Raw genomic sequence first — 41045 nt, 5'->3', positions numbered from 1 at the left:
ATTTTACATTCGCTTATCTTAGTGCCATTCGGTTTCGTTCCTCAACCCAACCTACGCCTAAATTTATAAAAGTCCGGCATAATAAGGGTTGTAGATTTTTATCTCGCGAGAGTGATTAAAGAGCGATAATCCTGTTCAATCACGTCCGTTCAAAGAAGTTCGCCCCCTGTTTGCGCAGAGGGCATTTTTTGTTTCAACTACCATTCCGGCTAGGGGTGGGTTGAAACCGATATTTGGCTTTAATACTCAGCAACCATTGGTTGATTTGGGTTTCAACTACCATTCCGGCTAGGGGTGGGTTGAAAGTACACATAAAGGATATAGATATATGCTATCTGACTAAAGTTTCAACCACCATTCCGGCTAGGGGTGGGTTGAAAGTTCATTACTGGGTTGACCTATTCCTTCTACATCCCAAGGTTTCAACAACCATTCCAGCTAGGTCGATTAAGAGGAATATTTGAAGCATTCAAATTTTTTTGAGAGGGTTGAAAGGCGCACTTCGTTCGGGAATATCCCAACATTTGTGAGTATATTAGAGATGTAGTGGAGTCAACCTCACCTAAAATCTCGACGACATTTAAATCGTTAATGACGACAATAATCTGTTAACGACGACAATGAATTAGTTAATCGACATGTACAATCGGGATGACTGGATTCGAACCAGCGGCCCCTTCGTCCCGAACGAAGTGCGCTACCAAGCTGCGCTACATCCCGCCGAAAAACGGCACTATATATCCAAAATATCACACCAAATGATAAAGTACAAAACTATATTTCATATCTATAGATATATAGATTACTTTTATCAGGGCGTTGCTTGCTAGGATTAGATTTGTATAACTTCATTAACAAAAGCGGATTGTGACTGTTAAACCAGACTGGTTGCGGGTGAAAGCGCCTCAGTGGGAGCGCGTCGGTAACGTTAAAGAAATTTTGCGGGATTTAGCGCTCAATACGGTTTGTGAGGAAGCGTCCTGTCCGAATATTGGTGAGTGTTTCCAAGCTGGTACTGCCACGTTTTTGATTATGGGGCCAGCTTGTACCCGTGCCTGTCCCTACTGTGATATAGATTTTGAAAAAAAGCCTAAGCCTTTAGACCCAACAGAATCAGAACGATTGGCAGAGGCTGTTCGCCGCATGAAACTCAATCATGTAGTGATTACCTCTGTAAACCGAGATGATTTACCAGATGGTGGTGCATCTCAGTTTGTGCAGTGTATTGCAGCAGTTCGCGCTGTCTCGCCCAAAACTACAATTGAAGTATTAATTCCTGACTTGTGCGGCAATTGGAATGCTCTAGAGATAATTATCCAAGCTGCACCAGAAGTGCTAAACCACAATACAGAAACGATTAAGCGACTATATCGTCGTGTGCGTCCCCAAGGTAACTACGATCGCACAATGGAATTACTTATGCGATCGCGCCAAATTGCTCCTTGGATTTACACTAAATCCGGAATAATGGTTGGACTCGGTGAAACTGATGCCGAAGTTCGTCAAGTCATGCAGGACTTGCGAGCCGTAGATTGCGATATCTTGACAATTGGGCAATACCTCCAACCCAGCCAAAAACACTTGAAGGTAGATAATTTCATCACCCCAGAACAATTTTCCGCTTGGCAAGCCTTCGGCGAAGAACTAGGATTTCTGCAAGTAGTTTCTTCTCCTCTAACAAGAAGCTCATATCATGCAGAACAAGTGCGGAATCTAATGGAACGTTATCCCCGGAGTCGAGGATGAGGAAAGGAGAACAAGGGGACGCGGAGACACGGGGAAATGACCAATGACCAAATGACTAATCCACAATCCGTAGCAATTTTGGGCGCAGGTGCTTGGGGTACAGCACTGGCAAATTTGGCGGCGGCTAATGGTCATCAGGTGCGTGTCTGGTCGCGTTGGGGATCAGTAGGTTTGGAAGCAGTATTACAAGATGCCCAAATCATCCTGTCTGCGATCTCGATGAAAGGTGTCAGAGATGTGGTGATGCAAGTCAAGTCTTTCCCGCTATCCCCAGACACAATTTTTGTGACGGCGACCAAGGGTTTAGAGCCAGAAACTACCTGTACGCCGTCGCAAATTTGGCAAACAGCTTTCCCTAACCATGCGGTAGTTGTCCTCTCTGGCCCGAATTTATCGAAAGAAATTGAAATGGAATTACCAGCTGCAACAGTAGTAGCTAGCACCATTGCTACTGCTGCTGAAGCGGTGCAGCTAGTGTTTTCTTCTAATCGCTTTCGGGTATATACCAATACCGATCCCGTAGGAGTAGAATTAGGCGGAACACTCAAAAATGTAATTGCGATCGCAGCTGGTGTTTGTGATGGTTTACAGCTGGGAACCAATGCCAAAGCTGGCTTAGTTACCCGTGGACTCACAGAAATGGTTCGCATCGGTAACTTCTGGGGTGCGAAAACAGAGACATTTTACGGTTTATCAGGTTTAGGGGATTTGCTCGCAACTTGCAACAGTCCTTTAAGTCGTAATTATCAAGTTGGTTATCAGCTAGCTAATGGCAAGACACTGCAAGAGATTCTGGACAACTTACAAGGAACTGCTGAAGGTGTCAACACTTGCCAAGTCTTAGTGCAACGAGCCAGACAGCAAAATATACCAGTTCCCATTACCGAGCAAGTTGACCGCTTACTTCAAGGTGAACTCACACCTCAACAAGCACTTGATGAATTGATGCTGCGGGATATTAAGCCAGAATACAACTCTTAGACTACCGAGCGTCAATTAGCTACGGGATACTTCAAAATTCTAATATGACTATGACCAAAAAATGCTAGCGAAACCTTAAGCTTGGGGTAAGCGTCAATAGCGTCAGCAGTTATCCGAGATTAGTCCAGATGGGAACTTTCGCCTTTGGATAAAGTAGTTGAGATAATTAAAATACAAGCTGAAATTCTAAATTGTAAATTGCTATGATGCCCCCCTTTCAATTGCCGAAATCGCAAATACGTCGCTATGCCTTAGCCTTGGTGTTACCAGCTACACTCTTGGGTGCAGTGGTTTTTCCTCCCCAAGTGCAAACTGTGACCGCACAAACAGCCGCGGGAAATCGCCCTCTGACTATCCGCTCGGATGTCCAAGAATATAATGCCAAAAGCCAAGTGGTAACTGCTCGCGGCAATGTCCAAATGTTGTATCCTGCGCGCCAGATTCAAGCAACAGCTACTCAAGCACAATACTTTAGCAAAGAACGCCGGATTGATTTCAGTGGTAATGTCTATATTTTGCAACAGGGTGGCAATAGTATTCGAGCCGAGAAAGTAACTTATCTCATTGACGAAGGACGATTTGTTGCCTTACCCGAATCTAACCGTCAAGTAGAGTCTATTTACATGGTACAAGACTCAGAACTTGGTGGACAATCTGCAAGACCTGCTCCGAAAACAGCACCACTCAAACGTTCTAATTAGCAGCAGTTACAGGGAAAGGGCATCTCTAGCGTGAAAATTATCTTAGAGAATATCCACAAATCTTACGGCAAGCGGCAGATTGTCAATCGTGTCAGCCTTTCTGTTGCTCAAGGAGAAGTTGTTGGTTTACTAGGCCCTAATGGAGCAGGTAAAACAACAACCTTTTATATTGCCACAGGTTTAGAAAAACCGAATCAGGGAAAAGTCTGGCTAGATGGTCGTGATATTACGGCAATGCCAATGCATAAGAGAGCAAGATTGGGCATTGGCTACCTAGCGCAAGAAGCAAGTGTTTTTCGCCAGCTTTCGGTACGCGATAACATACTCTTAGTACTAGAACAAACTCATGTACCACAGTGGGAATGGTCAGGGCGTATCCAAAATTTACTGCGGGAGTTTCGTTTAGAAAAAGTGGCTAACAGTAAAGGAATTCAACTTTCAGGGGGTGAACGACGCCGGACGGAATTAGCCAGAGCTTTAGCGGCTGGCAGAGAAGGCCCAAAATTTTTACTTTTGGATGAACCATTTGCTGGAGTCGATCCAATAGCGGTTTCCGAGATTCAGCAAATTGTAGCGCGACTTCGCGATCGCGGCATGGGTATCTTAATAACAGATCACAATGTCCGTGAAACTCTGGCCATTACCGATCGCGCCTACATTATGCGCGAGGGACAAATTCTCGCTTTTGGTAATGCCAATGAACTTTATAATAATCCGCTCGTGCGGCAATATTATTTGGGCGATAATTTCCAAGTCTAAAAAACTAGTGATTAATTAATATTTTCCCAGGAGATTGTTGAGCCTTTCTTCTTACGTGTCAATCCAGAGTTTTCATCTAATTTGTCAGCTACTGGGAATTTGTTTTCGATATTAAATTCAATATAAATCCTTGGCTGTGTCTGGGTTCTAGATATTTACTTTTTAAGTTTGCGTATGATTACAAAGAAGCTCACATCTTATTACACTATCAATTCGCTGATGCCTTTTACGATCATGGATCGCTACCTGACCAGCGAATTGCTACCACCGTTTTTATTTGGGGTGGGAGCTTTTTCATCAATTGGGGTGACAATTGATGCCGTATTTGACTTAGTAAGAAAAATCGTAGAATCTGGGCTACCCATAGACATCGCCATTCAGGTTTTTTTATTAAAGCTGCCAACTTTCATCGTCTTAGCCTTCCCCATGTCCACCCTGTTGGCTACCTTAATGACCTACAGTCGGCTTTCGAGCGAGAGTGAACTGATTGCCCTGCGTGGCTGTGGTGTGAGTGTCTATCGAATGGTGCTAACTGCTGTGATGTTAAGCTTGGTGGTTACAGGTCTGACATTTGTGTTTAATGAGCATATAGCACCAGCAGCAAGTTATCAAGCAAATGTTACCCTAAACAACGCCTTAAAGTCTGACAAGCCAATTTTAAAACAGCAGAATATTTTTTATCCTGAATATCGTGATACTAAAGACCCAGATGGGACTACGAATAGAATATTGACACGCTTATTTTACGCCGATCAATTCGACGGTAAGCGGATGACAGGGTTAACAATTATAGATCGTTCCGAAGCAGGGCTGAATCAAATAGTGGTAGCAGAATCAGGCCAATGGAACCCATCGCAAAACGTCTGGGATTTCTATAACGGGACTATCTATTTAGTATCTGCCGATCGCTCTTACCGCAACATTTTACGATTTGAACACCAACAGCTACGGCTTCCCCGCACAGCATTAAGTTTGGCAGAAAAAAGCCGGGACTATGGGGAGATGAATATTTCCGAAGCATTAGAACAACTAGCTGTAGAACGTCTCGGTGGTGATCGCCAAAAAATTCGTAAACTCGAAGTCCGGATTCAGCAAAAAATCGCCTTGCCTTTTGTCTGTGTAGTTTTTGGCTTGGTAGGCGCAGCTATGGGCAGCATACCCCAACGCACTGGGCGCGGTACAAGTTTTGGTGTGAGCGTGATCGTAATTTTCTCGTATTACTTACTCAGCTTTATGACTGGAGCCTTAGCACAAGCAAATGTGCTATCTCCTTTTATGGGAGCTTGGCTACCTAACTTCATCGGGTTGGGAACAGGTCTATTTTTATTGATGCGAGTTGCCCAAAGGTAGGAAGCATGGGACATTTGTCAAGGGTCAAGAGGCAATGATTTTCCCCTTGTCCCCCTTTCCTCACACCTCAGTAACCCTCAAGAATTGTACTTCCGACATTCCGGCGCATCGGGATTATCTCTACAGTATTCCTCAAAAGAGAGCTTGGCTGATTCCATACCTTCAGCTTTTTGATGAGCCGCTTCTGCTTGAAGTTCTTCAACCTCATCCCAAGCCGCAGCACAGGCTTTAGAATAGGCACCTTGTTCAGTACAAAGAGCACGAGCCTCTGCGATCGCTTTTTGAATTCTCTCTTCTAGCAGCGGTGCTTTTGGCGTTTCGACAAAGTCGCTTTTTGTCAGAATATCGGTAATTGAGATGATGCCCAACAGTCTACCTTGAATTACTGGCGCTCTTCGGATACCAGTATTAGCAAATAACCGCGCCACATATTCCACGCTCAATTCAGGATTGACGACGATGCAGGGCTTGCTCATAATTTCGTAAACCCGCACTTGCTTCGGGTCTTTACCGTAGGCTGTTACTTTATAAACAATATCTGTTTCTGTGACTATGCCATAAGCATCATTATCATAGCGACGATCCACAACCAGAGCACGCAATCCTTTTTCCTTCATCAGCCCCACCGCTTCAGCAACTGTTGCTGAACCACGAATGGTAACTACGTTCTTAGTCATGATATCTTCAGCTTTCATCATTGCTGTAGTCTCCTGGTAAATAGTACTATGCGGTGCGAGAGCGCAGCTTGCAGCGCACAGTTTAGTAACTAGAAAGTAGCTACAACAATAAACTTAGACCAGCTTTCAATTCCCGATCATATCCAAAGTAACCGTCGCTTAAAAACTGCTATCTCATTAGACAGGGAAAGCCTTACTCAAGAACCCAAATCAGCAAAAAATAAATTTTTAACTAATAATTGTCCCTAACTAATGACTCATGAAGAATGAGCAGTTAGTATGAAATCAACCTTAAAGCTTATTTGAAATTTTTTCTAACTACGAAAGTTTTTAGTAGCGTCAGTACTCTAAAACTACGCAAATTATTACCACTTCACAGTAAATCCCCATACCTAAAACTATGTCAAATCGTGATTATCCCCCTGCATACTTACGCTATCTTAAAGCCAGGTTACGGAATTTAGGACAACCTAGCTTTTGGGTGACAGCAATTTTTTTATCTGTGCTTGGGCTGGGAATGTGGGAATATCTGTCAAATCCAGATATGTTTACTCAGAAGCAAAATCAAGAAGTTGCTGCACCAAAGGTTGCTGAATCCTCTCTTTCAACCGAAGATCGAGCGGCGGTTGCAGATATTGATAACTTACCAGTCTTGATTAAAGATTTTGAGCAAGCAAATTTAGCAGCAACTTTAAGTCTCCCTGAAGAAAACTCAAAAGCCAAGAACAGCCAAAGCTTATTTGATGATGTAATTAACCAACAACCTGCTGCTACCAATGTTGCCAAATCAAATCCTAGTTTAGGAATAGTTAATGGCATAGCCGCGCCAAAGCAGAACAATCCCTTTGTTGTACAAGCAGACAATTTATTGCGATCGGGTTATAGTAACAGCCCATTGTTAGGCGCTAAATCTTTAACTACATCCTCAGAAGAAACAGAAGGTGCAACATCGTTTAACCAAGAGATGGAATTAGCTAATCAAAACAATAAAAGTCAAAATTCTGTTGTTAACAGCCCTTTGCAAGGTGCTATAAATCAGTCGCAAAACCAGAATCTCTCTAGTTTAAATAGCCTAACTTCCAGCCCCACAAATATTATGGGGACTAACTCTTACAGCAAAGTAACATCAACAAGCCAAAATCTCTCTGGCTTTAATAACCCGACTTTCAGCCCTACTTCATCCACCGCAGCAACATCGACTCCACCGAGCAACGGCTTACCCAGTCAGACTCTGCCTGCTAACCCTAGCTTAAATACAGGGCCAGGTTATACTCAACCAACAACAACAAACCTCACCCAAAATCCTTATACTAACTTCAATAACAGTCAGGTATTGCCCAATGGGGTACAAGCAACATCAGTGACATCACCTGTTACTTCTGCCGCAACTACCAACATTTCACCATACTCTACGCCAACTCAAATTCAAGGTGTTGTCAACCCTTCAACCCCAACAGTGTATGGCAACTATGGTGTGCAGCAACCTACTCAACTGCCCCAGTCTCGAAACTCTCTTCCTCGCCCTACACCAGGGGCGTATGGTGGAGTTCAGATTAATGGCTACACGTATCCTTAGAAAGGATATCTATATTTGAGGCGATCGCTTGTTGTGTGGTTGAAGAAAGGGTGGTGTAGTTCAAGATTCACAAAAACAACGCGATCACGATTTTAACAACACCCATATCTTGTCTTTTAGGTCAACTACTTCTAGCGGAGCGGCTGTCTAGACTCGAGTTGCTGATTTTCTAGTTGTTGCTTGATGAATCGGCAGTTCAACCACAAATTCTGTGCCTTTGCCAAGTTCAGATTGGCAGTAGATCTTACCTTTATGTTTATCGCTCACAATTTGATAGCTGATCGAAAGTCCTAGCCCTGTGCCTTTACCAACAACCTTAGTGGTAAAAAATGGATCGAACAGTCGAGATAGTACTTTTTCATCCATACCAAGTCCATTGTCAGCAATCCGAATAGCAATCCAGTCTTTATTGAGTAAAGAGGTAGAAATTCGGATTTCGCTAGGTTTTGTGGCAATCACTTCGGCAGATGTGCAGGCGTTGCGCTCTTCTAATGCATCAATGGCATTGGACAGTAAATTCATAAATACCTGATTCAACTGACCGGGATAGCATTCTATGAGAGGTAAGGAATCATAGTCTTTACTGACATTAATGGTAGGGATATCAGATGAGGGCTTCAAGCGATGTTGCAAAATCATCAACGTACTATCAATACCTTCGTGAATATTTGCTTCTTTCAACTCGGCTTCATCTAGGCGCGAGAAGTTACGTAAAGAGGTGACAATTTCGCAAATGCGCTCACTACCAATCTGCATAGACTGGAATAATTTAGGTAAGTCGTCAAATAAAAAGTCTATTTCGGTTTTCTTTAAAAACTCGTGGATCTCCGGTACAGTATCGGGATGATAATGTCGATAAAGCTCCAGACAGCGCAGTAAATCTTTTGTGTATTGGTGAGCGTGTTGCAAGTTACCGTAGATAAAATTAATTGGGTTATTAATTTCATGGGCAACCCCCGCCACTAATTGCCCCAAACTAGCCATTTTTTCCGCGTGGATAATTTGCATTTGGGCAGTGCGTAGTTCATTAAGTGCCTGTGCCAGTTGATTTGCTTCTTCACGGGTTTGACCAAGCAAACTGGATTGTTGAAATAAGTTGGCTTGACGTAGCGCGACACTAAATTGCGTCGCCACTTGGGTGACAAATTCTAATTCAGTTTCTTCCCAATTACGGGCATGGGTGCATTGGTGAATGCACAATAATCCCCACAGTTCGTCTCCTTCCATCAGCGGTACAACAACTTGCGCTTTGACTTGAAATCGCTCAATCACATCCAGATGAGGTACTTTAGAGCCAATGCTGTTGATGTCAGAAATCACTTGTACTTGCCCTTGGCGATATTGCGGCGCAAAATGGTCGCCAAAGCAATAGTCTTGTACCTTCATCGAGAGAGCAGAGTCAAACTGGGGTAGTACATCTTCAGCGATAAATTCTCCACTGCAAAAACCGACATCAGGATCAAAACGGAAGATGCCGACTCGATCGCCTTTGAGCGATCGCCGCACTTCATTGACTGTAGTTTTAAAGATCGTGTCTAAATCCAAAGATTCGCGAATTTTGACAACCAAATCAAATAAAATTCGACGTTGTTCTGCCGATTGGTGCAGTTCATCGGCCCGAGTCTGGACTTGGGTCATCATTTGCGAGCTTTGCAGCGCTACTCCAAGTTGGCTGGCAACCTGTGCCAAAAATTCTACTTCCACACTCTCCCACTGGCGCGGTGCGGAATGTTGATAAGCAGCCAACAATCCCCACAACGTCCGCCCGACAAAAATTGGGGTCAAAACATAGGCGCGAATCTTGAATTGCTCCAAAATATCTAAGTGACAGCGTGAGTGCCCGGCTAGGTAGATGTCGCTAATCGCAAAATTTTCGTTGTTGCGATAGCGTCCGCCTTTGGTTTCTTGCAGGTGGGTATCTTCCCAAACTAAATTTTTGCCAAACGGATTGATGCTATCCCACTGTGCTTCCACCATGCCAAAATGACTGACAAATTCGCCACTCCAATCTGGATTAAAGCGGTAAACGCCAACTCGCTCAACTCGCAGCAGTTTACAAACTTCTTGGCAAGTTGTTTCTAGAATCAAATTAATATCTAAGGAGGAGCGAATTTTCCCGACCACTTCCGTCAGTGCCCGTTGCCGAGCGATCGCATCTTGGAGGGCAATGGCCTGTTGTTTTGATTGGGCCAAGTTCTCGGCTTGTTGAATTGCGACTCCCAATTGTGCCCCCACCTGTCCAAGGAACTCAACTTCGTAATTTGCCCATTGGCGCGGTTCGGAGTGTTGATAGGCTGCTATCAACCCCCACAGTTTAGGTCCGATGAAGATAGGCGCTAAAGCATAAGCCCGAATCTTGAATTGCTCTAGAACGTCAATGTGACAACGTGAGTGACCGGCTTGGTAAATGTCGTTAACGGCAAAACTTTCGTTATTGCGGTAGCGCCCACCTTTGGTTTCTTGCAGATGGGTATCTTCCCAAACCAGATTTCTGCCAAACGGATTGATTCTATCCCACTGTGCCTCAACCATGCCAAACTGGCTGACAAATTCACCGCTCCAGTCTTCATTGAAGCGATAAACCGCCGCCCGCTCTAGCTTTAGGAGTTTGCAAAGTTCTTGACAGGCAGTGTTGAGAATAAATTCGGTGTTCAGAGACGAGCGAATATTCCCCACAACTTCTGTCAAGGCACGTTGCCGCGCAATTGCATCTTGCAGCTCTGCTGTGCGCTGTTTGGTTTCTTCTAGGATTTCTGCTTGCTGCATTGCCACACCTAGAGTGCTAGCAGCTTGTCCTAAAAATTCGATTTCGTCAGCATACCATTGCCGAGGCGCAGAATGTTGATAGGCTGCAAGCAAACCCCACAGTTTTGCACCAATGAAAATCGGGGCGATCGCATATGAGCGAATCTGAAATTGTTCTAAAACCTCAATATGACAACGAGCATGTCCAGCATCGTAAATGTCAGTTACGGCAAACGTCTCATTTTTACGATACCGTCCTCCCTGAGTTTCTTGGAAATGCGAATCTTTCCACACTAAGTCCTCCCCAAAGGCCGTCAGTGCATTCCAGGGAGATTCTGCGAAGCCAAAACGATTGATGAAACTACCACTCCAGTCGGCATTAAAACGGTAAATTGCCACTCGCTCAATCTTCAATTGCCGACAAATATCTTGACAAGAAGTTGAACACAAGGATTCTAGCTTTACAGATGCTCGAATCTTAGCTGTAATTCTCGCCAAGATTTTCTGGTACTGAACGGCAAGCTGTAGCTGTTTGTGACACTCTTGCCAACCTAAGGGGTTTGACGTTTCATAATCGTTTATTGTCATAAGTGTAGAGAAAATAAAATATTTACTTTTAGTTTTCCCTGATTTATTTTTCTAATCTCAGTTTGTACAAAGAATGCACCTGCTACTCTGGCTGTGAAGATGAGAGCGATCGCAAACTTATTTCTGGGAGCACAACAAAAGCGATGGCACTGCAAAGGAATTGTGAGAACGCCGCGATCGCTCAACCTTGTCGCTTCTGTTCCAACTTCTTAACCTGTTCTTGGATTGCTGTTTCCATGATGGCGATGTTCTCAGGTGTGTCTGGAATCGGGTATAAATCAGTATCTTCAGAACTCGCTTCGAGACGATCGGCAAGTTTGTAAAATGCTTCATCATCATTTCGATGTAAAAGTAAATAAGCTCGCAGTTCAGCGATGCTCATAGTGTCAAAGTCTGGTTTCATCTAAACCTCCACTTGCCATCACGGTAAATTACAACTTGCAAATCTTCACCTGCAAAGATGTACACAATACCTATACGCTCATCAAAACGTACAAGCTCTATGGGACGATAGAAGTTCGTCAGATATTGACAACCTTTAATGCAAGATTTTACCTGTTCACCTGTTGGTAAAATTACCACATCCTCAAAACACCACTAATTTAATTTTAGAGGACTTAAGGTTATGGGGCGATCGCACCTGAAGTAGATTCAATATCACTCTAACAACCAAGCAAACAAATCCTTAATTGTAAGCTGTAGCTCACTTGCAAACGATGGTGTAGGTAAAAGTGCATCTGGCCGATCAAACACCTCAGTTTCTTGCTTAGGGCGATAAACAAACACTGTTTGTTCATCTGGATCAATCAGCCAACCCATTTGAGTTCCATGCTTGAGACAATGGAGAATATTTTTTGTTACCTTCGTCTGACTTTGATCAGGAGACAAAATTTCAATTGTCCAATCGGGAGCGATCGCAAAGGTATTAGCAACTTCCCCATTCTCATCGCGGGGAATCCTGCTCCAGACGAAAACAGCGCTATCAGGTACAATTGAACGACCGCCGAAGGTACAACGCAACTCCGGAAAAGCACGAGCCAGACGCTTAGGCTTAACTACAAAATTGATCGCAGGTACAAGTTCTCCTTGTAGCGTACTATGTTTGCCTTGTGGCATCGGTTTCTGGATAATTTGACCATCAATATATTCACTGGCGGGTTTGGTTTCTGGTAGTTGCAGAAACTCTTCCAGTGTCAGAGTTTTGGATGCTGCTTCTAGCATTGGGGAATTGTCTATATAACTGCCAGAATAACTCAATTTTATATTTTACCTATTGCCTGTTGAGTTGTTAGAGAAAGAGCGATCACTCAAAATTAGGACTATAGTTCAACATATGGGTCTAATTACTTCCACCAAGCAGGGTACTTGTCATTCAGGATTTTGCAATTGGGAACGGTAATGTCTCCACCAGCCCAAGCTCTTCTGATTGTAGCTTGAAAGTCTTTCAGAATATTTAGAGTCATCCCATGATTAGGGGTGCGATACCTTTTTGATCTTTTGAAGTAACCCCCAGCGGACATCTCATTGCCATCTGAACTATACCAATTAGATTCCTCTACCCAAATTTGGTATTCATCAAAGTGAATAGCTGCTATATTTAGATCTTGCAGCCAATAATAAACCCGACCGTAATAGGTAGTATGTAGCCATTTTTCCCATTGCTTTGGCGCATACATTTCATCTTCTAGAACATCATCAAAAACTGGCAGCCAAAGAACATAAACTCCCAATCGGTTATATTCTTCAGTCCGTTCAATTATTTTGCTCATGGTCAAGCTACTAATCTGGACTTCAATAGCAACTTTGACTGTTCCTCTTACAAAATAAATATCTGGAACTACCTTTCCTAAATCTTTCTCCAACTCACAATTGGCAACATCTTCTGCTTGACTTAGGCAATCAAAAATACTTTGCTTGCAAGCTCGATGATATTCAGATTCTCCCTGCCCATACTGGCAAAATACAGGTGGCTTGTGAGCAAAATGATGTACTTTTACTCGACCTTTGCGAAGAATGACTTCATAGTGGCATTTGGGACAGAAAAACGGGCCATCGTTCTTTTGTGAGTCTCTAGCCAAAACCTTTAGCCCGTCGCTTTGCCTGATAGAAGTTATCATGTAAAAACTATGGCATACTGAGAAGCTGCTAGCACAAGTATAACTATAAATTATTAGTCATAATTGTTGTATACAGTACCCTTAGTTCGGCATTAAGTGCAATCACTTAAATTAGGCGTTTTATGCGATCACTCATAAAATCCTAAATTTGATTATTACCAAGAAGATTTTAGTCTAAAGATCGCCTGTCCTCGCGCTTGCCATAACTGCTCACTTCATCGAAAAAATAAATAACTCAATTTTAATAAGCAAAATAGCATTTGACTTTCTCAAAATGACGTTTGACTTTCTCATTTTGGTGTTTTTTGCAAGCAAAAATCTATTGCAGTCGCTTTTCCCTCTGCTATTTCTTGTTTTGCGCGTCTAGCAGCAGCAATAAGGTTTTGTTGTGTTCTCTGGAAAGATTCATTCCACTGGATTTCATCTTGCAAGTCATCAATGTACTCTCGCAGATGCTCCGCAATCCTTTCCTGCACATCAACAGGTAAGGACTCCATCATCTTGATCACTGTGGTAATAGCTGCCGACGACATGATGTAATACGCTCACGGAACACTTTGTTTTTAAAGCTAACACCGATCTCCATCTACTTGCTCATTAGGCTATCACTACTGAATTAACGGCTATTGTCTGTACGATCGCCAATACTTCAGCATCCTTCAAACCTCCTAACTCAGCAGCAAAGGCGGTTTGAAAGTCAATAGTAGGTTCTCGTCGCAGAACTCCTGTGACGAGAACCTGATTCAAATCAGCATCAGCACCTAGCTGGCGAATTGCATATTGATTGGTAAAGCTCGTCCCAAATCCTCATAAGCCTCGATTACAGCAGTCAAAGCATCCTTAACATTTGTTAAAGCCTCCTCAACTGTATCTCCCTCAGTAACTAATTCTGGTAGCAAGGGTGATGTGACAGTAAATCCGCCTTCAGGTTGGGGTGTCAGCAGTAATGGAACTTTATATAGCATCACGCACTTGTCCTTTGTTCACTAATATTGAAATGCTTCCAACTGCTCAAACAATAGCGGCTTCCGGAATTGCCCCCTGCATTCTACTCATCGCATCAAGCAAACTTTGCAACTGTAGATCTGCCTTCATCACTGCTAAACCGCGTACAGTTACCTTACCAGGAGAGTAAACAAAACGCGTTTTGAGATGTTCTGGTAAGTTCGCTGCGAGTAAATTCCAAGCTGGTTCTTCCATTGGCGTTTCTAAAATGACGTGCTGCTTGTTTTCTGGTTTAATGCGGCTAAAACCTAACTTTTTCGCTAGCTGTTTGAGTTCCATAACGCGCAATAACTGACTAGCTGGTACTGGAATTGCACCATAGCGATCGCTCCATTCGGCTCCAATCTGCGTTAATTCTTCTTTCGATTTAGCCGCCGCTACTGCACGGTAAGCGCTCATCTTTTGATCTATATCGGGAATGTAATCGGCGGGAATAAATGCTGTGAGGTTGAGGTCAATTTGGGTATCGTCAACCTGGGGAATTTCCTGGCCGCGGATTTCGCGAATCGATTCTTCGAGCATTTCCATATACAAATCAAAACCGATCGCATCCATTTGACCGGATTGTTCTGCACCTAGCAAGTTACCTACACCTCGAATTTCCATATCTCGCATTGCTAGCTGATATCCAGAACCTAGTTGGGTAAATTCCTGAATTGCCCGCAATCTCTGCCGTGCAGCATCAGATAATGCCCGTTGTTGGGGATAAAATAACCAGGCGTGAGCTTGAATCCCTGCGCGTCCTACACGACCGCGTAATTGATACAGCTGTGACAAACCAAAGCGGTGGGCATCTTCAATTAAGATGGTGTTGACTCTGGGGATATCTAAACCAGATTCAATAATTGTCGTACAAACCAAAATATCTGCTTCACCATTGTTAAAGGTGAGCATGGTTGATTCTAACTGCCCTTCATCCATTTGACCGTGGGCGACAGCAAACCTAGCCGAGGGAATAGTTTCTCGCAATTTTGTGGTTGTCTCTTCAATTCCTTCGACTCTGGGTACTACGTAAAATACCTGGCCGCCTCTGTCTATTTCTTGACGAATAGCTGTACGGATGGTTTCTTGGTTCATCTGGGCGAGATGTGTTTTAATTGGTCGCCGGGATGGGGGTGGTGTGGTAATTAAGCTCATTTCCCGAATTCCGGACAAAGACATATATAAGGTGCGGGGAATGGGAGTAGCAGAGAGCGTCAGCACATCTACCTGAGTTTTCAAGCTTTTAATTTTTTCTTTTTGGTTAACGCCAAAGCGTTGTTCTTCATCCACCACCAACAGTCCTAAATCCCGGAAGGCTACACCTTTGCCTAAAAGTTGGTGTGTGCCAACGACTACATCTAATTCTCCAGTTGCTAACCGTTTTTGTATATCTCGGCGTTCTTCAGCCGTGCGGAAGCGGTTGAGTAAGCCGACATTTACCGGGTAAGGTGCAAAGCGTTCTTTGAGGGTGTGGTAATGTTGCTGGGTGAGGATGGTGGTAGGTGCAAGTAAGGCGACTTGTTTACCTGCGGTGACAGCTTTGAAAATAGCGCGAATTGCTACTTCCGTTTTTCCAAAACCGACATCGCCACAAACTAAGCGATCCATTGGGCGATCGCTTTCCATGTCGCGTTTGACATCTTGTACGGCTTTGAGCTGATCGGTTGTCGGTTGGTAAGGGAAAGAATCTTCCATTTCCTCTTGCCAAGGCATATCTGCTGGGTAGCTAAAGCCTTGTTGTTGCGATCGCGCTGCATACAATTTCAGCAAGTCTACTGCCAATTTCTTGATGGCTTTGCGGACTTTGTTCTTGGTATTCTCCCAAGCTTTACCCGTCATTTTGTGCAGTTCGGGTGCTTTATCGGCGGTGGTGCGGAACCGAGATAAAGAACCTACTTGATCGGCGGCAACTCTCAGTAAGCCGTCAGCATACTGCACCACAATATAATCACGGGTTTCATCGTTGATCGTCAGGCTTTCTAACTTGACAAATTTACCAATCCCGTGACTACGGTGAACTACATAATCTCCCGGTCGTAGTTTGTTGGGGTCAACTTGCTTAGATGCAGCTTGGCGACGCTTGCGGATATAACTAGGTGTAGCTAGGGAATGCTGTCCATAAAATTCCCGGTCTGTAACTACTACCAAGCGGAACGTCGGCAAAATAAAACCTTCGAGTTCCGCTAATCCAGAATACTTGAGTGCTACAGGTATATGGTTAATTTGTAGCTTTTCAATTGCTAGGTAATCGCGGGGATTAGGGATAAACTGCGCCGGACAGTCGTGTTCTTGCAACAGAGAAACCGAACGCGAAGGTTGAGCCGAAATTAGCCAAGTAGAAAAATTGCGATCGCGTTCTTGGCGCAATGTGTCAGCAAGTTTAGCAAATTGATGTGGTGTAACGGGAACAGGTCTACTCGCCAGATTAATCCCACTGTTTTCTTCTGCCAGTTCCGATAAATAGACTTGTTTAAATTTTGATGCTGTTGCCAAACAATCCTCAAAAGACCGATGGATTTTTGGCAATTGTAAAGAACCTAGTCCAATTTCTCCAGTTCCCAGCGACCATTGCTCCTCGGCATTTTCTACCCAGCGATCGCTATGAGCATGACATTGTTCTGGCTCATCGATAGCGACTAAGGTATTTTCGCTTAAATAGTCCAAAAGTGATGCTGGTTGTTCAAAGGCTAACCCTAAAAAGCGACGACTACCTTCGAGTAGTGCTGAGTCCTGAGTGCTGAGTTCTGAGTTAAATTCTGACTCAGAACTCAGCACTTGGTACTCAGCACTATTTTGAAGTGCTTCTAGAATAATTGGCCCAAAGCTAGTAGGCGTGAGAATAATTTGGTCAATTTTGTCAAGCGCAGAACGTTGAGTTGCGGGGTCGAATTCCCTGATTTGCTCGATTTCATCGCCAAACCATTCCAACCTTACTGGTAATTCAGACGCTACAGGAAAGATATCAACAATATCACCACGCCGACTCCATTGCCCTTCTGTTTCTACCAACGGTACTCGTTCATAGCCTAAAGTAGCAAGTTTGGTACTGAAGGTATTTAAGTCAAATTCCATACCCTTTTTTAAAGTTACAGAAAAAGGGATAAAAGCATCTGGTGGTGGTAAATGCGGTTGTAGCGCCCCTGTAGTCGCCACAATCGCAATTTTTGGCTGGTTCCCATTGACTTTTGACTCTTGGCTTTTAACCAAATCAGCCAACACTTGCATCTGTCCCCAAGTCATCTCAGTTTCGGGATCAAATGGTTCGTAGGGTGATGCCTCAGAAGTCGGGTAAAAATATACGTTCTTCCATCCCATCGCTTCTAACTGTGCATAAGCGCGTCCGGCTTCCTCCAAAGTGGCACACACCACAAATAAATTCTTGTCGGAATTTTGTGCCAGTGCGGAAGCGACTAAACCCTTAGGGAGGCGGGGAATACCATTTAACCGCAAATCCTGGTGGCGGTTGAGTTTGGAAACTAGCTCAGTGGTTAGTGGCGATCGCGCCAAAGCACGCACAATAGAAGAAAATGCCATAACTTTTACTATAAATGGAAGTCGATGTGAGGCAGCTTATGTCAACCATTTTAAATACTGTTAACAGCCCTCTGATTCTTTGGGGGAAGATATTTGGGAATGGGATGAGAAGGACAACAGGACAGGGGAACGCGGAGAATCACAAATTACCAATAACCAATGACTAATGGCCAATGAACTATCACAATGACTTTATGTACAATTAAAGCGTTTATGGATGCACCTTTAATACTAGATACTAAGAGTTAAGCTAAGTTCGCTCTTGATAGCGGCAATTCTAAACATGTCCTCCATGACTTTTGAAATTTTAATCATTTTGGTACTAATTATTGCCAATGGTGTGTTTTCTATGTCCGAGATGGCGATTGTCTCGGCACGGAAAGTCAGATTACAACAGATGGCTAATCAAGGAGACGTTAAAGCACGGGTAGCATTGAAACTTGCGGAGTCTCCCAATCAGTTTTTTTCTACGATTCAGATTGGCATTACCCTGATTGGTATTTTGACTGGTGCTTTTGGCGGAGCGACTATTGCCGCGAAATTAGCAGTTTATGTGAAGTTAATCCCATTTTTAGCACCTTATAGTCAACCGTTCTCTTTTGGAATAGTAGTGTTGATTATTACCTATTTATCGCTAATTGTTGGTGAATTAGTACCGAAACGCTTGGCATTAAACAACCCGGAAGGCATTGCCGCGTTTGTTGCGATACCGATGCGAGCCTTAGCTGCGATCGCTTCTCCAGCCGTTTATCTTTTAAGTGCTTCTACAGAAATGGTGTTGCGGGTGTTAGGAATTACCCCCTCTGCCGAGCCACAAGTTACTGAAGAAGAAATTAAAATTTTAATTGAGCAAGGTACGGAAGCGGGAACCTTTGAGGAAGCCGAACAGGATATGGTAGAGCGAGTATTTCGCTTAGGCGATCGCCCGGTCAGTTCCTTTATGACACCTCGTCCAGATATTGTTTGGCTGGACTTGGACGACACCGTAGAAGAAAACCGCCAGAAAATGGTTGAAAGTGCCTATTCCCGGTATCCAGTTTGTCAAGAAGGACTAGATAATGTGCTGGGTGTAATTCCCGTAACAGACTTATTAGCCAGAAGTTTTAAAGGTGAATCTCTAGATTTGACAGTAGGATTGCGACAACCTGTATTTGTCCCAGAAAGTACCCGTGGCTTAAAAGTTTTGGAGTTATTTAAGCAAACTATTACCCACATGGCGTTGGTAGTTGATGAATACGGTGTGATTCAAGGATTAGTAACTCTCAACGATATTATGAGTGAAATTGTTGGTGATGTTCCGGCTGGTCCCGGACAAGACCAACCACAAGCCGTACAACGGGAAGATGGTTCCTGGCTTTTAGATGGCATGTTACCTGTAGAAGAGTTTTTAGAAATTTTTGATATGGAAGAGTGGCAATCCGAGGAACGAGGTAGCTATCAAACCTTGGGCGGGTTTGTCATCACTCATTTAGGCCGCATCCCAGCAGCAGCAGATCATTTTGAATGGCAGGGAATGCGGATTGAAGTGATGGATATGGATGGTAACCGGGTTGATAAAGTACTGGTAATTCCACCTAAGACTGATAAATCAACAGATGCAACGGAATTTTAGTTATGGGGCATGGGGCATAGGGCAAGAAGGCAATAAAGACTCCCCCTGCTCCCCAGGGCTGTTTCATTCGTTGCTGTATGAGATTTGTCAAGAGGAGATTCTCACGCAAAGGCGCATAGACACGAAGTGGCTTCCCGTTCGACGAAGTCGTTCCCGAAGGGTAGGGTAGGCGCAAAGAAAAACAACATAATTTAACCTGAGTTCGGGTTAAGCCAGAAGCTAAAAAGCTTATTGTGTATAGATTGAGCAAAATTCTAAGTGGTAAAAGAAGTGATTAAAGTGGAATCGTTTCGTCAATAAGGTTCACAAATGAGATTAATATCAACAACATGCCTTATTGAAAATATATGAAAACAAAGTTTCAGACCAGACAACGAAAAATCAAGGGGTTTGAGGATTTCTTATCCCGAACTCAGGTTAATTTAGGTATTAAGGCATAAAAATTTTGCCCAAAATTGTCTGCTTGCTCTAAATTTTAATCTCTTTGACCCTTGCAATTTTAACCATTTTAGGTAATGAAACAGCCCTGCCCTGCTCCCTTGCTCTCCTCCCCCATCTAACTCTGAGATAAACGTTTAACCGCTTCATCCCCCAACAGCTGATGTGCTTTTGTCAGAATTTGGGGGATTTTGTTTGCTTGGGGACTATGAGCAAGACATGAGCGTAAGTCTAGTTCATTGATTCGGTCGGCTTTATTACCAGGAAACCAGTGACTAGCATTGCCTAGAAGGTTGTAGCGCATTTTGGCGTAGTCTATCATGTCGTAGGCGATCGCTAAATTCCACAACCACAAAATCACTCGCATATTCACTTCGCCAGGTGTTTGTTCATAGCTGGGTAAATTAACTTGCCAGGTTTTCACCCAGTCTTCTCCCAAAGTGGCGATCGCTTCTGATTCCAAGCGTGCCAAAATTGGCGGTAAAATTTCTGCTGCGTTATCGAGCAAGTCTAAGGTTTTCAGGTGTTCGTTAAAATCTTGGGGTTTTGCTGCTCCCAAACTCAGGGTATGTACCTGTGGCTGACTGAGGCAAAATAAATCGTTAAACACCATCGGATTCAAAGGCGCACACAGATTGACTAATTTTTGCGGTGGTTTATACAGCATCCCGCCTTTATCAGATGGGCTAATGATAAACACTCCCATATCGTGGCTTGTTGCAGCTTCAATCGCTGCCCAATTCCATTGATTAATGTAGTACCAATGCAGGTTCACATAATCAAATTGGTTAGTATTAATTGCTTGCACAATTAAATCAGCAGATCCGTGGGTGGAGAAACCGATAAATCTGACTTTGCCCTCAGCTTGTAACTGCTGTGCCGCTTCTAAACAGCCACCCGGACGGATACTGTATTCCAAAGATTCGTCATGATTAATACCATGCAATCCCAATAAATCAACGTAATCTAGTTGGAGATATTTGAGCGATCGCTCAAATGTCTTGCGAAATTCTTTGGCATCTGCAACAGGGCCAACTTTAGTCTGCACAATCAACTTTTCGCGCGGAATTTTGGGTAATATTCGCCCCAATTGCATTTCCGATGTTCCATAACCACGGGCAGTCTCAATATGATTGATGCCCAACTCAATTGCCCGTTGAATAGTTGCTTCGAGATTTTCCTGGTTATCTTTGGCAATCTCCCCTGGAGAAACATCCTGCCATTTGAACTGGTATCTCATCCCGCCGCAGGAAAACACCGGCATCTGTAATTCTGTGCGTCCAAATCTTCTGTATAGCATTAATAGATTTTAGATTAGTTGCCAATTTACAGCAATTTTCGGATAAATAAACCACACGCTAGGGCAGATAACCATCATTGGTATCCACTTAGAGCGTTTTTCAAGTATATAGACCATGCGGTAGTAGTAGGGGCACGGCATCCACCATTGGTGTCAACTTAAGCTCAAACGCTTATCCCACATACGTTTTACCCCACCCCTTAATCCCCTCCCCCGAAGTTTGCTCAACGGGGGGGAACCCCCGCACGCAACTTCTCTCCGCCTGCGGGGAGGGGAAGTTTTGGCTTTAGACAAAACTGGGGTGGGGTGACGAGGATCGTAATGGTAGGTGAGTGAATACAAAATCACGTTTTAACAAGGGTTTCACGTTAAGTTGACACGTATGGGCATCCACAATCTTCCTGTACATACAATAATCTTACTGGTGCCGTGCCTCTACTTTGGATATGTGGTTCAATAACCTGGAAACTGCTGTCAGGTGAAACCCTTGAAAAGATGTGATATTAAGTCCACTAAAAAAGATTTCCGTAAAATCAACTGAAAATCTAGCTGCTGCAATCAGAAAACTATAAGATTCCCTATGAAGTCTTTGAATAGAACATATATTTAAATCTCTAGAGGTACTCATGCCAGACAGTTATCACAATTACTTAATAAATGACTCTATTCATGTAGAACAAACTAGTAAAGATTCTGTATATATTAATACTTTTATTTGGTTTGATATCATTATTATTCATGTTGTTTTATTTGTAGCATTTAATACTTATAAAAAATATCGCGCTACTGCTCTAAAAAGAAAAGTAGCCACCTTAGAAAAATTGTGGCATCTGGAAATTAATAAGAAAAAAGCTTGATAAATGGGAATTTAGACAATGAAATACTTATTTTTACTGTGGGTACTTATATTGAGCTTAGTTTTTCCTAGCGAGGCTATAGCTCAAGCACAACAGCCATATACTTTAATTTCTGGACTGGGAACGCATCACCATCAAGTTTCTACCAAGAATCCTCAAGCGCAAATGTTTTTCGATCAAGGATTAAATTTGATTTACGCTTTTAATCACGATGAGGCGGCGCGTTCTTTTAAATATGCGGCGGAACTCGATCCGCAATTAGCGATGGCATATTGGGGTATGGCTCTGGCTCTTGGGCCTAATATTAACCTGGATGTAGACAGCGATCGCGAACTAGCAGCTTATGAAGCAATCCAGCAAGCTGTGGCATTGTCTAGCCATGCATCAAAACAGGAACAGGAATACATTAACGCCCTAGCAAAGCGCTACTCTAACGATTCCCACGCATATTTGTACAAGCTGGCGATGGATTACAAAAACGCAATGGCAGATTTAGTCAAGCATTATCCCCAAGACTTAGATGCAAAGACACTATACGCCGAAAGTTTGATGGATCTGCACCCTTGGCAACTCTGGTCTAAAGATGGCAAACCCCTGGAAGATACTGAAGAGATTGTAGGTGTTTTAGAATCGGTACTTCAACGTGAGCCGAACCATCCAGGAGCCAATCACTACTATATCCATGCGGTGGAAGCCTCGCTGAGTCCAGAACGCGCCCTCCAAAGTGCCAAGCGGCTAGAAACTTTAGTTCCAGCAGCCGGACACTTGGTACATATGCCTTCCCATATCTATTTCCGTGTGGGAGATTATGCTGGGGCGATGCGGTCAAATGCGCTAGCGATCGCTCAAGATGAAGCTTATATCCAAAAAAGTCACGTACAGGGTTTTTATCCCCTGATGTACTATAGTCACAATGTGCATTTCTTGGCTGTAGCCGCAGCTATGGCAGGTAGGTATCAGGATGCTATCCAAGCAGCAGATAAATTAGTTACCAATGCAACTCCTTTTGTCTCGGAATCACCAATGATTGAAGGCTACCTCGGCACTAAAATCCTGGTTCAGGTGCGCTTTAGTGACTGGGATAATATACTTAAATCTCCGGCTCCCGATGACAAATTAGTTACTACTAAAGCGCTGTGGTATTTTGCTCATGGTATGGCTAACGCCGCCAAAGGTAAAATTGAAGATGCAACAAGCGATCGCGCTGCACTGCTAAAAGCTCAAAATACCATTCCTGCTACTGCAACTATCGGCATGAGTCCTGCTAGTAGGATTTTAGATATTGCCAGCAATTTGTTAGACGCTAAAATTGCTAAAGCCAAGCAGGACTATGAATCTGCGATTAAATTACTAAAAACAGCAGTAGCTCAGGAAGACGCCCTGAACTATATGGAACCACCAGATTGGTACATTCCCGCACGGGAAGCATTAGGTGGTGTGCTGTTAGCGAAGGGTGATTATGCAGCAGCAGAAAAAGTATTTCGTGCAGATTTGCAAAAATATCCCCTGCATGGGCGTTCTTTATTAGGCTTGCAAGCAAGTTTGCAAGCATTAAATAAAACTGCTGAGGCTCAACAAGTTCAGACTAAGTTTACAGCAGCGTGGCAAAATGCTGATATGCAACTAGCTCTTGAAAAATTGTAAACAAAATTAGTCAATTTTGTTCAACTAAATATCCATAACGCTGAAAATACTTTCGCATAACTTCTTTACGAATAGACAAAAATCAAGCCTGCCTCCCGCCGCGTTTTAATTTCAAGCCTCAAGAAACTATAAGTAAGGATCTGTATATGACTCAATCTACTGACGCTCCCAATAGTGAAGTGCCCGCACCTATCGCCATGCTGCAAATGCTTTCTGGTTTTTGGATATCAAAGGCTATCTATGCAGTTGCTAAACTTGGTATCGCCGACTACCTTCTAGACAGTCCCAAAACTGCTGAAGAATTAGCTGCAATTACCGAAACTCATCCGCCATCACTTTACAGATTACTACGTGCCCTTGCCAGCGTTGGGATATTTGCCGAAGACGACAATCATAATTTTTCCTTGACACCTTTGGCTGCAACATTGCAGACAGATGTTCCTGGTTCATTGCGCTTTTTTGCAATTTCTGAATTAGGAACAGATCACTCTATAGGTTGGAATAATCTGCTACATAGCCTCAAAACAGGTGGAATTGCTTTTGATAACGCCGCCGGAATGAATGTTTGGGAATATTACGCCCAACATCCTGAAGAAAGCAACGCTTTTGATCGAGCAATGACGAATTTGACTGCTGTTGTGGTAGCAGCAATTCTCTCTAGCTATGATTTCTCAGAGTTTCAGAACATTGTAGATATCGGAGGTGGACAGGGCAGTTTAATTAGTCAAATTCTCAAAGCTAATCCAAAGCTGAAGGGAATTGTCTTCGATTTGCCCCAAGTCATCGAAGATACAAAACTGCGCCTGCAAACCGAAGATATTGCAGATCGCGTTACAGTTCTTTCGGGGAGCTTTTTTGAGTCAGTACCAGTGGGCGGCGATGCTTATCTTCTTAAGCACATCATCCATGACTGGGATGAAGAAAAAGCTACGACTATCCTGAAGAATTGTCATCAAGCTATGCCACAGCATAGTAAACTACTTTTATTTGAAATAGTGATTACCCCTGGTAACGAACCATCATTCGGTAAGCTGCTGGATTTGAATATGCTAGTGATGGCTGGTGGTCGAGAACGCACAGAAGAGGAATATCGGGCGCTGCTACAAGCTGCTGGTTTTCAACTAACCCGAATAATTCCCACCTCCTCGCCATTGAGTATTATTGAAGCTGTTAAGGTGTAGGATTGGGGATTGGAAAGTGTGGGAGGAAGAGGAGTGTGGGAAGTTATCTCTCCCCTCATCCCCCAATCCCTAGCCGTTGATCTAAAATTGCCTTACCACTGGTTGACCATCTTTAACTTCGCCAACTAAGACTAAATCTACACAGTTGACGAAAATACCATTTTCCAGAACACCAGGAATGTTATTCAGGGTTTTTTCTAGGTTTACTGGGTCGTCAATAGAGTCAAATCTCACATCTAAAACGAAGTTACCTTGGTCGGTGATTACTGGCCCAGCTTTTTTCACACCCATACGGAGTTCAGGTTTGCCACCAAGTTTTTTGATGGCATCAGTGACAGGAGTAATGGCCATTGGGATAACTTCCACCGGCACAGCAAAAGTAGAACCCAAACGATCTACTAACTTCCCGCTATCCACCACGATGATGAACTGATTTGCCAAGTAATCTACTACTTTTTCGCGGGTATGGGCTGCACCACCGCCTTTAATCAAATTTTTCTGGGGATCGACTTCATCAGCCCCATCAATCGCAATATCAATGTGGTCAATAGCGTCCAAGGTGGTGAGAGGAACGCCGTATTGCTTTGCTAGTACTTCGGACTGAAAGGAAGTAGGAACACCAACGATATCTTTGAGTTCACCAGACTGGAGGCGTTCTCCGAGAAACTGAATTGTGTACGCCGTGGTTGAACCCGTACCCAAACCGACAATCGAACCTGATTTGACTAATGCGGCGGCGGCTTTGCCAACTTCTTGCTTCATCAACTTCACGGGGTCTGCTGCTACGGTCATTCCCAAAAATGCTCCATAAAACTTATCTAAAATGAACATAACCCAAAGTTACATACATTTTGCGCTTTACTTGCCGCGATAACGTGGGATAACGAGGTGAAGGGGACAAGGGAAGCAGGAGAAGGAATGACCCTTGACTGTTGACAAACGACAAATGACAAATGACAAATGACGATATAATATTTACCTACGCAACATTGTTAGATGTGAATTCGTCATGGAACAATCAGTGTTAACAAAAATAGATTTAACATTGGTGACGTTATTTTTCATCACATTTGCGGCTGTAATTGGTTATAATTATGCGTCAGCTTATCGGTACTTTATCCTTAGTAGTTTTGCTACAAAACTTACCTGCAATTCATCTATTACAAGTAGCACAAGCCGCTTCTAGCGAGCAATCAGAAGCAATTCAACAAGTAGTTAATGCTAAATGGATGACAAACTCTCCGGATGGCAATTTTTATCCAGAAAGATTAATTAATCGTGCCGAATTAGCTGCGATTATGGTAAAAGTATTTCGACTGGATAAACGGCAGGCTGTTAGTAAAGAGAATGTAGCAACTCCAGATGTACCCTCTTCTCATTGGGCATTTAATGATATTCAAATAGCCTTAAAAACTGATATTATGAAAGGCTATCGAGGTAATTTGTTTTTCCCTAATCAAAAGGTAACAAAAGCAGAAGCCTTAGCAATTTTTGCTCAAGCTTATGGTGTATTTCAGTTTCCCGATGAAACTGTCAAGGAAATTCTGGCTTCCCATCCAGATGCAGCATCTATTCCATCTTGGGCTAAACAAGCGATCGCCACAGTAATTTCCGAAGGATTTGTCACTACAGATGCTCAAGGCAATATTTTCCCATTACGTCCTATGACTCGTGGCGATATGGCTGATATATTGAGTAAATATTTGCAACGACAACAGAAACAACCCGATACACCAGAAGTTCCCAAGGTTCCAGATAGCCCACAATCACCATAGAAGTAATGGTGTAGGTGCATTTATTCTGTAACAGAACAAAAATAGTGCCAAATGTGCAAAGATATTAATGCTTGAGCTGCCGCTTGATGCGGTAAGTGATTCCTACCGCACTCAAGGCTAAAACTCCTAAAATAGGACTTGCCTCAGGTACCGTTGTCACAGCAATATCTCCTGAATTCTTATCTATGATGAAATCAGGACCAGATTGAGGCACTTGATATAGTGAGAGATTAGTATTAACTGTTCCTGACAAATAAGTGTCACCTGCAACTTCTCCACCTAAATCTATTAAGCCAAAGATTTTTTGTGTAACTGTGTTGAAGTTGAACTTGAAATATTGAGCAGTTGAGTTGCCATTGACAACGTTATCATAAGCGGCAACAAGATTATTTAGAGGATTGAAAAAATTAATACTAAGCGATCGCAAAAATTTTGTTGCCCCAAAACCACTTTCGGAAAAACTTGCTGGGGCTGTATTCTCGTCATAACTAAAAGAACCTGTAGCTGAATAACCTCCATCACCATTCCAGCTAAAATTCAATGTCACAGCTTGAGCAGGAAAAGCTGCTGTCAGTGAGATATTTAAAGCTACCCCTGTTGCCACAGTTAGAGTTTTAACCAAGTCTCGCATCTTTATTTACCCGTTTTACTAAAGAATATTAAATATAAAAATTTCTTTTAACTTCCATGAATTAAAAGGAAGAAAATTAATCTAATTTTTAGCGATTCTCAGTGGGGTGGGCAGTGCTTACCCTACAATTAAACTTAAAAAGTAGGTGATTTTTGAAACAATCAAACCCGATTCCTATAGATAAAAAATAATTGATAGGAAAAGATCTGTCTATCTGGTGATTTATTTTCACTTAAATTGATACTTTTGTAAAGCGGTAAAAGCGAGTAATTTTACGGTAAGGTCACTCATAAAATTTGGCGATTTTACCAATTCTTCAAAGCAAAATTTATTACATTTTGTTAAATTAAATAGAGACAAGCCAACCCTAATTTTCCTTAAGGAAATAGTAGTAAAACATGCCCAATTAAACTTTAAGAATGCAACTTATTGCAAGTATGGTTCTGTAAGCAACATTACCGTGGGAAAATCAGAGAATATTCAGAAGTAGAGATTAGAGAGGAAAACCCTATAATATGCATCTGAGCGAAATCACCCATCCCAACCAATTGCACGGTTTATCGATTCGGCAACTGCAACAAATTGCCCGTCAAATCCGAGATAAGCACCTACAAACGGTAGCAGCAAGTGGGGGACACCTGGGGCCAGGTTTGGGTGTTGTAGAGTTAACTTTAGGGCTTTACCAGACACTGGACTTAGATCGGGATAAAGTTATTTGGGATGTAGGACACCAAGCTTATCCCCATAAACTAATTACAGGTCGCTATAGCAACTTCCACACCCTTAGGCAAAAAGATGGAATTGCTGGATATCTCAAGCGGTGTGAAAGCAAGTTCGATCACTTTGGTGCCGGACACGCTTCCACCAGTATTTCCGCAGCTTTGGGTATAGCTTTAGCCCGCGATTTGAAGGGAGAAAAATTTAAAGCCGTCGCCGTCATTGGTGATGGGGCATTAACTGGGGGTATGGCTTTAGAAGCCATCAACCATGCGGGACACTTACCCAAAACTAACCTGCTGGTTGTTCTCAACGACAACGAGATGTCCATCTCTCCAAATGTGGGTGCAATTCCTCGCTATCTCAACAAAATGCGCCTCAGTCCACCGGTGCAGTTTTTCAAAGATAATTTGGAGGAACAATTCAAGCACATTCCTTTTGTCGGTGAATCCTTGTCGCCCGAACTTGCGCGCATCAAAGAAGGGATGAAGCGTCTAGCGGTTCCCAAAGTTGGTGCAGTTTTTGAAGAACTGGGCTTTACCTATATAGGGCCAGTAGATGGGCATAATTTAGAAGAATTAATTGCTACTTTTCAACAAGCACATCAAATACCAGGGCCAGTTTTGGTGCATGTGGCAACAGTCAAAGGCAAAGGTTATGAAATTGCCGAACAAGACCAAGTAGGCTACCACGCCCAAAATCCCTTCAATCTCACAACTGGCAAAGCTATTCCTTCTAACAAACCCAAACCCCCAGCCTATGCTAAAGTCTTTGCCCACACTTTAGTCAAACTCGCTGAACAAAACCCCAAAATTGTTGGGATTACTGCGGCGATGGCAACAGGAACAGGTTTAGATAAACTCCAAGCAAAACTACCCAATCAATATATTGATGTAGGTATTGCCGAACAGCACGCTGTTACCCTAGCAGCTGGATTGGCTAGTGAAGGTATGCGTCCCGTGGCTGCTATCTACTCTACCTTCCTACAACGTGCTTACGACCAGATAATTCACGATGTCTGCATTCAAAACCTGCCAGTGTTCTTCTGCCTAGACCGGGCGGGAATTGTGGGTGCTGACGGCCCTACCCATCAAGGTATGTATGACATCGCTTATTTGCGTTGCATTCCTAACATGGTGTTGATGGCTCCTAAAGACGAAGCCGAACTACAACGCATGATCGTTACTGGTGTTAACTATACCAAAGGAGCGATCGCGATGCGCTTCCCTCGTGGTAACGGTCATGGTGTACCACTGATGGAAGAAGGCTGGGAACCTTTAGAAATCGGCAAAGGCGAAATTCTCCGCACTGGCGATGATGTGTTAATCGTTGGCTATGGCACAATGGTTTACCCAAGTATGCAAGCTGCGGAAATTCTCAGCGAACACGGTATTGAAGCCACCGTCATCAATGCCCGATTCGCTAAACCCCTAGATACAGAGTTGATTTTGCCTTTAGCTAAGAAAATTGGGCGCGTTGTCACCCTAGAAGAAGGCTGCGTCATGGGTGGCTTTGGTTCTGCGGTAGCCGAAGCTTTACTTGATGCCGATGTTGTAGTCCCAGTTAAGCGTATTGGTGTGCCAGATATCTTAGTCGATCATGGTACACCAGATGAATCTAAGGCGGAATTAGGTTTAACTAGTCGTCAAATAGCAGAAAGAGTTTTGGAAGCTTTCTTTCAAAAGCAGCTATCAGTTGTTGGCTAGTTAATTGTTCAGGAAACTTACATCTGCAAAGGATAATTAATCGAAAATACACTCTACAGCTAGGCTGTGGGGTGTATTTTTTTAGAAGAGTTAAGGTTCAAGGGTAAAATTATCCCGCTCCTAACCCCTCCCCGCAAGCCGAGAGAAGTCCCGATTGTAGTGCAATTAATTGAGAAGCTGTATAACTCATACTGACAACAGTCAAAAGTGCGATCGCGTCAAATAAGATGCCCGACTTTTTGTAAAAGTCGGGCATCTGGGCCTCGTTTAGGATCGCAATATCGCCTTTGGCATTCTCAACGGTAAATGGGCTTACGGTGGGCGATGTCCACCCTACGAGTAATAAAAGCGACTATTATTACGCCTGTACGAACATACAGTTTTCAGAGTGCGAGAAACTAATATAAATTGGAAAAGTCCCCATAAGAAGAGTCAGCGTATCTTCTAGAGTCAGCCGCAAGTCAAGTATTGCTTGTAATTTATATGACAATCAACCTGTTGAACGATCGCTATCAAGTTATCCGCACATTAGGTGCTGGTGGGTTTGGTGAAACCTTTCTGGCAGAGGATACTTATATGCCCTCAAAGCGCCGTTGTGTGGTGAAACAGCTAAGACCGATTCAAAATAATCCCCAGATTTACCAATTGGTAAAAGAACGGTTTCAACGGGAAGCGGCGATTTTAGAAACACTCGGCGGCGGAACTGACCAAATTCCGACTTTGTATGCTTACTTTGAAGCAGCAGGGCAATTTTATCTAGTTCAAGAATGGGTTGAAGGCGATACTTTAACAGCAAAAGTGCAACAGCAAGGATTATTTAGTGAAATTGCTGTGCAAGAATTATTGGTAAATTTGTTACCTGTCTTAGAATATGTTCACGGCAAGTATATAGTTCACCGCGACATTAAACCAGATAACATTATTTTGCGTCATCGTGACGGCAAACCTATACTAATTGATTTTGGTGCGGTGCGCGAATCAATGGGAACGGTAGTAAATTCTCAAGGTAATCCTACCAGCTCGATTGTGATTGGTACACCGGGATTTATGCCTAGCGAACAAGCCGCAGGTAGACCAGTTTATTCGAGTGATTTATATAGCTTAGGCATGACGGCAATTTATTTGCTGACTGGGAGACAGCCTCAGCAAATAGAAACAGACCCCCACACGGCGGAAATTATCTGGCGACAATATGCTAGCCATATTAGCCCAAGGATGGCAGAAATAATTGATAGTGCGATCGCCTATCATCCCCGCGATCGCTATCCCACAGCTAGAGCAATGCTGGATGCTTTGCAGAGCATAGCAAATCCGATTCCGCCGACGCAACCAGTCATTTATCAACTGCCTGTAGTCTCTGTACCACCACTGCCAACTATTCCTGTAACTACCCAGTCGCGTAATGAAGGTAGTAGTCGCAACGGTTTTGTCATTGGCGGTTTAATAGCAGGCGGGTTAATTGGTGCATCTGTAATTATTAGTCAGGTGTTGCCAAAACCTTCACAACCGATAGCACAAACAACACCAACACCAACACCAACACCAACACCAACATCGTCAACTGTTACATCTCAAATTACCGAGTCACCAACTATTTCACCATCTCTCATACAACAACCTACTTCAAAACCTCAAGCGATCGCAACTCCTACATTTTCATCGTCTATAAATACATACACAACCCCAATTAATAACGCCACAGCAAACGATTATTCTTGGCTTTCTCAAAGACTTGTGACAGATACAGATTTGCAAGGTAAAGACGGTTTTGAACTAGATATTATGCGAAATTGGGTATTTGCCATTCATGGTCGTCAGTTTGATACTCAAGGCTTACAAGATTACTTTAATAATCAATCTTGGTATCAACCTCAATATTCACCAAAGAAATTTCCTAATAAATTACTGTCAACATTAGAACGGCAAAATGTCGAGTATATTGCTAAATATCAAGACCGTTATAACCTGAGATATTTTAAAAAATAGAGGTTATCAATACCTGCAAGAAATGCAAATTTAAAAGTATCTTTAGGGTAGGCAATGCCACCAGATTCGAGTTTTTGTGGCTAATCCTGACTTTCTCAAACTTTCAAATCCTTGCATAGCCGTAACACAACGGCAATAAATAAAGCGAGAACTCAGAGCAGTGGAGAGGAACATCTACACCGCTTTTTGCCTCTCCTACGTAATATTTACTTTATAAATAGGCTCTAAAAAGAGGAGATTATAGAAACCTAAATTCTGCCTGGCTTACGTAATTACGAATTATAAATTAGATTAGTTGTTGCTTTGTGTCAAACTTTTTAAACTAGAAGCTGTTTCTTCTGGTTTTCCAGAGAGAGGGAAAACTAAAATACTCTTGATTGCCTGATTATCGACTAATTCTTTTAAGCGATGTAATTGTCGATCGCTAATGGCAATTCCAGCATAATTTTGAGCATAATTTGCTTCTTCTTTGAAGTTAGCTTCATTATAAGCTTGAATAAACACTCGATCCACATGCCAATTCTGCCAATCAGCTGCGAAATATCGTTTAGCCCAATAAGGATTATGATGACAAATATCAAAACTAACGTTCGAGTTAGCTTGTTTCATCGCAGCGATCATTTGCTGTAAAAAATTAGTTAAGTTAGCAGTGCGGTCAATTTTACCAGGTAATTCCGCATAATAACCTAGATAATCATCCCATTGAACTGCATTAATCTTCGGATATTTTTGGACGAACTCTACTAAGATATTTTTAAATAAATTAGCAACCTCAGGAATCTGGACATCAAGGACATAATGATCAATGCCTACGTATGTTTTGTCGACCCCAGGAACAATCCATTTCCGAGAAATTGCTAAATCATAAATCGGACTATTTTTATCTATCTTAATTCCTTTTTCAAAATAAGCGTGAACTTGCATTCCCTGTTTATGCGCCTCATCAATCAACCAATCTAACCATCGCTCTTGAAACTGGTTTGGGCAACTTCTATACCCTAGCGTTTGCTGCATCACGTCGCTATTGTACATAGTACAACCATTACCCCAAACACCATGAATAATTGTATTGATTCCTTGAGAATGATAGTAACGCACTCGCTCACGAATCGTTTTTTCATCAGTATTATTAGTCACTTGATAGCGACTTAAATAAATTCCTCTAATTACTTTTTTCTCCCAAGCACTTTGAGGTAATAAAGCTTTTTGAGGTGTTACTGTTTTAAGTGAAGCTTGCTTTTTATGATTTGGATCGCGATTTGAATTGCTTGATATAGAGGGAGTGGGAGCAGGATTTAAAAAAGGAAGATTTGTTAGCTGATTCTTATGTAAAAGGTTGCTAATTTCCAAATTTCCTTTCTGACTGAACCACCAATAAGTACCTCCTAAGATAACTATAATTATAGAGATTGGAATATTTGAGCATCCACATCCATTTGGCTTTTTGTTTGAGCGCGACATAATAATATTTATAAAGATAGGACTCGTATTTGATTTTTGCGAAGCTAAACCACATCTATTTTAAGAACCATAGTTTTAAAAGTAGTGGGAGCATCTTGCTCCCTGCTCTTCATAGCGGGCTTTCCGGCCCGCACTACTCCAGGTTTCAAAATGGACGAGTTTTAGGTCTACCTCCATCTCTGTTCTTTCTTGTTCCCTGTTGCTTGTTCCCGCTTGCAAACTGTTAATTTAGCATAACAAGTACGGTAGAGCCAGTAATTTCAGCTACAGTAACACTTAAATTATTTCATCAGTTGCTTGCGTACACCTGCTAAAGAAATCGGTTAATCTCGCGGTTTGTAAATGCTAAATCATCCTCATTTTAATTAATTTTTTATTTCACTCTGTATTTTCCCTTAGCTTTTTTCAAAAATTAAACCTGATTCCTATATTAATGAGGGTCATAATTTGTTAACTGACAGAAGCGGCTAGCATAAGTATTTATAGTTTTCATTAATCCTCTATATTGAGCTATTGTCTTGGGAATATTAAGTTAATAAGAGGTTATGAGAATTGCGATCGCATCGCTGGAGACTACCGCTAGGCGAAGTAATCCCCAACTGGGCTGAGTTATTACAGTTAAAAATGTCGGTTATTCCCTTTTAATGTGTCCGTTACGAGAGTTAAGCAAGAAAAATTATGACTACTCTTTTGGAATACAAAGTTAGAGAAACAGTTTATGAGGATTCGAGAACCGTTATTTACCGGACACTAAGAGAAAAAGATCAGAAACCAGTTATTCTCAAAACGCTCCGTGCTGACTGTCCTACCTTAGAGGAAATTAGCCAACTCCGTCACGAATACGATATCTCAAAGCGGCTAAAAATAGCCGGAATCGTGCAAACTTACGGACTAGAGAACTATCGCAACAGTCTGATTCTAGTCTTGGAAGATTTTGGCGGTCAATCTATCAAGCAATTTATCGATCGCAATCCTATCGATATTATTTCCTTTCTCAAAATTGCCATTCAATTAGCAAATACTTTGTTTGAGTTACACCAAAATCAGATTATCCATAAAGATATTAAAAGCCAAAATATTATTATCAATCCAGAATCTTTGCAAGTCAAAATTACTGACTTTAGTATTGCTTCGCGCTTATCAAAAGAGAATCCTAGCTTCAGCAATGCCAAATTTATCCAAGGGACGCTTGCTTATATGTCTCCGGAACAAACCGGGCGCATGAATCGTTCCATAGACTATCGTACAGATTTCTACTCCTTGGGCGTTACTTTTTATGAAATCCTCACAGGTAAGCTACCTTTTGCAACAACTGACCCAATGGAGTTGGTTCATTGTCACATTGCTAAACAACCCTTACCCCCTAGCGAACTTAACCCTAAAATTCCTGTAACTATTTCTAATATTATTCTGAAGTTATTGGCAAAGACGGCAGAAGATAGATACCAAAGCGCTCTCGGTTTGCAAGCTGATTTAGAAAATTGTCTTGTACAGCTGCAAGTTACAGGCCAGATTGAAAACTTCCTTTTGGGCGAACAAGACCGTTCTGGTCAACTACAAATTCCACAAAAACTTTACGGACGGGAAGCTGAAGTTGCCACACTCATCGAGGCTTTCGTTCGCGTCGCCACTGTCACGGAGGAACCAGCCAGTTCCGGCGCAACGGAAATGATGCTTGTGGCAGGTTACTCAGGAATTGGTAAGTCGGCTTTAGTCAATGAAGTTCATAAACCGATTGTCAAAGCCCGCGGTTATTTTATTGCTGGCAAGTTCGATCAATTTAAACGAAATATTCCTTATAGTGCCGTTGTTAACGCGTTTCAAGATTTAATTCGTCAGCTGCTCACAGAAAGTCAAGAAAGTATAGCTGTTTGGAACCAAAAACTTTTAGAGGCTTTAGGTGCTAACGCTCAGGCGATCGTTGAAGTTATCCCCGAAGTTGAACTCATAATTGGTCAACAACCCGATATTCCGCAATTAGGGCCAACCGAATCTCAAAACCGCTTCAATCGGGCCTTTCAAAAGTTTATTCAAGTCTTCGCCCAACCCATACACCCGCTGGTTTTGTTTTTGGATGATTTACAGTGGTCAGATTCAGCGTCTCTAAAATTAATTCAGCTGATGATGACAGACCCAGATAGCAAACATCTGTTGCTAATTGGAGCTTATCGAGATAACGAAGTCAGCCCTACCCATCCCTTAATGGTAACTTTGGAGGAAATTAAAAAAACGGGTGCAACGGTTAATGCGATCGCTCTACAAGCTTTAGACGTTGACCACGTTTGCCAAATAGTAGCCGATACCCTCAAAGAAAGCGAAAAATCGCAACCTTTTGCCGAACTACTGTTCAATAAAACCCAAGGTAATCCCTTCTTCTTAACTCAGTTACTCCAAACCTTGCACCAAGACAAGCTATTAACCTTTAACTTTAAATCTGACACTTGGCAGTGGGACATTGCTAAAATTCAAACCATTGGCATCACCGATTATAATGTTGTCGAACTTGTTGCTAGAAATATTCAAAAATTGCCGCCCGCAACGCAGGAAGTTCTAAAATTAGCGGCTTGTATTGGTAACTCTTTCAATTTAGATGTTCTGGCAATTGTCCACGAGAGATCTCAGCCAAAAACAGCTACAGAACTTTGGAGTGCGCTGCAATCAGGTTTAATTTTACCCCTCAGCAATGCTTATAAAATTCCTTTAGCTACCGATGACGAGTCACAAATCTTTGATAACTTTGAACAACTAACCGCAGACCGTGAAGCACTAATCATTTCCTATAAATTTTTACACGACCGAGTACAGCAAGCTGCCTATTCCCTGATTCCTGAGGAGCAGAAAAAAGAAACTCATCTCAAAGTTGGTCAATTGCTGCTAAAAAATACTCCGTCCGAAAAAATTGAAGAAAATATATTTGACATTGTTAACCAACTCAATATTGGAGTAGAACTGATTAGCGAACGCATCCAAAAAGACGATCTAGCTCGCCTAAATTTAATTGCAGGCCGCAAAGCTAAGGCCGCAACTGCTTATGAACCAGCGGTGAGATACTTAAGAATTGGATTGGGACTGCTAGCACCTGATAGTTGGCAAACTCACTACGATCTCACGCTCAACCTCTATGTAGAAGCAGCAGAAGCAGAGTACTTAAACACCAACTTTCAGCAGTCAGCCGCCTTAACTGAAGTCACATTGCAAAATGCGACTAACCTACTCGATAAAGTAAAGGTGTATGAATTGCAAATCCAATTTTATTTTGCTCAAAGCCAGATGAGTGCAGCAATGGATACGGGACTTTCTGCACTCGAAATGCTGGGAGTTTCTTTAACATCTGTCCCGAATGATGTGGATTGGGTTTTTGAGTTGCCTCAAATTGAGAATTTAGATAATCTTCTCATCATGAGCGATCCTCACAAACTGGCAATCTTGCGGCTCCTAATAACTGTTTCGGCCAGTTCTACCTTTGCTAGACCTGAGATCTTGCCACTTATTATATTGACTCAGATTAATTTCTGTATTGAACAAGGTTATTCAGGGCTAGCGGCTTTTGCCTATGCTTTGTATGGGATGCTTTTGTGTACGGTCAAGGGGGAGACGGAGACGGGATATCTTTCCGGTCAATTGGCATTAGAACTGTTAGATAAATTTAATGCTAGAGAACTCAAATGCAAAGTATATAACCTCGTCAATCTCTTTATCCGCCCTTGGAAAGAGCATGTTAAAACAACTCTCAAACCATTTATCGAGGGAGCACACAGCGGACTAGAAACAGGCGATATTGAATTTTCTAGCTATTGTGCAATGAACTACTGCACCAATTTATTTTGGGTAGGAGAGCAGCTGGATAAGGTTCAGCAGCAGCAAACACAATACTTCAATTTCTTGCTCAAGCTAAAGCAAGAATATTGTATTGACTACATTAAAATTGTGCGACAACTTACCTTAAACTTATTAGGAAAAGTCCAGGATAAATACCAACTAACTGGTGAAAGTTTTGATGAATCGCAAAGCTTACCTGCATTTTTAGCAGCAAACAATCCTATTTTATTGTTTACTACCTACAATGCTAAATTAATTTTACTGTATCTATTTAAAGACTTTGCTCAAGCAGTTGCCAGCGCGAAAATGGCAGCAGGCTACATTACGCCTGTTGGTGGGTGGGTGATAATTTTTGGTAACTATACCTTCTTCTATTCCTTGGCTCTTCTCGGTTTGTATTCTCAAGCGAAAACTAGCGAAAAACAACAGTACTTAGCTCTAGTGGAAGAACATCAGCAAAAGATGCAGCAATGGGCCTTGCGCGCTCCTTGCAACTTCCAGCACAAGTACGAACTTGTAGAAGCCGAAAAAGCGCGAGTCTTAGGACAAATCGTTGCAGCAATGGAGCTTTACGATCGCGCGATCGCCAAAGCTAAGGAGCACGGATACATTCAAGATGAAGCCTTAGCCAACGAACTAGCAGCAGAGTTTTACTTTTCACTTGGTCGCGAGAAAGTAGCTCAAACTTATTTAATTGAGGCTTACTATACCTATATCCGCTGGGGAGCAACAGCAAAAGTTAAAGATTTAGAATCAAGCTATCCAGAAGTTTTCTCTCAAATTCATAAACGAGAAACTTCAGATAGAGATTTAACTCAGACGACAAACTCGACTAGTGGAATTGCTTCTAGTATCCTAGATTTCACTACCTTTATCAAAGCATCACAAGCCCTAACTGGGGAAATCGTCCTGAGTCGCTTGCTAGAAAAGTTACTAAAAATTGTCATGGAAAATGCAGGCGCTCAAACGAGTTACTTGCTTTTAGAAAAAGAAGGACAGTTATTAATTGAGGCTAAGGGTTCCGTCGAGCAAGATGAATTCACTCTATGCTCGTCTATTCCTGTAGCAACTACAGCTGCTTACTTACCACTCTCTTTAATTAATTATGTGATCCGAACGAAGGAAAATATTGTCTTAAATCATGCCGTTCAAGAAGGAAAATTTACTAAAGACCCTTATATTGCTAAATATAAGCCAAAGTCGATTTTATGTATTCCTCTAGTTAATCAATGTCAATTAATTGGCATTCTTTACTTAGAAAACAATCTCACCACCGATGCCTTTACTTCCCAAAGACTCGAAGTTTTAGGACTGCTTTCTTCTCAAATGGCAATCTCTCTGAAAAATGCTCTACTATATGCCAATCTAGAATCAGCTAACGGAAAACTCAAAGAAGCAAAAGAAAGCTTAGAAGATTACAGCAGAAATCTTGAACAAAAAGTCAAGTCAAGAACGCTGGAAATTCAGGAAAAAAATCAGCATTTACAACAAGCTTTGCAACAATTACAGCAAACCCAAACTCAACTAATTCAAACAGAAAAAATGTCAAGTTTGGGACAACTTGTAGCTGGAGTAGCTCACGAAATTAACAACCCAATTAACTTTATTAATGGCAACCTTGTTCATACAAGTAGATATCTTCAAGATTTGCTACAGCTAGTGGAAGACTACGAACAAAACTATCCCGATCCTGTATCGGAAATTATTGATAGACAAGAAGCCATTGACCTAGAATTCTTGAAAGAAGATCTACCAAAAACTCTAGAATCAATGAAAATGGGGGCCAATCGCATCCGTGAGATTGTGCTGTCACTACGTAACTTCTCCCGCCTGGATGAAGCGGAAATTAAAGATGTAGATATTCATGAAGGCATTGACAGTACATTGCTAATTTTGCAGCATCGCTTGAAAGAAAAAGCAGGACGACCGAGAATTGAAATTTATAAAGACTACATTCAACTCCCAGAAGTTGAGTGCTATCCTGGGCAGCTGAATCAAGTATTTATCAATATTCTGACAAACGCTATCGATGCCATCGAACAACAGTATGGAGATAGTAATGTTCTATGCTCTTTAGAGCAAAACAATGGAAAAGCTTCCAACTCAATCATCAATTCGCCAGCTATTCATATTCGTACCCAACGGTTAGATCTTGACCGCGTTGCGATACACATCACAGACAATGGCCCTGGTATGAAAGAAGAAGTACGTTCTCGAGTGTTCGATCCTTTTTTTACAACTAAACCAATTGGTTCTGGTACGGGTCTAGGATTGTCGATTTGCTATCAAACTATTGTTGAAAAGCACCGAGGTCAACTGAAGTGCAACTCTGCACCAGGACAAGGAGCTGAATTCATCATTGAGATTCCCATCCAGCAGCAGAACTGAAAAAACAATTTTTTAGGGCTTATACCAATTCCAGGAAAAAATGAGACAGATGCGTAGGTTGGGGAGCCACTCACGTGGGTGGGTTTCCCGACTTGAGTGAAGTGGCGTTTGAACTGAGTGAAACCCAACAATTACGAGACTTTGAAGTGTTGGGTTTCGTTCCTCAACCCAACCTACATCCACTACATCCACTGAAAAAAACAATTTTTTAGGGCTTACACTATTCAACGAAAAATCAATGGTTTGGGTAAGAGGTGTAGGTGTTCAAAACCCTAACATCTTCAAACCTCTACCTCCATAAAGAATTCTTATGCATAAGTCCTGTTTTTGTTAGCGAAATAGCTGAGGGTAAATTTGTCTCCAAGCCAGATGCAGACACCTATTAACTGTTTGCGAGCCGAAACACGTAGGCTCCTTCAAAAAAGGATTGATTGAGGACTGCGATCGCAATTGCTTCGGGAGTAATAAACTCTAGATAATTTATGGTTCTTCTGCTAACTGATCGCATTAATTAATATTAAAGTAGATTATAATTGAAAATTACCACGTTTGCAGGAAAACTTAATAACCTTTGTTGTATGTCCGTAATGATACATAATTATTCTAAATTATTAATGAGAATGACAACAGGCTTTCTACTTATTTTTTGTCATTAGAATCTATAGGTTACAAAAATTAAAGCTCGTATATAAACAAATTATTTAAAACATTAATTAGATACCTGCACCTTACTTTTATAAGGCTATAGCAGCAATTTTGCGTATTTTGAAAACACCAAAAACTCGCATTAATAGATAATCTACCTGTTAGATTTATAAATTTGGTGGGAATACTATATACAAGTTCAGATAATTATTCACAATTCAAAATTTTTCACATTGTCGCATATATTATGTTGTCTTCTTAGTGTGAATTATTTAGGTTTTTATACTAAATGGACTGTGCGACAGATTAAACAAGAGGCAAGCAATAGTTAAATCGTATTCTTATTTAAAGTCTGCTATCACAATCGGTTTTGGTATTTCTATGAAAATTTTTATACCAAAAAAATCGGTAGTGGAAAATCCCTGGTGCGATAGTTCAGAGGTTGGAATGCGGGCTTTAAGTAAAACTTAACCAGAACGAGCAAATGCTTCAGTCAAGGCAAGCAACTTGATAAATTTCAGAGTGCATCATTCATCGCTTATTCAATTTTCAGGGAAGGCGCAATCCAATGCTCAGTTACTTTCAAGATGCATCTGTCCACCAGCTATTTGAAGTTCATGTGGAGCAGTCGCCTGATTCTATAGCAATAGTGTTTGAGGACCTAGAAAGTCAGCATTTTCAAAGAATCCTCACTTACCAAGAGTTAAATGTCCGTGCTAATCAACTCGCGCATTACTTAAAGACTCTAGGCGTAGGTCCAGAGGTACTAGTAGGTATTTGTGTAGAGCGTTCCATAGATATGATAGTCGGGATATTAGGTGTCCTAAAAGCAGGCGGTGCTTACCTTCCCCTCGACCCCAGCTACCCGAAAGAGCGCTTAGCGTTCATGCTAGAAGACTCCCAAGTGCCTGTGTTACTAACTCAGGAACGTTTGGTTGAATCTCTGCTTGCCCACAAAGCACGAATTATTAGCTTAGATGCAGATTGGGATGCAATTGCCCAGCAGAGGCCAGAAAACCTCAACAGCGAAGTCACTCCAGACAACCTCGCTTATATAATTTATACCTCCGGTTCTACAGGACAGCCCAAAGGTGTAATGATTACCCATCGTGGTATTTGCAATA

At 42.1% G+C, this 41045-nt stretch carries 31 protein-coding genes and 1 tRNA gene; 16 read left to right on the top strand and 16 right to left on the bottom strand.

The genetic code is table 11. The features are described 5' to 3' along the window. Positions 1-646 precede the first annotated feature (646 nt). Positions 647-720, bottom strand: a tRNA-Pro gene (locus BV375_RS21155). Between the two features lie 147 nt (positions 721-867). Here BV375_RS21155 and lipA point away from each other — a divergent pair. The 5 genes from lipA (at position 868) to BV375_RS21130 (ending at position 5537) form a co-directional block, all read left to right on the top strand. Next, a complete protein-coding gene (gene lipA / locus BV375_RS21150; RefSeq protein ID WP_086763938.1) occupies positions 868-1746 on the top strand; it encodes a lipoyl synthase in 879 nt (292 codons plus the stop codon). Positions 1747-1797: 51 nt separating this feature from the next. Next, positions 1798-2727, top strand: a complete 930-nt coding sequence (locus BV375_RS21145; RefSeq protein ID WP_086763944.1) for an NAD(P)H-dependent glycerol-3-phosphate dehydrogenase — start codon at positions 1798-1800, stop codon at positions 2725-2727. Between the two features lie 203 nt (positions 2728-2930). Next, a complete protein-coding gene (locus tag BV375_RS21140) occupies positions 2931-3428 on the top strand; it encodes an LptA/OstA family protein (RefSeq protein WP_086763936.1) in 498 nt (165 codons plus the stop codon). 30 nt (positions 3429-3458) lie between these two features. After that, a complete protein-coding gene (lptB, locus tag BV375_RS21135; RefSeq protein WP_086689118.1) occupies positions 3459-4187 on the top strand; it encodes an LPS export ABC transporter ATP-binding protein in 729 nt (242 codons plus the stop codon). A gap of 234 nt (positions 4188-4421) precedes the next feature. After that, positions 4422-5537, top strand: coding sequence for an LptF/LptG family permease (locus BV375_RS21130; RefSeq protein WP_086763934.1), 1116 nt, complete (start codon positions 4422-4424; stop codon positions 5535-5537). A 77-nt stretch (positions 5538-5614) separates the two neighbouring features. Here BV375_RS21130 and BV375_RS21125 read toward each other — a convergent pair whose 3' ends face one another. After that, on the bottom strand, positions 5615-6235 hold the full coding sequence (locus BV375_RS21125; protein WP_208095853.1) for a CP12 domain-containing protein: 621 nt from the start codon (positions 6233-6235) through the stop codon (positions 5615-5617). A gap of 379 nt (positions 6236-6614) precedes the next feature. Between BV375_RS21125 and BV375_RS21120 the strand changes: the two genes are divergently transcribed. Beyond that, positions 6615-7790 carry a hypothetical protein gene (locus BV375_RS21120; protein ID WP_086763930.1) on the top strand — a complete coding sequence of 392 codons (1176 nt, stop codon included), beginning with the start codon at positions 6615-6617 and terminating at the stop codon, positions 7788-7790. 147 nt (positions 7791-7937) lie between these two features. Here BV375_RS21120 and BV375_RS21115 read toward each other — a convergent pair whose 3' ends face one another. The 9 genes from BV375_RS21115 to mfd form a co-directional block, all read right to left on the bottom strand. After that, on the bottom strand, positions 7938-11123 hold the full coding sequence (locus tag BV375_RS21115) for a GAF domain-containing protein (protein ID WP_086763928.1): 3186 nt from the start codon (positions 11121-11123) through the stop codon (positions 7938-7940). A 181-nt stretch (positions 11124-11304) separates the two neighbouring features. After that, positions 11305-11526, bottom strand: coding sequence for a hypothetical protein (locus BV375_RS21105; RefSeq protein ID WP_086763924.1), 222 nt, complete (start codon positions 11524-11526; stop codon positions 11305-11307). Then, on the bottom strand, positions 11523-11705 hold the full coding sequence (locus BV375_RS21100; protein ID WP_086763922.1) for a hypothetical protein: 183 nt from the start codon (positions 11703-11705) through the stop codon (positions 11523-11525). The genes BV375_RS21105 and BV375_RS21100 overlap by 4 nt, the downstream gene beginning before the upstream one ends. Positions 11706-11780: 75 nt before the next feature. Then, positions 11781-12344, bottom strand: a complete 564-nt coding sequence (locus BV375_RS21095) for a Uma2 family endonuclease (RefSeq protein ID WP_086763920.1) — start codon at positions 12342-12344, stop codon at positions 11781-11783. Positions 12345-12466: 122 nt separating this feature from the next. Continuing rightward, a complete protein-coding gene (locus tag BV375_RS21090; RefSeq protein WP_166507494.1) occupies positions 12467-13201 on the bottom strand; it encodes a competence protein CoiA family protein in 735 nt (244 codons plus the stop codon). 329 nt (positions 13202-13530) lie between these two features. Further along, positions 13531-13773, bottom strand: a complete 243-nt coding sequence (locus BV375_RS21085) for a hypothetical protein (RefSeq protein ID WP_086763917.1) — start codon at positions 13771-13773, stop codon at positions 13531-13533. 64 nt (positions 13774-13837) lie between these two features. Further along, positions 13838-13987: a hypothetical protein gene (locus BV375_RS37045; protein ID WP_166507493.1), complete on the bottom strand. Its 150-nt coding sequence runs from the start codon at positions 13985-13987 to the stop codon at positions 13838-13840. Positions 13988-14001: 14 nt separating this feature from the next. Then, positions 14002-14205, bottom strand: coding sequence for a type II toxin-antitoxin system HicB family antitoxin (locus BV375_RS21080; RefSeq protein ID WP_086763915.1), 204 nt, complete (start codon positions 14203-14205; stop codon positions 14002-14004). A gap of 46 nt (positions 14206-14251) precedes the next feature. Further along, positions 14252-17761: a transcription-repair coupling factor gene (gene mfd, locus BV375_RS21075; protein ID WP_086763913.1), complete on the bottom strand. Its 3510-nt coding sequence runs from the start codon at positions 17759-17761 to the stop codon at positions 14252-14254. A 283-nt stretch (positions 17762-18044) separates the two neighbouring features. On the opposite strand from mfd, the gene BV375_RS21070 reads away from it, so the two are divergent. Continuing rightward, positions 18045-19373, top strand: a complete 1329-nt coding sequence (locus BV375_RS21070; RefSeq protein WP_086763911.1) for a hemolysin family protein — start codon at positions 18045-18047, stop codon at positions 19371-19373. A 556-nt stretch (positions 19374-19929) separates the two neighbouring features. On the opposite strand, the gene BV375_RS21065 is transcribed toward BV375_RS21070, so the two are convergent. Next, the gene (locus BV375_RS21065) at positions 19930-21111 is read right to left on the bottom strand and encodes an aldo/keto reductase (protein ID WP_086763909.1); all 1182 of its coding nucleotides are present in this window, start codon (positions 21109-21111) and stop codon (positions 19930-19932) included. Positions 21112-21737: 626 nt separating this feature from the next. Between BV375_RS21065 and BV375_RS21060 the strand changes: the two genes are divergently transcribed. From BV375_RS21060 to BV375_RS21050, 3 genes are all read left to right on the top strand, one after another. Continuing rightward, positions 21738-21968 carry a hypothetical protein gene (locus tag BV375_RS21060; protein ID WP_086763907.1) on the top strand — a complete coding sequence of 77 codons (231 nt, stop codon included), beginning with the start codon at positions 21738-21740 and terminating at the stop codon, positions 21966-21968. A gap of 18 nt (positions 21969-21986) precedes the next feature. Further along, entirely contained in the window at positions 21987-23612 is a 1626-nt protein-coding gene (locus tag BV375_RS21055) for a hypothetical protein (protein ID WP_086763905.1), read from the top strand. Positions 23613-23758: 146 nt separating this feature from the next. Then, positions 23759-24793, top strand: coding sequence for a methyltransferase (locus BV375_RS21050; protein WP_086763903.1), 1035 nt, complete (start codon positions 23759-23761; stop codon positions 24791-24793). Between the two features lie 81 nt (positions 24794-24874). On the opposite strand, the gene rpiA is transcribed toward BV375_RS21050, so the two are convergent. Then, complete coding sequence (gene rpiA / locus BV375_RS21045; RefSeq protein ID WP_086763942.1) at positions 24875-25585, bottom strand: ribose-5-phosphate isomerase RpiA; 711 nt, start codon at positions 25583-25585, stop codon at positions 24875-24877. A gap of 302 nt (positions 25586-25887) precedes the next feature. Between rpiA and BV375_RS21040 the strand changes: the two genes are divergently transcribed. Continuing rightward, a complete protein-coding gene (locus BV375_RS21040) occupies positions 25888-26568 on the top strand; it encodes an S-layer homology domain-containing protein (RefSeq protein ID WP_086763901.1) in 681 nt (226 codons plus the stop codon). A gap of 64 nt (positions 26569-26632) precedes the next feature. Here the strand turns inward: BV375_RS21040 and BV375_RS21035 are convergent, their stop codons facing one another. Further along, positions 26633-27199, bottom strand: coding sequence for a hypothetical protein (locus BV375_RS21035; protein WP_166507492.1), 567 nt, complete (start codon positions 27197-27199; stop codon positions 26633-26635). Between the two features lie 515 nt (positions 27200-27714). Between BV375_RS21035 and dxs the strand changes: the two genes are divergently transcribed. Continuing rightward, a complete protein-coding gene (gene dxs, locus BV375_RS21030; protein ID WP_086763899.1) occupies positions 27715-29622 on the top strand; it encodes a 1-deoxy-D-xylulose-5-phosphate synthase in 1908 nt (635 codons plus the stop codon). 483 nt (positions 29623-30105) lie between these two features. Beyond that, positions 30106-31608 (top strand): YARHG domain-containing protein, encoded by a 1503-nt coding sequence (locus tag BV375_RS21025; protein WP_086763897.1) that lies wholly within the window; start codon positions 30106-30108, stop codon positions 31606-31608. A gap of 291 nt (positions 31609-31899) precedes the next feature. On the opposite strand, the gene BV375_RS21020 is transcribed toward BV375_RS21025, so the two are convergent. Then, positions 31900-33069, bottom strand: coding sequence for a family 10 glycosylhydrolase (locus tag BV375_RS21020; protein ID WP_086763895.1), 1170 nt, complete (start codon positions 33067-33069; stop codon positions 31900-31902). A gap of 678 nt (positions 33070-33747) precedes the next feature. Between BV375_RS21020 and BV375_RS21015 the strand changes: the two genes are divergently transcribed. Next, positions 33748-39276 (top strand): ATP-binding sensor histidine kinase, encoded by a 5529-nt coding sequence (locus tag BV375_RS21015; RefSeq protein WP_086763893.1) that lies wholly within the window; start codon positions 33748-33750, stop codon positions 39274-39276. 74 nt (positions 39277-39350) lie between these two features. After that, the gene (locus tag BV375_RS37040) at positions 39351-39488 is read left to right on the top strand and encodes a hypothetical protein (protein ID WP_166507491.1); all 138 of its coding nucleotides are present in this window, start codon (positions 39351-39353) and stop codon (positions 39486-39488) included. Between the two features lie 170 nt (positions 39489-39658). On the opposite strand, the gene BV375_RS38795 is transcribed toward BV375_RS37040, so the two are convergent. After that, positions 39659-39784 (bottom strand): hypothetical protein, encoded by a 126-nt coding sequence (locus BV375_RS38795; RefSeq protein ID WP_279432948.1) that lies wholly within the window; start codon positions 39782-39784, stop codon positions 39659-39661. 705 nt (positions 39785-40489) lie between these two features. On the opposite strand from BV375_RS38795, the gene BV375_RS21010 reads away from it, so the two are divergent. Further along, on the top strand, positions 40490-41045 hold a 556-nt coding region (locus tag BV375_RS21010), incomplete at its 3' end, for an AMP-binding protein (protein ID WP_143842152.1).

It is taken from the genome of Nostoc sp. 106C, assembly GCF_002154725.1.
Classification (GTDB): Bacteria; Cyanobacteriota; Cyanobacteriia; order Cyanobacteriales; family Nostocaceae; genus Aulosira.
The sequence above is the reverse complement of the archived record's forward strand: the minus strand, read 5'-3'. Positions and strand labels throughout refer to the sequence as shown.

Coding starts and splice junctions, on each gene's coding strand:
- rpiA (WP_086763942.1), bottom strand. CDS start 25,585: ATGACCGTAGCAGCAGACCCCGTGAAGTTGATGAAGCAAGAAGTTGGC.
- BV375_RS21055 (WP_086763905.1), top strand. CDS start 21,987: ATGAAATACTTATTTTTACTGTGGGTACTTATATTGAGCTTAGTTTTT.
- BV375_RS21020 (WP_086763895.1), bottom strand. CDS start 33,069: ATGTCGCGCTCAAACAAAAAGCCAAATGGATGTGGATGCTCAAATATT.
- BV375_RS21040 (WP_086763901.1), top strand. CDS start 25,888: ATGCGTCAGCTTATCGGTACTTTATCCTTAGTAGTTTTGCTACAAAAC.
- BV375_RS21025 (WP_086763897.1), top strand. CDS start 30,106: ATGACAATCAACCTGTTGAACGATCGCTATCAAGTTATCCGCACATTA.
- BV375_RS21070 (WP_086763911.1), top strand. CDS start 18,045: ATGTCCTCCATGACTTTTGAAATTTTAATCATTTTGGTACTAATTATT.
- BV375_RS21080 (WP_086763915.1), bottom strand. CDS start 14,205: ATGCTATATAAAGTTCCATTACTGCTGACACCCCAACCTGAAGGCGGA.
- BV375_RS21060 (WP_086763907.1), top strand. CDS start 21,738: ATGCCAGACAGTTATCACAATTACTTAATAAATGACTCTATTCATGTA.
- BV375_RS21120 (WP_086763930.1), top strand. CDS start 6,615: ATGTCAAATCGTGATTATCCCCCTGCATACTTACGCTATCTTAAAGCC.
- BV375_RS21145 (WP_086763944.1), top strand. CDS start 1,798: ATGACTAATCCACAATCCGTAGCAATTTTGGGCGCAGGTGCTTGGGGT.
- BV375_RS21140 (WP_086763936.1), top strand. CDS start 2,931: ATGATGCCCCCCTTTCAATTGCCGAAATCGCAAATACGTCGCTATGCC.
- BV375_RS21130 (WP_086763934.1), top strand. CDS start 4,422: ATGGATCGCTACCTGACCAGCGAATTGCTACCACCGTTTTTATTTGGG.
- BV375_RS21035 (WP_166507492.1), bottom strand. CDS start 27,199: ATGCGAGACTTGGTTAAAACTCTAACTGTGGCAACAGGGGTAGCTTTA.
- BV375_RS21125 (WP_208095853.1), bottom strand. CDS start 6,235: ATGATGAAAGCTGAAGATATCATGACTAAGAACGTAGTTACCATTCGT.
- BV375_RS21015 (WP_086763893.1), top strand. CDS start 33,748: ATGACTACTCTTTTGGAATACAAAGTTAGAGAAACAGTTTATGAGGAT.
- BV375_RS21065 (WP_086763909.1), bottom strand. CDS start 21,111: ATGCTATACAGAAGATTTGGACGCACAGAATTACAGATGCCGGTGTTT.
- BV375_RS21115 (WP_086763928.1), bottom strand. CDS start 11,123: ATGACAATAAACGATTATGAAACGTCAAACCCCTTAGGTTGGCAAGAG.
- BV375_RS38795 (WP_279432948.1), bottom strand. CDS start 39,784: ATGCGATCAGTTAGCAGAAGAACCATAAATTATCTAGAGTTTATTACT.
- dxs (WP_086763899.1), top strand. CDS start 27,715: ATGCATCTGAGCGAAATCACCCATCCCAACCAATTGCACGGTTTATCG.
- BV375_RS21105 (WP_086763924.1), bottom strand. CDS start 11,526: ATGAAACCAGACTTTGACACTATGAGCATCGCTGAACTGCGAGCTTAT.
- BV375_RS21085 (WP_086763917.1), bottom strand. CDS start 13,773: ATGTCGTCGGCAGCTATTACCACAGTGATCAAGATGATGGAGTCCTTA.
- mfd (WP_086763913.1), bottom strand. CDS start 17,761: ATGGCATTTTCTTCTATTGTGCGTGCTTTGGCGCGATCGCCACTAACC.
- BV375_RS21050 (WP_086763903.1), top strand. CDS start 23,759: ATGACTCAATCTACTGACGCTCCCAATAGTGAAGTGCCCGCACCTATC.
- BV375_RS21095 (WP_086763920.1), bottom strand. CDS start 12,344: ATGCTAGAAGCAGCATCCAAAACTCTGACACTGGAAGAGTTTCTGCAA.